Source organism: Bradyrhizobium sp. CCGB01 (genome assembly GCF_024199795.1).
In the GTDB taxonomy this organism is placed as follows: domain Bacteria; phylum Pseudomonadota; class Alphaproteobacteria; order Rhizobiales; family Xanthobacteraceae; genus Bradyrhizobium.
This window is the reverse complement of the sequence record NZ_JANADK010000001.1, coordinates 3,648,777-3,706,447: the sequence shown is the minus strand read 5'-3', so window position 1 is coordinate 3,706,447 and position 57,671 is coordinate 3,648,777. Positions and strand designations below refer to the sequence as shown.

Here is a 57,671-nt window from a genome sequence, read left to right as displayed (position 1 = left end):
CGTCCTGTTGGTTATTGCGCTTGCAATCTGGATCGAAGGCGGTCGACCCATACTGTATTCGCAATTGCGTCTAGGGCTGAACGGCTCACCGTTCCGCATGTACAAATTTCGCAAATTCAGAGCCGATTGCGACGATCGCGGAAGTCCGCTCACCGCGGTGAATGACAACCGCATGACGAGGATCGGCGGCGTGCTGGCTGCATTCAAGCTGGATGAGCTGCCGCAGCTCTGGAACATCCTGCGAGGTGACATGTCCTTCGTCGGCCCGAGACCGGAGACACTCGTCTTTGCCGACTGTTTCAAAAACGGATTCGAAAAGATTCTGGAACACAGGCCAGGCCTCGTCGGACCGTGCCAGATTCTCTTCCGGCATGAAAATACGCTGTTCCCGCAGGACGGCAACGTGGCGGATTTCTATCGTGACGTCTTGTTTCCCGCCAAGGCGAAGATCGACCTGGCATATTATTCCAATCGAACCGTCACGTCGGATCTCTGGTGGATTGTTCAGGCCGTCTGGATCGCTGTGGGGGAGCCGCTTCTCAGCCGCATGCGAAGCGCCCAATCGAACGGCCAGAGTGGCACGGCGCCAACGGCCGAATCTCTCGGTGCAAACTTGGTTCAAAAGTGACGGGTGTTCAAATGGCGACTGAAATGCGAACTGTACTTCTCGTAGGCGGTGCTGGTTACGTTGGCTCGGTGATCACGGGCCATCTCCTGAGGAAGGGTTGGCACGTTCGCTGCCTGGATCAGCTCATCTACAAGAACGAAAGCTGTGCCTGGCCTTATCTGAGCTCTGCGCAGTACGAATTCGTCCACGGCGATATTCGCGATCCGCGTGTCGCCTCTCAAGCGTTGAAGGGCGTGGATGACGTCGTTATCCTGGCTGGACTCGTCGGCGATCCAATCACGAGCAAGTACCCTGACGAAAGTCACGCCATCAACCGGAATGGCGTCGGGTCCTTCATCGACGCGATGCAACACCATCCGGTCGACCGCCTCATCTTTGTGTCCACCTGCTCGAACTATGGGTTAGTGGAAGAAGACAAAGCCGTCGATGAAAATTATCCGCTCGCGCCTCTTTCCCTTTACGCCAAACACAAAGTGGAGATGGAGCAGAAGATCCTGGGTCTCAAAGGAAAAGCCGGATTTCATCCGACGGTCCTCCGCTTTGCGACCGCTTTTGGCCTTTCCTCGCGAATGCGCTTTGATCTCACGGTGAACGAATTTGTGCGCGAACTCTATTTGGGAAATGAGCTGCTGGTATTCGATCCCAATACGTGGCGTCCTTACTGCCATGTTCGTGATTTTGCCCGCGCCATCGAAGAAGTGCTCCGCGCTCCAACCGAAAAGGTCGCCTACGAGGTCTTCAACGTCGGCTGCGAGGAGAACAACTTCACCAAGCTGATGGTGGTCGAAGAGATCCTGAAGCACATTCCGCGATCGAAAGTGACCTATCAGGAACGCGGCGCCGATCCTCGGAATTACCGGGTGAATTTCGACAAGATCCGCCGGGTATTGAATTTCACGCCTGAGGTCAGCGTCAAGCAGGGGATCAGCGAAATCCTCGCTGCCTTGAGCCAGGGCCTGTTCGACCACGTCGAAGAGCGGAGATACTTCTTCGGAAACTATGAGATATTTCTTCCGACCGCACAGATCTCGGATCTGAAGAAAGCCGTCTGAGAAGAACCGCGATCGGTTGTCCCCAAATCGCGGGCGTCGAAGGCTCGGTTGCATTGGGAGTTAGTCCATGAAGTCCAAGAAGCGAGCCAAGGCCTCGGCCGCCCTCCTGCTGGGTTCGTGCGCGGCCATTCTGTTCCTCACGACAAGTGGGCCATCCCTTGCAGCTCCCTACAAGCTGGCACCGGGCGACACCATCGAGATCACGATCGGCGGTCTCCCTGATCAACGCAACCGCACGCAGATCCAGATCGACGGCACGATCCCGCTTCCGGGAGGCGGGACGGTAGAGGTCGCAGGCCTGACCCCGGCTCAGATGCAGAGCCGTATCGACACGCTGCTGCAAGCAAGAATACTGCGCCAACGCCTGACCGACGGACGCGACCAGGCATTCGTGGTCAAGCCCGGCGACGTCATGGCAAGCGTCGTGGAATACCGGCCGGTCTACGTCTCCGGAGATGTGCTCACGCCTGGACAACAGGCGTATCGGGCTTCGATGACCGTGCGCCAGGCCGTGGCGGTTGCCGGCGGTTTCAGCCTGTTGCGGTCACGCGGCATGCAACCCGGTGCCACCGACCCCGCGGATCTCGTACGGGACTACCAGTCTCTCGCGACGGAATACACCAAGGAGTATTTCCATATCGTCCGGACCGCCGCGGAGCTTGATGGCCGCGACACGTTCGACGCGACGCCCCCAAGCGACATTTCGCTGCCCGCGAGCGTGATCGGTTCAGTCGTTCAAGCCGAGAAGGACTCTCTGAAGACGTCGCAAAACGACTACCGCACGGAACAACGTTTTCTGGAGGACGCTGTAAAGCAAACGGACGCGCAGTTCGCTACGCTCAAGAAACAACAGGAAGGTGAAGAGAAGGGAGTGCAGGCCGACGAAGAGGAACTCGAGCGGGTCATGAAGGCGTTCGGCTCCGGCCTGCTGGCAAGTCCTCGCGTCAGTGAAAGCCGGCGCGCCCTGTTGCTGTCCTCGACCCGGCGCCTGCAGACGAGCGTCGAACTCATGCGGCTCCAGCGTCAGCGTGAGGACTTCGTGCGGCAAACGGGACGCGTCACCAGCCAGCGTACGATCAACCTGCTCAGGGAGCAGAAAGACTCGAACGTTCGGTTGGCGGACCTGCGCGTGAGAATGCAGGCGCTCAGCCAAAAACTGCAGCCCGTCGGCGGCTCGGGTGCCATCCCCGTCAATTCAGGTGAGCTCAATCCCGACGTGGTCGTTGTGCGGCGGCTCGGTCAACAGTGGGACAGGATAGTTGCTTCCGTCGACTTCGACGTGGAACCTGGTGACGTAATCGAAGTCACATTACGCCCGTCGGGGGCCAGCCTGTCGAACTGACCACGAGGGGTACTCCCTTATGGGTAAACTGCTCGCGCTCCTTCCGGAGTAGCTTTCGATACCCCCAGGGTTGCACGCGCGAGGCGTAGACCCGCTTTGCTACCCCTTCCTTGATCACAATCGGGTCGGACCCGAAGGATCGAGGACTTTCGCCCCGCTCTGGCCGCTGCGGGGTACCCCCCATTCAACGTTTACACGCTCGCCATAAATTTGGAATCTTTGTGGCACGTTCACTCCATCGGGAAGCGCGGCCGGGGGAATAACAATGTTGAACTTAAGCCAGGCATTGCCAAGGACCACAATTGCTTTGCAGCGTCATTCTTCTGAATCGATATTCAATATTTCCAATCCCATGTCATCCACTCACTCTGAAGCCCATAATTCCAAGCAGGACGGCCTACGCGGAGTGCTCGCGCGCATCGGCTGCGGACAGGTCTTGCTCCGACAAGGTCGGGTCATCGAACTCAGTCCAGCCGGCCGCGCAATATTGGAACGCGAAGCGCGCGCCGATGCGAGCCACGACACGCTCTATGGTGCGGTGAAGCAACTCGTCCACCGCGCAGGCGCACAATTTCCGGCAGGGTCGACATCCTGGCTGGCGACATCCACCAAGGAAGGTTTCACCGCACTGATCAACCAGGTCGCCAACGCATATTCCGACGACACCATCGCGTTGATCCTGCTGGATCTTGATGCCCATCCGGAGCCCTCGCCGCGGACGCTGCAGCGCCTGTTCGGCTTCACCGCGGCAGAAACTCAACTCGCCATCGAGCTGGCGCGCGGCAACAACCTGATCGACATTGCTCGTGCGCGACGACTAAGTCGGACGACAGTGCGCTCCCAGCTGGCATCTCTGTTTGTCAAAACACAGACGCGCCGGCAGGCAGACCTGATCGCGTTGCTCGGACGCCTCGCCGTCCTGCCTTAGCGTGGGCGCGGAATGCGGTGTCTCGTTGTCTGGAATGGTTAGACATCGGAGTACTCCCGGCGCGTTCGGCGAACATGCGCCCGCGCTTCGTTGCGCCTGCAAAAGCTCCGTTCAAGCACGTCCGCGAACCGCCTGCTCCCGCTGTCATTCGAACGCATGAAGACAGGCCGCGGACACGTCCTAACCTGCTCCCGTCCAACTCTTTGCCGGAAAGGCGGGGGCCCTTCGCAAAGACTAACGTCTTGGCACGATTGCTCAAATGGCCCCGAAAGGAACCGACATGGCGCTGCACTTGCTTTGCGTAGGAGGCGAGGATCACGCTCTGCGTATCCCGTTCCTGGCGGCTCTGCAGAAGCGCGGCCTCCGAGTTAGCGCGGCGGGCACCGGTGAGGTCGCTGCATTTGCGAAGAATGGCATCCAGTATCATCAGTATCAGTTCGACAGATTTGGCGTGGGCTTTGCCGATCGTGCCGCCATGGGTCAACTGGCGCAGCTCGTGAAGAGCGCCCGTCCCGACGTGATCCAGACATTCGATACCAAGCCAAACCTGTTTGCACCATTGGCGCTTCGCGGCTCCGTTCCCGTTGTGCGGACCATTAACGGAATGGGATGGGTCTTCTCCTCGACCGAGCTGAGGGCCCTCGCCTTTCGCCCCATGTATCTGGCCATGCAACGCCTGGCTGCGTGCTGGACCGCCGCGACCGTATTCCAGAACAAGGCCGATAAGAGTTTCTTCGACCGACACCGTCTGCTTGGAAAGAGCTCGTCCGTCGTTATCGGAAGCTCGGGGATCGATGTCGGCGCTTTCGAGGCAGCACAAGCGCGAATGGCCTCGCCGGCCGAGCTACGCGCCGAACTCGGGCTGGGCGATGCCGAAATCGTCCTTACGGTAAGCCGACTAACCGTACAAAAGGGCATTGCGACGCTGCTCGAAGCGGCGAAACTCGTTCATCAGGCCCGTCCCAAGGTTCGCTTTCTGCTCGTTGGTCCGCGCGAGAGCGAGGGTCCGTTCGCCGTGGATCAGGCGTTGATCGACGGACACGCGCCATACGTGATTGCGACCGGTGCAAGATCGGATATTCCCGCGCTTCTGGGACTCGCCGACCTCTTTGCCTTTCCAACCGAATATCGCGAAGGCATTCCCCGTGTCCTGCTGGAAGCCGGGTTGGCCGGCGTGCCGATCGTCGCCTCCCGCATGCCGGGGTGCGACGACGTGGTCGTCGACGACTGGAACGGCCACCTTGTACCGCCGCGTGATCCACGCGCGCTCGCGGCAGCCATTCTTGACCTTCTCTCGGATTCCGCGCGCGCGAAGACGATGGGGCAGCGCTCGATCAAGGTGGTGCGCCAGGAGTTTGACCTAAACGTCGTGGCCGACCGTTATACGGAGCTTTACGGGCAGCTTCATTCTCCCGGCCATCAAGTGACGGGCTGGCGACGACGCACAGCAGCAGTGAAATACAATGATGGGTAGTGCCCTTCTTGCGCTTGGCCTCGTACTCGGGACGGCTTCGCAGCTGCGCCTTCCCGGCTTCCCCTTGGGGATCGGTGAGGCCTGCCTCGTCGTCTGGCTCGGTCTCGCATCCCTGCATCTCCTGACCAGTTCAAGAATCTGCAACCCCACTGCTCTGCTCTGGCTCCTCGCATTCTGGGGCTGCTTTGTCCTCATCCAGAGTTTCGGGGCATTCCTGGCGTTGCTGCGCCCAGAGATCGTCGACCCAGAGCTCGTTGTGCACGACATCTTCGCGTACCTCCTCGTGGCGACCATCACCTGCCTGATCGCCGCGACGCTGAGACCGGAAGGTACTCTACGCCAATCGCTATGGTTTCTGATCGGATTCTGGATCATCGCCATGGCCGTGCAGCTCGCATTGGGCTGGGACTATTTCCGCATGGCGTCAGTCGACCCGTGGTACTGGGATCGATTTCGCGGATGGTCGGAGAACCCGAACCAGCTTGCAATCTATTGTGCGGTTTTGACACCTCTGTCGCTGCACATGGCGCTGACCTCGAACGGGTTTGCCCGTCTCGTCGCAGTGTTGAGCTGCCTCGGAACGTTCGTCGTCGGCCGGCTGACGAAGAGCGATACATTCCTTATCTCGATGGCGCTCTCGATACCTCTGTTCATTGCGCTGCAGCTGCGAAGCTGGCTAACGTCGCCCGAGTATCGATTGAGTCTGCGCTTTGCAGCTGCGGCGCTCCTCCTGGTGGCCATAATTCCCCTTTCACTCTCGCTGCTCCCCTACGGGGCGGCAACAGCGAATGACGTCGAGGGGATGGCCGCCGGTATGATGAAGGATCGTGGCGGTGACGCAACTAAGGCAACCGCCAATCTGCGGCTGAGCCTTTGGCAGGACGCCTTGCAAGCCGGTCTGGAGTCCGGGTCGGTTGGACTTGGGCCCGGACCGCACTTGGAGAAACCAACCGGCATCACGGACAAGGGCGTCCCACTCCCCGTGGAAGCACACAGCACACTCCTGGACGTGTTCACCCAGGGTGGGCTGCCTGGGGTGATCATCATTTTGAGCCTGCTCGGAGGCACGCTGGTGCTCCTGCTCCGCGCGCGGCTTGACGCCCTGGCCGTTCTGATCTTTGCGCTCGCCATCTTCAGCATCAGTCATTTCATCCTACGGCATCCGACCGTGTGGTTCGCCGTCACACTTGGCCTTGTCCTCGGCTCGGTTCGGCGACCATCGGCGCAGGCACGCATTGGAAGTTAGGTCATGTGTGGGATTACCGGAATACTTCAGACGCAGCATGCTTCGCGATCCGCCGACCTCGCGGCAATCGGGCCGATGACGGCTCGCCTGCGCCACCGAGGTCCTGATGCGGACGGCTTCTGGAAGGATCGTGACGCCGGCATTGCGTTCGGACATCGTAGGCTGTCCATCATCGATCTTTCCGATGCGGGCCGGCAGCCAATGCTTTCGAGCGACGGCCGCTTCGTCATTACATTCAATGGCGAGATCTATAACTACAAGCCATTGCGACGAGAACTCGAGAACGCAGGCAAGCACTTCACCGGCAATAGCGATACGGAAGTCTTGCTGGGCCTGATCGAGCGATGGGGGCTGGAGAAGGCCCTCCAGCGCTGCAATGGGATGTTCGCAATCGGCTTGTGGGACCGCCGGAACCGCATGCTGCATCTGGCCCGCGATCGGATGGGGAAAAAGCCGCTCTACGTCGCGCGGACGTCGAGTGCGCTCGTATTCGCGTCGGAGTTGAAGGCCATCGCCGCATTCCCCGACTTTCACCAGGAGATCGACTCACGCGCGGTCTCGGAGTTTCTAGCTCGCGGATGGCTGCCGGAAGACCAGTGCATATGGCGAGGCGTCTTCAAGCTTCCACCCGGCGGCGCCCTGTCGATCCGTGCCGAGGACCTCTCAGTCTTGCGGGACGCCGCGGCGCTACGAGAACGCGCGCGCTCCTGGTGGTCGTTGGCCGATGTCGCGCGAGCGGGTCGCGCAGCGCTGGCCGCGGCGGATGACCAACAGCTCGTCTCCCACGCTTGCGGTCTGCTGGAGGCAGCGGTCGCCGACCGAATGGTTGCCGACGTTCCGGTCGGGTTGTTCCTGTCGGGCGGAATAGACAGCTCGACCGTCGTGGCCCTGATGCAAGCCCAATCGACGCGCCCGGTACGGACGTACACGATCGGATTCGGTGAACGCGCATTTGACGAGACGGCCAATGCTGCGGCCGTGGCACGACACCTCGGTACCAGCCATACCGAACTGCGTCTTACCTCTGCGGAAGCCAGAGCGGTCATTCCCGAACTTCCAACCATTTGGGACGAGCCGTTTGCCGATGAATCGCAAATCCCGACGCTGCTGTTGTCTCGACTTGCACGGCAGGAAGTCACCGTTGCGCTTTCGGGCGACGGAGGTGACGAGTGCTTCGCAGGGTATTCCAGACACGTTCTTTCCGCCCGTTTAGCGCCGCTGCTGAACTCCAACCGATCAATACGGACGATGGCCGCAAGCGGTGTGGCACTGCTCGGGCGCGGCGTGCGCGAAAGCATCGTCGAGACGCTTCGTCTTCCAGGCTGGTTGCAGCGGATGACACGCGGCGACCGCATCAACCGCCTCGCAGACCTGATTGGCAGCAATGACGTCGGCGAGATGTACCGTCGGTCGACGCGGCTCTCGGAACTGCAGTTGACGCAAGCGCAAGCAGATCCGGAGTCCGACTCGATTCCGCCGCTCAACGATCTCCTGTCCGATCTTATCGTTCGTGATATGCTTGGATATCTCCCGAGTGACATTCTCGTCAAACTCGACCGTGCGAGCATGGCCACGAGCCTGGAGGCTCGCTGCCCGCTTCTCGATCATCGCGTCGTTGAGTTCAGCTGGACTCTACCGAACTCGGCGAAGGTGCGTCACGGTCAAGGAAAATGGCTCCTGCGCCAGGTCCTTAGCCGTCACCTGCCGCGTCACCTCTTCGAACGACCCAAACAGGGCTTTGACGTACCGATCGGCTCCTGGCTGAGGGGACCTCTTCGTTCATGGGCGTCAGACCTCATTTCCGAGTCGCGCCTTCGCAACCAACATCTTCTGGACGTTTCCCGCGTCCAGGACTGCTGGCTCCAACATCTTAGCGGTCGCCGCGATTTCTCGCGACCGCTGTGGGCTGTCTTGATGCTGCAGTCCTGGCTCGACTCAACAATTGCCTCCGGGACGCCTCGAACAGCGGGCGTCATGGAACCGGCGCAGTAAAGGAGCAGGCAATGGAAGCGTTCGCAGGTAAACGGATTCTGCCGGTGACCGTTCTGTCCCACGGGCGGTCAAAAGCCGACGAGCCTCCTCCCGATGACGCCATCGCGGCATTCAGGCACGTCCTCGATAGCATCAGGCGATACAAGTACTTCATTATCAAAATGATCAGCGCGGGCGCGCTGCTTGCGGTGCTCGGTAGTCTTTTTATGTCCCCCTCCTATCTTGCGACGGCACAGCTTGTCGTCAGCGCTCGCAGTGGCGGAGCAACGGAGAATCCCGGCGCGCCCGGCAATTCCTCCGCGACTGGCGGTTCGGACGACCCGACTATCGATACGCACGTCACGGTGATGTCATCCGATGCCTATCTGCGGCGGCTCCTGCCAGCACTGAGGATGCTCGACAACCAGGCCCACGAAAACGGTTCGTTGCTCCGCACGGCCTGGTCAAAGATAAAGGGGTTCCTCTCCTTCCGGAAAGATCAACCGAGCGATGGCGCGGCGCTGGCAGCATTGAAAGGACGTTTGAAGGTCAGTCAGGAGCGCCGGTCCAGAGTTATCAGCGTAATTGCCAGCGACCCCAATCCGCAACGAGCCGCGGACGTCGCAAACCTGGTCGCCCGATCCTATGCTGACGAGCTAGCCCGGCAAACGCGAGCTGTAGAACTCCAGGCTCTGGACGCCATCGCAGCACAATCGGCAAACGTTCAGCGCGAATTGTCGGCGGCGAAGGCGGAATGGGACGCCGATCACTCAGGTCAGACCTTGTCATCACAGAGAGCCGCCGCGTTGGAGTGGAAAATCACCACTCTGGCCCAGCAGTATGAAACACTGATACGAAAGCGGCAGGCTCTCACCACGAAGGGCGTCGTCGCTGAGCCGGACGTGACCGTAATCGCGGACGCCTCGCCCCCCGATTTTCCCAGCTCGTTGAATCCGTTCCTCCTCGTCCCGCCAATTACGATCGTCTTCGCTCTCATGGCATGTCTCGTCGCGATCATCCTGAAGCACTTCGATCGAAGTCTGCATACCGAGGCAGAAGCTGCAGAGGCATTGGACATCCCGTGCGTCGGATTGATACCCTCGATTCCGCCCGAGCTGAGCACCTCGCCGCAACGGTTCGTAGAGCAATCGGAAGCCTCGTCTAACAGAGCCGTTCGCTCGACCGTAGTTTCTCTCATGACCGCGGATCCAATCGAGCCCCAGCCGCAGCATGTTGTCCTGGTGACATCCAGCTTGCACGGTGAAGGCAAGAGCGCGATCGCGTGGAGTTTCGGCTTCTGCGCCGCGCAGCTCGGACAGCGCGTTCTGCTCCTGGACTTTTCCCAGGTGCCCCGGCGCGTCGGCGGTGAGGCTGCAGATCTCTTCAAGCTCCTGGCGCACGATGGAGCGGCGGCCAAGGCCGTACAGCACATCCCGGAGCTTGGAATCGATTACATATCGTCAAAGTTGTCCGAGGGCAGCCGCCTGGGGCCATTAGCAGGCCCGAAAGTCGCCTCGCTGTTCGAGCACTTTAGAAACACCTACGATCTCGTCGTCATCAACGCGCCATCGCTGGATGATGCTCCGGAAGTGAGACTTCTCGCCTCCTGGGCAGACCATGTTCTGCTTGCCGTCCGCGCCGGCAGCACGAGCCGCGACGTCGTACGGAGCACCTTGAACCGGTTTGCCGGGACGTCGGATTTCGATACTCGTGTCAAGCTCTGGTGTGTCCTGACGCACGGAGTGCCGTCCGAGCTAGCGCGCTCCGATCTGGAGCCGGCATCAACATCGACTTTGATGCGTTACTATCGCTGGTTCAAAGCAGCGGCGGTACGGTGGCTAAGCATCGAACCTGTAATCAATGTTTCCGACCACGCCGAATCTGGCCTGAGGCCACGACAATGACCACCAGAAGGCTTGGTTGATCATTTGGGCCTTTCGATATGGCAGGACGCCGATCGACCAAACGGCGGCTGAGCATGCCAACCCAGCATCCTTCGTTTGAAGTATGCGTGCCCGGGCCTGATTAACATAGGTTGGGACAGAAAAATGACGGGTACGGTGATGCGGCTTCAGAAACTTGGCGATCCGTCTGGCGGTCCATGCGACGCCGTTGACACGCACCTGCCATCGATCGTTCAGCAACTTCCCGCGACGCTGAGCTGGTTGAGCCCCGTAAACGTGCCTCTCGATCTCAACGGCCCGACCGATCGATCATTCGATCCTTTGGAAGCCGGCTTTGCCGGCGTATCGGCCATCGAACACCTGATTGCGGTGACGGCGAAGTTTGCCAACAAGGTCGCAATCAGCGACGGCAATCACTGCTTCACGTACTCACAGCTGTTGTCCCGGGTCTTGACCTTGGCCCAGGCCATCGAGGCGCTGATCCCGGAGGGGGAGGCCCTCGGATGGCTGTTGCGAAGCTCGGCCTGGCAGCCGATCGCCATGCTGGCATGCATGGCAGCCGGACGAGCCCTCGTCCCGCTCAACCCCCGCGATCCAGTGCAGCGGCTCATGGCCATCGCCACGGCCGCCCGGATTTCCGTTCTGATCGGGCACGACGACAGCGATGCTGCCGGGTTGGTCAAGCAACATGGTCTGGTCTGGCTTGATGTTGCGAGCGCCAGCGAACCTTCAGCAACAACCCCCACCCTCACCCAGGTTTCGGTCGATGCGCCGGCCGTCGTGCTTTATACCTCGGGGAGCACTGGAGTTCCAAAGGGCGTGGTGAACAGCCAACGCAACCTGCTCCAGCGCGTCCAGCAATATGTGGATGCATGTCACATAAGTGCGGCTGACGTCTTCATGCCTCTGAGCGGCCCCACAACGATCGCCGGTTGTCGGGAAATGTTGTCGGCTTTGCTGACCGGTGCGAAACTGCACATCGTCGATGTCGAGGCGCTCGGGCTGCGTGGCGTTCTTCGCCAGATCACCACGGAACAGGTGACGATTACATACGTCGTACCAGCTCTGGCGCGTGCATTGATCAGCGCCAGCCGGCAAGGCGATTTCGACTCGCTCCGCATGATACGCATCGGCGGAGAGAAGGTCTTGTGGACCGACATCGCGCTCGTCCGAGGAGCGGTGCAGCCGGGCTGCTTCATCCAGGTCAGCTATTTGTCGACGGAAACCACTGGCACCCAGTGGTTTCTCCCCAAGGAATGGCGAGCGGACGGCGTCAGCGTTCCAGTTGGCTACCTGCTTCCCGGCATATCCTATGCCGTGATCGACGAAAGTGGGAAATCCGTCCCATGCGGGGAAGTCGGCGAACTTGTCATCAAGAGCAGGTACGTCATGCTCGGATACTGGGAATGCGGACGGCTTTCTCCGGCATCGCCCGCCCCGGATGATCCAAAGTCTCGCATCTATCAGACCGGCGACCTCGTCATCGTGGATGTGCACGGACTGATGCGGATCGTGGGGCGGAAAGGACGCCAGCTCAAGATCAATGGTCAACGCGTCGAGCCGGCCGAGCTCGAGAGTGCGCTGCGCAATCTCAGCTATGTGAAGGACGCGGTCGCCGTCGTGACGGACACGAACGAGTTGGTCCTTTTTGCATCGCCCTCCGATCCGCAGAGACCGCACTTCCAGACCGACGTTCGCAACGTGATCCGGCAGGCGGTTCCTGCGGCTTTGCATCCGACCAGGCTGCACGAGATATTGGAGATTCCGCGCCTCCCGGGAGGTAAGATCGATCAAGCCAGGCTGAAACTTCTCGATCTGGAGAGCAAGAAGACCTCGCCCGCGCCTGTGCCGGCGACGCAAGGATTGGCCGAGGCCAACAAGGTCGTGCACCAGGTGTGGAGCAGTATCCTCGGCGTGCCGGAAGCTGCCGGACGCTGGGATGAGGCCGGCGGAGATTCCCTAAAGCTCCTGCGCTGCGTCATGGATATCGAAGACCTCATCGGCCGCGAAGTCAGCATGGAGGCTTTCACGGTCGACATGAGCGCCGAAGACATGGTCCGGGCTATCGCAGCGGTGGATCCACCTGTGCGGCAGCGTCTAAATGACCAAATTCTCCCAGGCCTTGTAATCCTGCCTGGCTCCATGGGGTATGGCCCGAGCATGGCAGCATTTGGCGCGCAGCTCAGCAAGGTGGCGCGGGTGATACCAATTCGCTATCCGGACCTGAGCTGGAGCCTCGCGGGCCGCGATTCCGTCCAGGAGATGGCCGCGATGGCCGTCGAACAGATCAATGCCGCCCAGCCACGCGGTGATGTCCGAATGATAGGCTATTCCCTGGGTGGCGGCGTCGCATTCGAAGTCGCAAGCCGGTTGATCGAGCAAGGTCGTGCGGTCAAATTCCTGGGCATCCTCGACACGAATGTCGGCCCTCGCAGAGCAAACCACCGAGAAGCCCTTTCTCGCACGCTGCAGCGGATTCGATCCCATCGCGTGACGATCTACCGCATGCTTTGCCGCTCCGTGGCGAAGTTCGCCGCTCGCTTGGGCCAGGAGGCTCGCTTCTGCAGGCTCATCGACGCCATCACATGGCCTCGCCTGGCAAACACCCGCTTCATGCTCAGGCTTGAACTCGAGGAAATTCTCCGGATGCGCGCTTTCGGACGCTGGGTTGAGAACACCAAGCCTCGTCTGGCCATCAAAGGGACTGTCTTCGCATGCCACCGGCCTGGCGTAACGCCGCGCCTCGGATGGGACTCCCTGTTTGAGGAGCTGGACGTGATTCCGATCGCCGGTGGACATCTTGACCTGGTGGTCGAGCCTCACCTCGCGATCAATCGACCAGTCATCGAGCGCGCGATCGCAGCGTCCTGCTCCTGATCCACGATACAATGCTTTCTGAGGCGCCGGTCCTGCCACCACAGGATCGTATAGAGAGGCCACGCGGGTTCCGCTCGCACTTGGCTCGAAGGCGCCGTCGCGCCCTTAGGAATGCAGAGTGTGATCGTCAGGGCCGCAGGTAGCTCCAGCCTTGCTCCTGGAGCTCCATGAGGCGGACAACCCCGGATTTGGTGACCTTCGCTTGCGAGATCAGAGGAACTTCCTTGCCCTCGTTCTTCGCCATGTTCTCGCGCGTGTTTCCGCATGCCGAGAAAGTCAGTTCCGGTGTGGTTTCGCTCATCGCCTTGATGCGCCCTTTTACAGGCGATGTGTCATCTCGCAGCATGTGCAGTCCCGGCCCGTACGCGACCACTTCCACTTCGACTTTCTGACTGAGCTCGCCGTAGTGCTGAACGACGTTGCTGACGTTGTTGAGAGCAAGATTCATCAAGGCCGGATCGTTTGCGTCGACATGGATGACAAGCCGATGCGGCGGCTGCGTCCGAGGGGTCGCAACGGTCGCCTTGGCATTAGCATTCCTGGCTGACGCGCCGGGATTTTTGGTGAAGAGAGCGGTTTGCGCAGAACCCTGGGATTCAATGCCGCTTACGAGGATCAGCCCGACAGCCGCCACACCGGCAAAAATGGCAAACGATCTGGTCATGCTGTGCTTCCTGCGTGTGTGATGAAGCGTGCACCCCGCAGGCTATTTAAGCGCGCCCGTGCAGGTCAAGAATCTTCGGGCAATGGTCCGATCGATCTACTTAATTCCCATTTCTGCACGTCTACTCCGTTTTGGCTACCGCGACTGCGACATCGACATGGCGTCAATGAAAGCGGTGTCATGAATGACATGCCATGAGTTCCATCCAACATTTGGGCGTCGCAATGGGGGTGCACGGACACCGTCTGTCGAAGGGAAGCGCCGTCGCGCCAACTGCCACTGCGCGTCAGCCTGGGGATTGGCCATTTCCGTTCCGCGGACGCGGATTGTTCGACATCGCTGGCAGCCGCCGCTCATACGCAGGAGCGGGTATATTCACGATGGTTCTGATCAACGGCCTTCTGCCGCTTCTGATTGGAACTGCCAACGCCAGATCCCGGGACCGGGACGAAGGCGACCGTGGCGCTTCCTTCGCCCCATGGGCGCTGCTCGAGCAGCGCAGTTTCACGCCAGGACGAGAGCAGATCGGCGGAGTGGAATTGAGGATGCTCCTGGTTCAACGCGCGGACGAGGCTCAGCCCGCCGCGCCACGGCCCGCTGGCAGCAGGCCGGCGGCAGCCGGATCGCGCGGGGCGGCGACCTCAAGAGAGCCGCAACGCTCCGCAGCTGAAGTCCCTGCACAGGAAATGCAGGCTTCACCGCCCGCGACGTCAAATGCGGCTCAAGCTGCTTCCGAGACGGAGCGGTTCAACCAGCACCTGTTGCTGGATCAGGAGCGGCAACGAGCGAACAGGCTTGCGCGCGAATTGGCTGCGGCCCGAGCGGAACTCGACGCGGCGCGGCAGACACAGACGCACAATGTCCGCGCCCTCGAGATCGGTATTCAGCAAACGCAGGCGCTCGAACAGGAACGGCAAAAGACTGACACTCTGTCACGTGAGCTCACCTTCCTGAGGGCGGAGCTCGAGGTCGCACGGGTCGCGGCCTCAAAGGCCATGCAGGCATCCGAAGCCGAGCTGAAGCAGGAACGTCCGCTTGACCGACGGAATGGGGCCAAACGCTTTGCTCTCCAGCTAGCCTCGCTTCGCTCGGAGCTGGAGGCCGCCCGCAGCGCAGCATCCGAAGCCACGAAATCTGCCGCGGCGGAGACCGCACAACGGCAAGCTCTCGAGCGCGAATTAAAGCAGGAGCAGGACAAGACAGAAGCCCTGATCGGCGAACTCGGCACCATCAGGATCGCGGCCTCCGAGACCGCGAGGGTCAACGCTGCAGATGTCGATCAAAGGTCGATGCTGACACAGGAACTCGAGAAGCAGCGAGACAGGGCCGAGGGCGCGGCGCGCCAGTTGACCTCCCTTCAGGCCGAGCTCCGTGCAGCGCAAACCGCGAACTCTGAGTTGGCTGCCCACCGCGCTGCAGACGACAGGGACAAGCTGGCGCTGAAGCGGGAGGTCGAACAGCAGCGTGACCGCGCGGACGCTCTCGCGCGCGAGGCGGCGTCGCTGAAGGATCAACGCGACCTGGCGCGGGCTGAAATGTCAGAGGCCGTACGAACCGCCGAGGCCGCCGCAAAGGCCGAAGCCAACCGCGAAAAGGAGCGTCCCGGCAGCGCCGCCGCGCGGCCCTCAACGCTCCCGTCTGTTCGGGATCATCTGGCCGCATGGAGTGCTTCCACTGTTGTAGCGGCGCCCTCGCGCGAGCCCCCGGGCCGCGCACCAAGCCAAAGCAGCCTGCCGCCTGCCGCTTCGCTTCCGCTCTCGCCTTCGGCATCCGCGCCGATAGCACCGAGCGCGCAGATCACACAGGCCACTGCCCTGCCCGCCTCTAACCCGAGGGCCATGGCAGCGGTGGACCGCCAAACCACAAGCGGAGCGCAGCGCCCGCTTGCGAACGAGGAGAGACTGCTCGCGCGCGCCAGCGCATTATTGCGGCAGGCGGACATCAACGGAGCCCGCGGATTGCTGGAATACATTCTTGGACATGGCAGCGCGCAAGCGGCCTTTATGTTGGCCGAAACTTACGATCCTCACGTGCTGCAATCCTGGGACGCCCGCGGCGTCGCCGGCGATCCCGCGAAGGCGCGCGAACTGTATGAACGAGCTCAGGTTGGCGGCATTCGCGATGCAGAAGGACGGATCAAGGGGCTCAAATAGCCGCTGGAGCGAGCCTTCGAAACCAGACCAGAGAGTGGAGAGGTCCATGTCATTGAGCAAGCTCGCATTCACGGTCGCATTGGCACTGTTCGGCCTGCAGCTTGCTGCCAGCGCCCAATCTCGTTCGCCGCGCGAGCCGCTGGCACGGAATGCCGATACGGCCGCAAAGGAACGCATCAATGCATGGACGGTGGGGCTCGCCGGAGGACTTATCGAGGGCGCGCCGCTTCGGCTCGCCGCAGAGATCGCACGCGTCGTCAACGAGGAAGACAAGCTTCACGTCATTCCGATCGTGACGACCGGCGCCACCGAAAACGTCAACTCGCTGCTCTATCTCAGGGGCGTTGATGCCGCGATCATCAACATGGATGCCCTGGACGAGTACAAGGCGCAGGTTCCGTCGATCGAACGGCGCATCGTCTATGTTCTCAACCTCTTCCCGGCCGAGCTGCACATCTTCGTGCGTCCCGAGATCAAGTCGCTCGACGACCTCAAGGGAAAGAAGGTCAACTTCAACACCCAGGGTACAGCAGCCGCTTATTCTGGTCCGCTGATCTTCAGCCGGCTGGGACTGAATGTCGAAAAGATGTTCATTCCCCACCAGGTCGCATTGCAGCAGATGAAGAGCGGCGACATTTCAGCGGTTGTCTTCATCACATCAAAGCCGGTCGATGCCTTCTTGAAAGGACGCTGGGATGAAGGATTCAAGTTCCTGCCCATCGAATACGACCCCAGATTTGAAGACTACTATCTTCCGTCGTCCCTCGATCCAAAGGACTACCCAAACCTCGTGCCAGAAGGCAAGCGGATCGCGACCATTGCCGTCCCCACGATTCTTGCCGCCTACAACTGGCAGCCGCAGACCGATCGCTACCGGCGCATGGTGCGCTTCGTCGACCACCTGTTCGGACGGCTCGACCGGCTGCAGTCCGCTGGCTTCGATACAAAATGGAAGGACGTGAATCTCCGCGCCAGTGTCCCCACTCTGACCCGGTTTGCTCCGGCGCAGGAATGGCTCGATCGCTCGCCCAGCGCGACAGTCGGACTGTCGCGATGAAGCGACTCGGTACCCTTGCGGCCTCCTTGCTCGCGGGTATCGGTCATCTAAGCTGCGCTCAAGCCGGCGACACGCCAGATCGTTCGAAGGCATGCGCGCGGTTGCAGGGAATGGAGCACATGACCTGCGTCGACGATCAGATTGCGGAAGCACCTGAGCAATCCGTCAGAGCTCCTCAAATTCCGAACTGGATCATCAGCGAAACGACATCACCGGTGGACCGCAAGCCGCAGATCGCCGCGCAGACCACCGGACGAACCGGCCGGAAGGATGGACCCTCGTCGCTCGCCATACATTGTCGCGGCAATAGGACCGAGTTGTTGCTCTCCTCGGCGAGTTCCTGGACCAAAACTCCGGTCACCGAAATTAGGGTCGTATTCCAGATCAACGATCAGCCGCCTGTCGACCAGCGCTGGAGGGTTGCTGATGGCGGCCGAAGCCTTGCCCTTCCGGGCGATACCGTCCGCTTCATAAACTCCATGCCAGGGACAGGCCGGCTTCTGGCCAAAGTGTATGCTGACACGGCTACACCCTACGAGGAAACATTTGAACTGACCGGTCTCGACGCCGTCCGTGGGCGGCTTGCAAAGATCTGCGCCTGGCGGTCTGGCTGACCAGCCAGAAGGCGGGCTGAACATTTGAAGGAATGCGTCACGCGTGAGGTTTGAATGCGATGAGCGAAACGATCAATGTAGCCGAGGCTTATGAGCGAGGACGCACCCGGTTCATGGGAATCGAACTTCTGGTTGCTCCTGGCGCGCTGGTGCCCCGGCCGGAAACCGAGCTGCTTGGCAGCACCGCGGTTGAATCACTGCGCCGAACGGGCCTTCCCGCGCCGCGGATCGTCGACATGTGCTGCGGCGCCGGCAATCTGGCATGCGCGATCTCGCTCAATATTCCTGGCGCTCACGTTTGGGCCAGCGATCTGACTGAGGGATGTGTCGAGCTCACCCGGCGTAACGTCGCGCATAAGGATCTCGGGTCTCGTATCACCGTGCTCCAGGGCGATCTGTTCGGGGCCCTGACAGGCCTGCAACTCGAGCAAACCATCGATCTGATCGTCTGCAACCCACCCTATATCTCGGAGGCCCGGCTCAACGGCGATCGCGCTTCCCTGCTCGCAGACGAGCCGCGCGAGGCATTCGCGGCCGGGCCCTACGGATTGAGCATCCATATGCGCGTTACGAAAGACGCACCTCGCTACTTGCGGCCAGGAGGATTGCTGTTGTTCGAGGTGGGCCGCGGCCAGGATCGACAAGTGGCAACCCTACTCGAACGCAACGCCGCCTACGAAAATGTCGGCGTGGTCTCGGACGAGACGGGCTCCGGTCGCGTCGTTATGGCGTACGCGAAGGAATAGCCAGGTTCGAGCACTTCCCCGTCATGATGGTTGGCATTGCAGGGTAGCACTCCGAACCCAGCGGCCCTTGCGCGGGCCGGCCAGCGAAAGCCGATACGTTCTCAGCTCTCCCGCATCCCGCGCCGGATCGCGTCCGTGATCGGCTGGGTCAGATAGGCAAGAATTGTGCGCTCTCCGGTTGCGATCAACACATCGGCCATCATGCCCGGCTTGAGCTTCTCACGGACTTTCTCGGGGAATTGCGTCACCTGGACCGAGACCTTCACCTCGTAATAGGGCTGATGCGTGGCATCGTCGCGCGCGGCGTCGGCCGCGATCGAAAGAACCTCTCCGAGAGCGATCGGCGTGGTGCGCGCCTTGAACGAGGGAAGCCGCACTTCTGTCGGCAGGCCGAGCTGGACGTGATTGATATCAAGTGCCGACACCCTTGCGGCCACCACGAGAACGTCGTTGTCTGGCACGATCTCCATCAACACGTCGCCCGCCTTGATCACGGCACCGATCGTGTGAACTTTCAGGTTCACGATCCGCCCCGATCGCGGTGCGCGTACTTCCATCCGGGCCAGGACATCGACCGCGACGCGCAGCTTCTCACGTGCATCAGCAAGCTGGGCGCGCGTATCGGTGAGCTTGCCGGTTGCCTCTTCCAGCACTTTCTGCCCGACCTGGTCGATCTGGAGCCGCGACTCGTCGATGATGCGGCCATAACGAGCGATATCCGCCTCGTATGCGCCGATCTTGCCCTCGAGATCCGCTTTGGAACGCTCCAGCGTGGCGACGCGGGCGAACGGTACGATGCCCTGATCAGCGAGCGGCTTGAGCTTGGTATATTCCTGACTGACGCTGTCGAACTGCGCCCGCGCGCCCTTGTTTTGAGCGGTATTCCCCTGGATCTGACGCTGCGCCTGCGCGATACGTTCCTCGAGAATCGAGACCTCGATCTTTCGCGCAGCGCGACGTTCATCGAAGCGCCGCTTCTGGTCACCCATTGCACGTATCGCGTTCGGATCGGAAACCTTCTGGAGCAGCTCGGACGGAAACGTAATGCTGTCTCTCCCTTCGGCTTCCGCGTGCAGGCGCGCCTCCTCGGCAACCGCCGAGTACACCGCCGAGCGAGCGATCTCCTCCTTGGCCCGCTCCTGGGTCGGATCGAGCCGCAACAGGACCTGACCTTCCGCGACATGAGCATCGCCTGTGACCAGCAGGTTCTGGACGATTCCGCCCTCGAGGTGCTGCACCACCTTACGGTCGCTCTCGACAACGACGGAGCCGGCCGCCACCACGGCACCGTCGATCGATGCGAGGGCGGTCCAGCCGCCAAATACACCAAAGGTGAGGAACACGACCAGGAAGCCCCGCCGCGCAGGCGTCTGCCAATCGCCCGACGGACCCTCGTTGTCGTTGTCCACGGACGCTCGGGACCACAAGATCGGCAGCTTCGCCTTCACAAGATTCGGCAGTTTTGTCTTGGCAAGAATCGGCAGTTTCGCCTTGGCAAGATGGAGCAGCGACTTTGTTGTCGTTGTTATCGTTTCCGCCGTCGCAAGGAGTTTGCTCGGAGCTCGCGGCGCCTGCGCCGCCTGATTGGTTCTGTTGAACTGCCTCAGGATCTCCGCCAGTTCGTCGTGAAGAGCGTCTGCTCCCCGCTGCAACATCTTGTCCATTACTGCCTCGTCGCGTGCGCCTGACGCACCTGATTTGAAAGCTGCGCGTGACGGTGAGCGCCATCGCCACGATGGCTTCCATCAGCATGGTGATGGCGATCAGCGCGATGATGCTCAGCGGGCTCGCGCGCGTCACGCCGCATCGGCGCAACCGTTTTCCCAAGCAGCGTAGGCAACATTTCCTCGCGCGTCCCGATTCGTCCGAGCCGTCCCTCGTGCATGAACACGATCTTGTCTACCGCGGCGAGCAGGTTCGGGCGGTGATTGATGATCACGATCGTCACCTTGTTCTGCCTCAGCCGCTGGATCGCATCGGCCAGCGCGCGATCGCCGTCACCATCGAGGTTTGCATTCGGCTCGTCGAGCACGACCAGCACCGGCTTGCCGAACAGTGCGCGCGCGAGCCCGATGCGCTGCCGCTGACCACCGGACAAACCTGCGCCGTTGTCTCCGATCACGGTGTCATAGCCCTTCGGGAGACGCTGGATCATCATGTGCGCCGACGCCAACTGCGCCGCCTCGACGACCGCCTCGTCGGAGGCGTCGTCGCGGAAACGTGCAATGTTGTCGCGCACGGTACCGGCAAACAGTTCGACGTCCTGAGGAAGGTAGCCGAGGTTCTGTCCAAGGAAATTGGGATCGAAATGCCTGACGTCGTTGCCGTCGATGCGCACGCAGCCGTGCACCAGCGGCCAGGCGCCGACCAGGGCCCGCGCCAACGACGATTTTCCAGAGCCGGACTGCCCAACCACGGCGACCACTTCGCCGGGCGCCAGGCGGAACGAGACGTCGGCGATGGCCGGCAGTTGCGATCCGGGGACGAGCACCGTCGCGGCCTCGAGCGAGACCTGCCCCACCAGTGCCGGCAGTCTCGTCGGCCGCCCCACTGTCGAACGCGCCTCGAGCGCGCGATTGAGCCGGGCATAGGAGGTCCGCGCGGCAACCAGCGCCTTCCATTGCGATACCGAAGCCTCCACGGGTGCGAGCGCGCGTCCCATGATCAGCGACGCCGCAAACAGCACACCTCCCGAGATTTCCTGCTGGATCGCGAGGTATGCGCCTACTCCCATGATGGACACCTGAATCGCCATGCGCAGAAATTTCGAGATCGCGAGCAAAGTCCCTCCTCGCTCCCCGGCCGTCGCGCTTTGCAACAGCGCCTGACCGTGAGTTTCCGCCCAGGCGGCGCGGACCGCGGGTCCCATTCCAAGCGCGCGGATCGCTTCGGCGTTGCGCAGCGACGAGGTCAAGCGGTCCAGTGCATGAAGATTCTTCGATGCAGCCGCATTCAGCGGCGTCTTCGTAAGCCGCTCGTTGAGGAAGGCCAGCGTCAGGATAATGACCGCGCCGATCAGGGCGACGAGGCCGATCAGCGGATGGAGCAGAAAACAAATCGCGAGGAAAATCGGCGTCCACGGCACGTCCATCAGCGACGTGATGACGCCGCCCGACAACACTTCACGCAAGGTGTCGACGTCGCGCAGCAGCTGAACGTGATGCGAGCTGCTCGTGCTCAGCGCCTGTCCGAGCGCTGTCTCGAACGTGTCCCCCGAGATTATCCGATCAAAGTGAAGCGAAGTTTGCACGAGAACACGGCTGCGAAAATGCTCGAGCGCCGCGTAGCTGATGAAAAGAACGAGCGCGATCACCGAGAGCAGCAGCAGCGTCATCCCGTTTCGGCTCGTCAGCACCCGATCGTAGATCTGCATGGTGTAGAGCGGCGAAACGAACACCAGCAGGTTGATGAAAATGGACAGTCCGCCGGCCGCGAGCAGGCCGGGACGTATCCGACGGAAAGCGTCCGCAAGCGCAGACTGTTTTGCCGAAGCGAGCATGTGCATATCCGGGCCGCCCTTGGCCGGGCGGCGGTAAGCGGTTGAAAATTGCATGATCGGACGTCAAGACGCCCGCATTTCAACATTCCGCCGCGCGCGGAATGCCACCCCGCCTCTCGACCGCCCCTGTGGTCGCGAGGAACTCCCCCAGATTAGACATACGCGCGGCGCACCGCGCGTATGTCCTTGTTGTTGTAGACGACCTACGAGCTTACGAGTGCCACGCGTGATGATCGTGATGGTGAGACATCAGATCAGCCAGATGCGAGACGAACGACCCTGTGTCCGACGTATCCGTCTGGTCGGACGCAGCATCCGCAGTCGCGGTCGACGTGGCATTGTGACCCCGCCACCAGGAATGATCTCCGGATCCGGACACGGACGACGTGGCGGCATTGATCCACTGCGAGAAATCGAGCCCACCGCCGCGGTGGTAGTGCCCACCGTCGCCGTCGCTCGTCTGCCAACCGCCCGACCAGTTGCCACCGCCCCAGTTGCCGTGGTGATGGCCACCCCAGCCGCCAGTGTCCGTCGTACCGCCGGTCGACGGATCCGTCGTTCCGTCCGAGCCCGACACGGGAGGGGTGCTTCCGGTGCTACCGCCAGCGTCGGCAACCGGCGGCGTCGTGGTGCCATCCGTGCCGGTGTCACCGCCAGCGTCCGCAACCGGCGGCGTGCTGCCGTCCGTGCCGGTGCTACCGCCAGCGTCCGCAACAGGCGGCGTGCTGCCGTCCGTGCCGGTGCTACCGCCAGCGTCCGCAACAGGCGGCGTGCTGCCATCCGTGCCGGTGCTGCCGCCATCGTCCGCAACCGGCGGCGTGTCGGTCACCGGATCCGTAACGGGCGGAACGGTCGTGCCACCCGACGACGTGTGCTCGCTGGTATTGTGCGCCAGGAACACCTGCTGCAGCTCCGGCAAATCCTCAAGCGCGGTATCGCCATTCTGCGAACCCCAAGCGTAAGCATAGTCGAACGCCGGATTGGGAACGAGGTCCGCCCAATGATCGATCATCGCCTGCGCTTGCTCGGCAGAGGGCACCGCGACCTGGCTGCCGGTTTCGGTGGACCAGCCGCCGCCTCCGAACGCCTGGTAAACCGGAACGATGGACTCGAGCGGAATTCCGGCCTGCTCGGCAGCAGCGACGTACTTGTCGATGGTGCTGAGGTCGACGTCGGGACGATCCGTCCAAACCGGATACCAATCGAGACCGAAGTAATCGATGTGGGTGTTCTCCTGGTTGTAGCTGTTCATGTAGTTCGGATCGTCCGATGACCCCGTGTTCATCAGGACGGTGAACGTCTTGGCGTCGGAGTGCGCATGAATCCAGTCGGATTCAGCCTTCAGATCCGCTGGGTCGGCTTGCGGTCCCCACTCTCCGGTCAGATCGGGCTCATCCACAAGGTAGAAACCGAACACTTTCGGATTGTTGAGGAAAGGCGTCACCTGGTCGATGAAGTCCTGAGTCACGCCTTGGTACTGATCGAGCCAGACCAGACCCTGCACGCCGTCGGGCAGTGCATTCACCTGGTCGACATACTGGACATCCGCGAGATTGAAGCCAGCTTCAGCTGGTGCGAAGTTACCTTGCGAGTCCAGACCCCCGCCCGCAGCGTAGTGTAATGTTGCCAATGATATTCCCCTGTCTGTGTTGAAACCCCCAGTGACCTGTAGGTCTGAGCGCCCGACAACCGATCGTGCGTCCCACCGAGGTGAACGTATGTTTACGTTTGAGGCAGGAATTTCCGTTCCATCAGGCGTAACCAAGGGATTATTGTGCCCAAAGTTTGCACAACAACTCGTCGGCGCCGATTGCCAGATCTGACGGGAAACTTGTTTTGAAAGATGATTCAACGATATGCGGCCGCTTCGAGCCGAGACCATCGTTGAGATCCGGCACAACGCCGACAAAATTGTTCGGAGCCGGAAGCGGCAACGAACCGTATTGATTCATGTCCGCGGATTACCCCCGATGACGGATGTTCTCCAAATCATTTCCGTTGTTCATTACGGGGCGTGACGCAGGTGGATGTAGGTGGATAGAAGATTCAAGCGGAGCGGCGTCAGCATGCGCCGGTATTGTGGCACCAAAATAGCGCTCGCTTGCGAGGCAAATCGCGAATTGCGGAAGGAAGACATTCGGTCTTAGGCGCCGGATTAAGTTACCTCTTCGGCATCGATGTTGGCGGCCCGCTTTTCGACCAGCGCGCGCGATCGAATTTGTCCCGCCCGTTCGTTCACTGCGCGCGCTAGCGACTTTTCGAGTAGCATTAGCTCATTCGTTGCCGAGGACATCATGTCAGGGTCGGCCCAAACGAACCTCAAATTTCCGCCGGGCTCACGAATTCAGGTAGAGCCGGCAGCCGGTCCTCGCTTGGCCGGAAAGACCGGAACGGTGGTTGGGGCCGGATACTATCCGAAAAGTCTCCGCGTAATTTTGGACGGATCGAAGGGACCAATCACACTTCACGTGGACTACGTGGCCATGATCGACCCGTGAAGCGGATGCCGCGTCCACGGTCCACAAGGCGCTCTTCAGCGATCGGCGCGTCCCGGAGTTACCCCTGAAGTATAGCCGGCCGCTGATCCAGCGTTAGACCGCCCTTTGGACCCATTTCAGCCAATCTGTTGTTTGCTTTTCATTGCTCGGGGCAGGATCCATTAATCTGGAGCCTGCAATGCTCAAGCAAGTTATTTCCGCCTGTTGCTTCGTTGTAATCACCTCTGCCAGTTCGGAAGCAAGACCATATCGCACAGAACGTGCCTCTGAATGCAACGTCACCATGCCTTGCGACTTCTCTTCCTATTCGCAAACCTTGAACCAGCGTAAAGAGGTCCAATACTCATTGCGGACTTACCGTTCAAAACAACTCGCCGTCGTCGCCGGGACAAGTACCGCAACACTTGATAGTCCGGCCAGCACTCGGATCGTTGGCGGTCGCCCCTCGGGTTGCCCGTCCTCATTCTGTGGTTGTGCCGCGGCTTTGCACTTGTTTGGCCGCATCGTGCCGGAGTTGAATCTCGCGGCAAACTGGCTGCGATTTCCGCGTACGTCGCCAGCACCAGGAATGGTCGCGGCAAGACGCGGGCACGTTTTCGTCCTGGAGCAGCATATCGGAGGCGACGTCTGGATGGCATATGACGGCAACTCGGGTGGACGCGCAACGCGAATACACGCGCGATCATTGAGAGGGTATACAATTGTGAATCCGCGCGGCGCGTCGACTTGAATAAAGCCTTTCATGTAATCGGCAAGTCAGTTTCCAAGCACCGGCATGCCTCCACCACGACAAAGGCATGCTCTCGTCACCAAGCCGCTCTTCTCCCTGCTTGAAGTACTTCCTGCCGCCCCGCGCAATCATGTTGGTTTCGTCGGGGGCCTTGGTCAAATGTGCTGGCGGCGCCGATCGGCAGCCGCCAGCCAGACACGCCGCACGGCAGCAACTTCGACACTGCACATCGGCAATTTCAGAAGAAGCAGCACTTCGACGCCAAGCGACGACGGATCGCTGTGGCATGAAGCAACGGCCAACTTTCAGTCGGCGCCATCCGTCAGCCAGGCAAACAATCAAAGGTTGCGAATAGCCAAAGCACGACGGGTCCCGACGGTCTCACGCGCTCTTTGGCCGAAGCGCGACGACAGATCTCGTGTGCTCCCCCTCCTGCATCGCTCCCTCGATAGCCTTCTCGAGCGCGGCCTGATCGAACGGCTTCGACAAGCGTTGCAGGTTGGAACGCGCTCCGATGGGAAGCTCCGCGTATCCGGTGCTCAGGAGGATCACTGTCCCGGGACGCTCCACGACCACCGCTTCAGCAAGCTGCAGGCCGGTCATGCCCGGCATGGCATAATCGGTGACAACGAGTTCGATGGTCCGCGTGCGGCGGAGAAGAGCCAATGCCTCTTCGCCCGACCGTGCCTCGACCACTGCATGCCCAAGATCCTCCAGCATTGCCGCCGTATTCTCGAGCACGAGAGGATCGTCGTCGACCAGAAGCACAGAAAGCCGGCGGTTGGACCGAAGTATGGGGGCCGGAGCCTCCGCGCGCAGCGCTGGCAGCGCAGCCTCCTCCCCGGCTACCGGCAGCCAGATCTCGGCCGTCGTACCCACCCCAAGGCGGCTCTTCAAGACAAGCCTGCCGCCGGACTGCTCGGCGAGGCCGTGAACCATCGATAGTCCGAGCCCGGTGCCTTTGCCGATGCCCTTCGTCGTGAAGAACGGCTCCTGAGCGTGCTTGAGCGTCTCCTCGTCCATGCCGCAGCCGGTGTCGCTCACCGAGAGCGCGACGTAGCGAGGCGCGCCGGCTTCGTGCTGCTCGTGTCGGGCGGATATGGTTATCAGGCCACCGGCCGGCATCGCATCACGAGCGTTTACCGCGAGATTGAGGATGGCCAGTTCGAGCTGGTTGGCGTCAATCTTTACGTTTGGCAGGTCCAACGGAAACAGTGTGTCGATACGTACGCCTGCCTCGAACTTCAGCAGTGAGGCCATGCCCCGCACCAGCGCGGCGATGTCGACGACAACCGGTTTGAGATCCTGTTTACGAGCGAAGGCGAGCAAGCGTTGGGTGAGCAGAGCGCCCCGCTGCGCGCCTTGCATCGCGTTGTCCACAAGACGCTGTATCTTTGGATCATCTGTTTGCAGGCGCTTCTTCAGCAGCTCGAGGCTGCCGAGAACGGCGGCGAGCAAGTTGTTGAAGTCGTGGGCCACGCCACCGGTGAGTTGACCGATGGTCTCCATTTTCTGCGATAAAGTCAGCGCTTCGCGTGCCCGATCCAGCGCGTCCTGTGCCCGTCTTCTCTCGCTGATGTCGCGCACGATCTTGGCAAACCCGGTGATCGAGCCGCTTTCGTTCCGTACCGCGACCAGGGTTGCCTCGGCCCAGAAGCGGCTGCCATCTCGGCGCACGCGCCAGCCTTCTGCTGCCGACTTGCCGTCCCGCTCAGCCTCAAGGAGCGCACGTGCCGGCACCCCGGACGCACGGTCTTCGTCGGTATGAAGGATCGCATAGCCTGTCCCGACGATGTCGTCGCCATAACCCATCAGCCTGCGCGCCCCGAGATTCCAGTTTCCCACGGACCCATTCGGCTCGAGCATGAACATGGCGTGATCGGCGATCCCCTCCACCAGGAGCCGAAAGCGTTCTTCACTACGCCTCAGCGCACTGGCCTCGCGTTGGGCGCGCTCCGCCGAAGCCCTATCGTAGACGGCAGCCGCAATCCCGATGCTCAGGATGAGAATGGTGGCGCCGGCGAGCAGAAATGCCAGCGGCGCCCGACCCACGACATGTCCAGCGTGTCCCGCCATGGTGGTCGCAGGCACGAACGAGGCACCTTCCATGGCCGCGTAATGCATGCCGGAAATCGCGACACCCATGACAAGCCCTGCGAACAGCCGCTGCGTCGCGTTTGTCTTGCGAAAGGCGAGCCAGAGCGCCACGACCGAGGCGCACATCGCGATCACGACCGAGAGCACGACCCATCGAGGATCGTACTCGACGGACGCCGCCATCCTCATTGCGCCCATGCCCGTGTAGTGCATGCCGGATATGCCCAGCCCCATCGCCAGGCCGGATACCAGGAGCGCCTGCGGGCGCCTTCCGACCACGGCGAAGGCCGCGGCCGCGACAACGATGGGAACGACAAGCGATAGAAAGGTGAGGAATGGATCGTAGGAGATCTCGACCCCGGGCAGCCTGAAAGCCAGCATGCCGACGAAATGCATGGACCAAATGCCGCCGCCCATAGCGGTGGCCGCGGCTGCAAGCCAGGCTGCACGCGCCCGCCCGGACGCGGCACGCATGCGGGTCGCAAGGTCAAGCGCTGTGTAGGAGGCAAGCGCGGCGATCAGGATCGACAGCGCGACAAGAACGGGATCGTGAGAAGCTGCATGGTGATTCATTTTCACGGATTGTAACGGAAGTCCGGTGCGAATTCACCCTAAGTTGCATAGCGGCGGCGGGATCCGGACCACGCCGTAGCCGTCAAGGCCCCCGTCCAACGCTTGATCGTTGCTGCACGAACGATCGCACCCCTGACGCACTGCCCCGCAAATTCGCTAGGCCGGTCGCCTATTGCACCGCGAAGCCAATTGCGCCGCAGCATTCAAAATGAGACTGCCCGTCAAGCCACAGGGCGGCCTGACGCGTGCGCTGAATTCGACTTCGGCTAGCCTTCGCTCAAGTACCGCACGAGCCAACGAACGCCGCCCAGGGACGGCGCCGTGGATGCTGCGGCAAAAACGACGACACAGGGAGGAGATCAATGTTGAGAGGCAGTTTGGGACTTATCGCTTTGAGCAGCCTGTTTCTTTCAGGCGCCGCAATCGCCCAGGAGAAGATCAAGGTCGGCGTCACCGCAACCCTGGAAGGCACCTACACGGTGCTCGGCGAGGATGGCATGCGCGGCCACCAGACGGCGCTCAACGTGTTGGGCAAGAAGGTCGGCGACAAGGAGCTCGAGTTCATCGTCGCCTCGACCGACGCGACACCAGACTCCGCGGTGCGCGCCGTGCGCAAGCTGATCGAGCAGGACAAGGTACAGATCCTGCTGTCGCCGCTCTCCGGCGACGAGGGCATTGCGGTCAAGAACTTTGCTAAGACCCATCCCGAGCTGACCTTCATCAACGCCGCTTCCGGCGCCCAGGAAACGACCTATGTCGATCCCGCGCCGAACTTCTTCCGCTACAACATGGATGGCGCGCAGTGGCAGGTCGGCCTCGGCAAATACGCCTATGAGGAAAAGAAGTATCGCAAGATCGCGACTGTCGGCGAAGACTATTCCTTCATCTATACGCAGGTGTTCGGCCTGGTCCTCGAGTTCTGCGGCGCCGGCGGACAGGTCACCAACCGGCAATGGGTGCCACTCGGCACCAAGGACTTTGCCTCCGTCATCGCGGCCTTGCCCGACGACGTCGACGCCATCTACCTCGGGCTCGGCGGGGCCGACGCCGTCAACTTCCTGAACCAGTACCAGCAGGCGGGCGGCAAGGCACATCTGATGGGTGGTTCCATCATGATCGACCAGACCATCCTCTCGTCCAAGGGCAACGCCAAGAACGCGCTGGTCGGCACGATCGCGGCGAGCGGCCAGGCCGACACCTGGGAGGACCCAGGCTGGCAGAAATTCGTGAAGGCCTACCAGGACGCCTTCCCGCCCAACAAGCGCTTCCCCAGCCCTTCGTTGCTTGCGACCAATTACTATGGCTCGACCATGGCGCTGATCCTCGCGCTGCGCGAGGTCAACGGCGATCTTTCCAATAACCAGGCCAAATACAAGGCGGCGCTTGCCAAGATCGAACTCGATGCACCGAACGGCAAGATCAAGCTCGACTCCAATCGCCAGGCGATCGGCACCAACTTCGTCACGGAAGTCGTCGACGATGGCAAGGGCGCACTGTTCTCGAAAGTCGTGAAGGTGATCCCGAACGTCAACCAGACGCTGGGCTATGACCCCGCGGTGTTCGCCAAGATTGGTTTGCCAAGCCGTACAGTACCGGAATGTAAGAAGTACTGACGTAGTCTCGTTCGCGAGCGATGACTGACCGGGGAGAGATTTGCAAGGCGCGGACATCGTGCGCCCTTGCATTCTCTCCCCGGTTGTTGAACGCTACCAAAAAAAGACAAGAGCTTCTGGGAGGGAAGGCATGAGCCGGGCGCTCGCCGTCTTCCACGGCCGCTTTGGCCGGGCGACGGTCTATCAGTTGAACCGCCCTTTCAACATCCACGCACATCGCGAAGGTCATCTGATCTTCCATGTCGGGGGACGTTCCGCATGCATCGATGTCAGCGACGGACGTTACCAGCTCACCGAGGGTTCCGTGGTCGCGATCAATCCATGGGAACCGCATAATTTTCTGCCGTCCGATCTCGAAGTCGGCGCCGTTTTCTTCGTGCTCTATGTCAATGCGGAGTGGTTCGCCCCCGATGCGCCCGGCGCCGACCGCCTGCGCTTCGGCCGGACCCAGTTCGCGCGGTCGGCTGCGCTGGACAAGCAGATCAGGCACGCGGCCGCGCTCGTGTGCGGCGCTCCCTCCCTCAATAGCCTCGATGGCGAGCTGAGACGGCTGATCGACGTCTGCTACGACGAGAGCTGGCAGCAGGCCGAAACGGCGCGCGATCCGCGCGCGAATGGCTCCGTCACCGATTTTCGCGTGCGCAAGTGCATCAAGATGATGTCGGAAAGTCCCGGCGCCGAGATCGAGCTCGACACCATCGCGCGCGAATCCGGCCTGTCGCGGCCGCATTTCTACCGGCTATTCCGCACGCAGACGGGTGTCACGCCGCACCTCTACCTCAACACGCTGATGATGGAGCAGGCGCTGGAGGCTCTGGTGGCGAGCGAAGCACCGATCGCCGATATCGGCTTCGATCTCGGCTTCTCATCGCAGAGCGGTTTCACCCGCTTCTTCGCCGCCAATGTCGGCATGGCGCCGACCGATTATCGCCGCGCGGCCAAGGTTTTGCGCGCCTGACGGGCGCGCGAAAAGATACTCACGATCAAGCGCGCACCCGGCTGCCCTATTAGGATGTGCAGAACGCGGTCCCGACAAGAGGATCGCGCAGTCCAGGGAGGACGCACGTCGATGACAGGGCTCGCGGCCGGCAACGGCTTGCATGCCCCCTCGCCCCGCTTGCGGGGAGAGGGCTGGGGTGACGTGACGACGGAGCGGCGATCATGACCCGCTTTGTCGAGCGGCATCCCGCATGGGCGCTGATCGTCATCATCGCGATCGCCGTGGCGCTGTGGTTGATCTTCGCGGTGTGGCCGCCGGGCCTTGAAGAGGCGATCGGCCGCAAGCGCGTCTTCCTCAACGCCGTGTTCAACGGCATCACGCTGGGCGGGCTCTACTTCCTGGTCGCCAGCGGTTTCACCCTGATCTTCGGCCTGATGCGCAACGTCAACCTCGCGCACGGCTCGCTGTATTTGTTCGGCGGCTATGTCGGCTACGCCATCAGCGCCTCGACCGGCTCCTGGCTCCTCAGCTTCATCATCGCCTTCATCCTGACGGCGCTGGTCGGCGTCCTGCTTCAGCTCATCGTCTTCCGCCGCATGGAGGGCCAGGACTTGCGGCAGACCATGGTGACGATCGGGCTCTCGATCGTTTTCGCCGACCTCATGCTGTGGGCTTGCGGCGGCGACTTCTATCAGATCCAGACGCCGAACTGGTTGATCGGCCCCGTGGAGCTGCCTCTGGTCACAGCGGTCAAATCCTCCGGCGAACCGGTCTATCTCCGCTATCCGCTGGTGCGGCTCGTGATTTTCGCCGCCTCCGTCGTGATTGGCGTGGCGATGTGGCTGGCGCTCAACCGCACGCGCATCGGCATGATCATCCGCGCCGGTGTCGACGATCGCGACATCCTGGCTGCGACCGGGGTCAGGATCCAGCTCGTCTTCGTGGGGGTGTTCGCGTTCGGCGCCGGGCTTGCCGGCATCGCCGGCGTCGTCGGCGGAACCTTCCAGTCGCTCTCGCCCGGCGAGGACATCCGCTTCCTGCTCGCTTCCCTGGTGGTCGTGATCGTCGGCGGCATGGGGTCGATCCCGGGGGCTGCATTGGGCGCGCTCATCATCGGCCTCGCCGAGCAGCTCGGCTCCGTCTACATCCCCACCTATGCCATCGTCGTGACCTTCCTGATCATGGTGCTGGTACTGGCAATCCGGCCGCAGGGCCTGGTGGCGAGGCGCTGAGATGTCGCTGGCTCACGACGCTCGCGTCACCGTTCGCCCCGCCGCCACCGCGCACGGCCCTGCGTTGCGCCGGTGGCCGGAGATCGACAATCCGGCGGCCTGGATCGTCGCATGCATTCTCCTGCTCATGCCGCTGATCGCCAACGGCTTCTTCCTGATCGAGATCTTTGCGACCACGCTGATCCTCGGCACGATGGCGCTGAGCCTGATGTTCCTCGCCGGCTATGGCGGCATGGTCAGCCTGATGCAGCTCACCATCGCCGGTTTCTCCGCCTATATGGTCGCGGTGTTCGGCGTCAGCGGCAACGCCAATATCAGCCTGGGCTGGCCGTGGTGGCTCGCGGTCCCGATGGCGCTGGCGCTCGCGACCATCTTCGGAACGCTCGGCGGCGCGCTGGCCGTGCGCACCGAAGGCATCTACACCATCATGATCACGCTCGCGATCGGCGCGGCGTTCTATTATTTCACCAACCAGAACTGGGCGATCTTCAACGGGCATACCGGCATCAACACCGTTGCCACGCCGCATTTCTGGGGCGTCAACTGGCGCGCCGACATTCCATTCTACTACATCGTGCTCGCGGTGGCCGCGACGTGTTACTTCGCCGTCGACTACATCTCCCGCGCGCCATTCGGCCTGGCGCTGCAGGGCGTGCGCGACAATCCCCGCCGCATGGCGGCGCTCGGCTTCAACGTCAACGCGCATCGCGTCGCGGCCTACGCCTTCGCGTCGTTCGTCGCAGCGCTAGCCGGCGTGCTCCAGGTCTGGAACTACCGGCAGATCTCGCCTGGCTCGGTGAGCGTCGGCGCCTGCATCGACATCCTCATCATCGCCGTGGTCGGCGGCATCACGCGACCCATCGGCCCCTTCATCGGCGCGCTGATCTTCGTGCTGCTCCGCACCTTCGCGATCGACTTCCTGGTCAAGCTCGGGCTCGACGGCAACCGCTTCCGGCTGCTGATCGGCCTCGGCTTCCTCGCGATCGTGTTCTGGTCCTCGGACGGCGTCATCGGGCTCTGGCAGAGCTGGTGGAAACGCCAGCGATCCAACGCGGCCCGTTCAAGCGGGCGTCATGGAGGAAGCTCTGGCCGAGGATCTGGCCATGGATAGCGTCGCGCAACGCCTCTCTGCCGTCGGCGCCGGCGCGGCGCTGGAGCTTCGTGGCGTGACGCGCCTGTTTGGCGCGCTCGCGGCGCTCACCGACGTCACCATCACCGTTCGCCCCGGCGAACGGCGCGCCGTGCTCGGCTCCAACGGCGCCGGCAAAACCACCCTGTTCAACTGCATCACCGGCGACTTCCCACCCTCTTCCGGCACCATCCGCTTCTTCGGCGAGGACGTCACGCACTTCCCGCCCTATGAGCGCATCCGCCGCGGCCTGCGCCGGACTTACCAGATCTCCGCGCTGTTCCCCGGCCTCACAGTCCAGGACAACGTCTATCTCGCTTGCCGCGGCGTCTCGCGGGGGCGCTTCTCGTTTCTCCGCCCCGGTCAAAACGATGCGCTGATGCACGCGGCCGACAACCTCGTCCAGGCCGTCCATCTCACGAGCGTTAAGGATCAGCAGGTTGCCGAGCTCGCGCATGGCCAGCAGCGCCAGCTCGAGATCGCGCTGGCGCTTGCCGGCGCGCCGCGCTTCGTGCTGTTCGATGAACCGGCCGCGGGACTGTCGCCGACCGAGCGTGCCGAGTTGATCGAGATATTGACCTCGCTGCCCGCGCATATCGGCTACATCATCATCGAGCACGACATGGACGTAGCGCTACGCGTCGTCGAGAGCGTCACGATGATGCACAACGGGCGCATCTTCAAGGAAGGCCGACCGCAGGAGATCCAGTCCGATCCCGAGGTGCAGGAGCTTTACCTAGGAGGCGGCCATGAATGAGGTCCGCCGCTCCGCCGCCGCACTCGAGGTCCGCGGCCTCGACGTCTACTACGGCCATTCGCATGCGCTGCAAGGCGTCGACCTGACACTCGAGGCCGGTGTGTTCTCGGTCGTCGGCCGCAACGGCATGGGCAAGACCACGCTGTGCAAGGCCATCATGGGACTGGCGCCGGTCAGCAGCGGCTCGATCCGCGTCCGCGGCCATGACATTACACGCCGACCGCCGGCCCACATTGCGCGCCTTGGCGTCGGCTACGTGCCGCAAGGGCGCCGGCTGTGGCGTTCGCTCAGTGTCGATGAGCATCTGCAGCTTGCCGCCGGCCTGCGTCGCGGAGCCTGGACGGTCGAGCGCATCTATGAGACGTTTCCGCGGTTGGCCGAGCGCAAGGATCACGGCGGCGGCCAGCTTTCCGGCGGCGAGCAGCAGATGCTCGCCATCTCCCGCGCGCTGCTTACCAATCCGCAGCTCCTGATCATGGACGAGCCCACCGAGGGGCTTGCACCGGTCATCGTCGCCCAGGTCGAGGAGATGCTGCTGCGTCTTGGCGAGGACGGCGACATGTCCGTACTTGTGATCGAGCAGAATATCGGCGTGGCTACGGCCGTGTCGCGCAACGTCGCGATCATGGTCAACGGCCGCGTCAACCGCATCATCGATTCCGCGCGGCTTGCCGCCGATCGCGCATTGCAGCAGCGCCTGCTCGGCGTCGGAGTGCACGCCGAGCTCGACATCGAAGTGCCGGCGGCGGGTACGGAGGCGAAGCCCGAACCGCAGCAGGCGCGTCCGGACGGGCCAATCCGCGTCTATGTTTCCAACCCGACGCCGCCGACCCGCTGGTCACAGCCGGTGCCGATCGCCCGCATCGAAGCCGCCGCCCGCACGTTCTCGACACAAGTGACGCGCCTCGAAGAGACTGCGCGGCGCAGGCGCGAGCCGGTCGCGGCGCAAACGCAGGGCCCCCCGGTCGTGCTCGTCGTCGGCACGCTCGATACCAAGGGCGCGGAGCTTCGCTTCATCCGCGACATCATCGCCGGGAGCGGCCTGCGCACGCGATTGGTCGATGTCTCCACCAGCGGCAGGCACGCCGCCAGCGACGTCTCCGCCCAGGAGATCGCCTTGAACCATGGTCGCGGCGGATCGGCGGTGTTCGGACCCGACCGCGGCGCCGCCGTCACCGCCATGGCCGAGGCCTTCGCCAGCTGGCTGCGGCGCCAGAGCAATGTTGCCGGCGTGATCTCGGCGGGCGGCTCCGGCGCGGCGTCATTGGTTGCGCCGGGGATGCGGTCCCTTCCTGTCGGGGTGCCCAAGCTGATCATCTCCTCCGTCGCCTCCGGCGACGTCGGGCCTTATGTCGGCCCCGCCGACATCACCATGATGCACTCGGTCACCGACGTGCAGGGCCTCAACTCGATCTCGCGCGCCGTGCTCGCCAATGGCGCCAATGCGCTGGCCGGCATGGTCAGGGCGCGCCTCGATCAGCATGCACGGAAGGACCGCGGCGACGGCGGATTGCCGTCGGTCGGCATCACCATGTTTGGTGTCACCACGCCGGCGGTACAGAAGATCGCGGCCGACCTGCGCGAGGATTTCGAGTGCCTCGTCTTCCACGCCACCGGCGTCGGCGGCCGCTCAATGGAGAAGCTCGTCGATTCCGGACAGCTCGCGGGCGTCATAGACCTCACGACGACGGAGGTCTGCGATCTCCTGATGGGTGGCGTGTTCCCGGCAACCGACGACCGCTTCGGCGCCATCATCCGCAGCCGCCTGCCCTATGTCGGCTCGGTCGGCGCGCTCGACATGGTCAATTTCGGCGCCGCCCAGACCATTCCGGAGCGCTACCGCGGCCGGAAATTCCACGTCCACAACCCGCAGGTCACCCTGATGCGGACCACGGCGGAAGAAAACGAACGCATGGGACGCTGGATCGCCGATCGGCTCAACCAGATGGACGGCCCGGTGCGTTTCTTCCTGCCCGAGGGCGGCGTCTCCGCGCTCGACGCGCGGGGACGGCCGTTCTGGGATCCCGATGCCGATGCTGCGCTGTTCCGCGCGCTGGAGCGGAACGTGCGGCAGACCGCCAACCGTCAGCTCATCCGCGTCTCCAAGAACATCAACGATCCCGAGTTCGCCTCCACCATTGTCAGCGCGTTCCGGACCTTGTTCGGCCGCACCGGGGCGCGCCGGAGATTAGCGAGGTGACCGATGGCCCGGTTTGAACGCGCAGAACTGTTGAAACGCTTCCGCGACATGGCAAAGCGCGGCGAGCCCATCATCGGCGGCGGCGCCGGCACCGGCCTTTCGGCCAAGTGCGAGGAAGCCGGCGGCGTCGACCTCATCGTCATCTACAATTCCGGCCGCTATCGCATGGCCGGCCGCGGCTCGCTTGCAGGGTTGCTGGCTTATGGCGACGCCAACGCCATCGTGCTGGAAATGGCCGGCGAAGTGCTACCGGTCGTGACCAGGACGCCGGTGCTCGCTGGCGTCAATGGCACGGATCCGTTCCGCGACATGGATCCTTTCCTCGACCAGTTGAAGGCGCTCGGTTTCGCCGGCGTGCAGAACTTTCCGACCGTTGGGTTGATCGACGGCACCTTCCGCGCCAATCTCGAAGAGACCGGGATGTCCTACGCGCTTGAGATCGACATGATCGCAAAGGCGCGCGAGAAGGACCTGCTGACGACGCCCTACGTCTTTAGCGAGAAGGAAGCCGCCGCGATGGCGATCGCGGGCGCGGATATCATTGTCTGTCACCTGGGCCTGACGACTGGGGGCACCATCGGCGCGCAGACCGCGCCCAGGCTCGAGGATTGCCCGGCGCACATCGACACCTGGGCCTCCGCCGCGCTCAGCGTCAATCCGGACATTCTGGTGCTCGCCCATGGCGGACCGATCGCCGATCCGGACGACGCCGATTTCATCATGAGGAACACGCGCCACTGCCACGGCTTCTACGGCGCTTCCTCGATGGAGCGGCTGCCGGTCGAGCGGGCGCTGACGGATCAGGTGCGCAAATTCAAGGCGATCGGCGCGCGATAACGCCGGAAGGTCGAGGGAGGAAAGCATGTCAGGGACACTGGTCGGTGAATTGATCCTCTGGCTGATCATCGCCGTGGTGGTGATCGTAATCGCCGTCTACATCGTGAACTGGCTCTATCATCGCTCGTCCAAGGAGACCTCATTCGTCCGGACCGGCCTGCTTGGCGAGCGCGTCGTGATCAACGGCGGCGCGTTCGTGCTGCCCTTCATCCACGACTACACGCCCGTCAACATGAACGTGCAGCCGATGGGGATCGTGCGCTCCCGGCAAGACGCCGTGATCACCCGGGACCGCATGCGCGTCGACATTGAGGCCGACTTCTATGTCCGCGTTCAGGCGACCCGCGAAGCCGTATCCATCGCGGCCGCCACGCTCGGCCGCCGCACCATGGAGCCCGAGCAGCTCCACGCCCTCCTCGCCGGCAAATTCATCTCCGCGATCCGTTCGGTCGCCTCCGAGATGACCCTGGAGCAGATGCACGAGCAACGCGGCGAGTATGTGGCCCGAGTCAAGGCGAACGCAGCAGAGGCCCTCGCCCAGAACGGACTCGAACTGGAGTCGGTCGCGATCACAGATCTCGACCAGACCGATCTCGAATTCTTCAACCCCTCGAACCGCTTCGATGCCGAAGGTCTGACACGCCTGATGGAGGACATCGAGGCCAAGCGCAAGCTGCGCAACGACATCGAGCAGGATTCGATGATCAAGATCCGCTCTCGCAATCTGGAGGCCGAGCGACAGGCGCTCGAGATCGAGCGCGAAAGCGAGACGGCGCGCCTCGAGCAGGAGCGTGACATCGAGATGCGCCGAGCCCTGCAACGGACCGAGGTCGCGCGTGAACGGGCCCTGCGCGAGACCGAAGCCGAGCAGGCGCAGATTTCCGCGCGCGAGACCATCGAGAAGGCTCGCATCGCCAACGACCAGTCGATCGCGGAAGCCCGCATCGCCTCGGAGCGTGAGACCCGCCAGCGGGAGATCGAGCGCACGCGCACCATCGAAGAGAAGGAATTGCTCGCGCGCGAAGAGATCGAGAAGACCCGGATCGCCAACCAGCGCTCGATCGACACCAGCCGCATCGCCTCCGAGCGCGAGGTGCGCCAGCGCGAAATTGACCGGATGCGCACCGTCGAGGAAGCCGAGATCGCCGCCCGCGAGGCGATCGAGAAAGCGCGTATCCAGCAGGACCGGGTGGTGACCGACGCCCGTATCGCCAACGAAGAAGAGACAAGGCGCCGCGAGATCGAGCGGACCCGTGCCGTGGACGAAGCCGAGATCGCCGCCCGCGAGGCGACCGAAAAGGCCCGCATCGCCCAGACCCTGATCGTCAATGTCGAGCGCATCGCGTCGGACGAGCGCACCCGCGCGCTCGAGATCCAGCAGGTGCGCGCGATCCAGGAAGCCGAGATCGAGGCCCAGCGCGCGGTCGAGGCTGCGCGCATCGCTCGCGAGCGGACGCTTGCCGCAGAGCGCATCGCCGCCGAGCAGAATACGCGGCAATTGGAAATCGAGCGCAACCAGACGCTCGATGTCGCGGGGATCGCGGCACGCGAAGCGACGGAAGCCACCCGTATTGCCCAGGAGGAGCGCGTTCGCTCGCTCGAAATCGCCCGCAACCGCGCCGTCGAGGAAGCCGACATCGCCTCGCGGGAAGCGATCGAGGCCGCGCGGATCGCGCAGGAGAAGGCGGTCGCTGCCGAGCGCATCCAGGCCGAGCGGGACACGCGATCGCTCGAAATCGAGCGGACCGGCGTCCTGGAGGCGGCCGAGCTGAAACGGCGCGACGCCATCGAGCGCCAGCGTATCACCGTCGATCTCGCGCTCGAGGCCGAGCGCATCAACTCTTCCAAGAAGCGAGAGGTCCTCAACATCGAACAGAAGAAAGTGATCGAGATGGCGGACGAGGACCGCGTGATCGCGATCTCCGCCAAGCGCTCCGAACGCATCGACGCCGACCGCCAGGTCAAACAGGCCGAGATCGTCGCACGCAAGGACGTCGAGACCACCGACGTCTCGCGCGAGCAGGCGCTGGAGGCGGCACGGATCGAACGCCGCCGCTCGATCGAGCAGCTCGAGGTCGCCCGCGTCCAGTCGCTTCAGGAAGCCGAGATTTCCGCACGCGAAGAGGTCGAGCGCGCCCGCATTGCCTCCGATCGAGGGCTCGATGAAGCCCGCATCGGCCGCGAGCGCGAGCTACGCAAGCTCGAAGTCAACCGCGAGAAGGAGGTGGAGACCGTCCTGATGGAGAAGGCGATCGCGATCCACCTGAAGTCGCTGGAGGAATCCGCAGCGAGGGCCTCGGCCGAGGAAGCGCGGATACAGGCGACGGAGGCCTCCGAACGCGTCATCACCGCACGTGAAAACGAGATCGCCAAGCGCCGCAAAAGCGTGGAAATCATGCTGGCCGAGAAGCAGGCCGAGGAAACTCGCATCGCTGCCGAAGCCGAGCGCGTACGCGCGGCCGTCGAAGCCGAGGCGCAGCGGCTGCTCAACGAGGCCGAGAACGTGCTGACCGACCAGGCCCGCTACTCGCTGTTCCGCCGAAAGCTGCTGGACCGGATCGAGGGAATCGTGCGCGAGAGCGTCAAGCCAATGGAGAAAATCGAGGGTATTCGCATCCTCCAGGTCGACGGCCTCAACGGCAACGGCCATGGCGGCAACGGCGGCCGCAGCGCCACCGACGAGGTGATCGATTCGGCACTGCGCTACCGGGTCCAGGCACCGCTGATCGACTCCATCCTCTCCGACATTGGCGTCGAAGGCGGCAGCCTCGCCAAGATGCCGGGCCTGATCCGCGAGGCGCGCGACATGCAGGGCATCAAGGAGTCCGCCCGGAAGGGCGGCGGTGGAGGCGGCGGCGAGAAGCCCACGGCCTCTCCCTCGCCTTCCACCGAGGGCGAGCCGCCCTCCGAGCGTGGTCCCCGGAAGAAGAGCTGAGGTGGCATCATGGCCCGCGTCTATGTCTCGACCGTCGTCAATGCGCGCAACGATCGCGTCTGGGCGCGGGTGCGCGACTTCAATGGCCTGCCGAACTGGCACCCCGCAATCGCGGAGAGCCGCATCGAAGGCGGCGAGCCCTCGGACAAGATCGGCTGTGTCAGGGATTTTCGCCTGCGCAACGGCGATCGCATCCGGGAGAAGCTGCTCGGGCTCTCCGACTACGACATGTTCTGCACCTATTCGATCCTGGACTCCCCTATGGGCGTCGAGAATTATGTCGCGACCCTGCGTCTGACGCCGGTCACCGACGGCGACCAGACCTTCATGGAATGGACCGCCGAGTTCGACTGCGCACCCGAACGGGAAGCAGAGCTCGTCGGCAATATCGGCGGCGGCGTCTTCCAGGGCGGCTTTGATGCCCTCAAGCGCCAGTTCGGAGGGTGAACTCCATGCCGCATATCGTCAAAAGCACGATCCTGGACGCCCCGACGGATGCGGCGTGGTCGATGCTGCGTGATTTCAACGGACACGACCACTGGCATCCCGCGGTTGCAACTTCATCGATCGAGCGTGCCCATTCCTCGGACAAGATCGGCTGTGTCAGGAGGTTCAAGCTAAAGGACGGCTCCGAGCTGCGCGAGCAGCTACTGGCGCTGTCCGACCTCGAACAGAGTTTCAGCTATTGCCTGCTCGATACCCCGATCCCGATGTTCAACTACGTCGCTCATGTCCGCCTGCTGCCGGTGACGGATGGCGACCGCACCTTCTGGCACTGGGAGTCGCGCTTCACGACCAGGCCCGAGGATCGGGAGCGCATCACCCACATGGTGGCCGAAGACGTTTATCAGGCCGGGTTCGACGCAATCCGCCGGCACCTGAAGGAGGCCGCCTAGCATGGCCGTCACAGTGAAGACTTTTGCGAGCGCCAGTGAGGCCGCCGGGGTGTTGTCCTCGGACCGCAGCGCGCGCTATCTCGGCGGAGGCACGCTGGTGATGCGTGCGCTGAACGAGGGCGATGTCTCGATCTCGACCGTTGTTCGCGCGCGGGACCAGGCCCTGACGCGGATCGATGCATCCGGTCCGCGCGTTACGCTCGGAGCCGGCGTGACCTTCGCGCGCATCCTCGCCGAACGCGACATCGCCTTCCTGCACGCCCCTGCCCGCTCGATCGGAGGCCCCGCTGTGCGCAACATGGGGACAGTCGGCGGTAATCTCTTTGCGCCAAGCCCATACGGCGATTTCACCGTCGCCTTGCTCGCCCTCGATGCCACTGTCGCCGTGCAAGGCGGCTTCGGCGCGCGGGACATCCCGATCGAGGAATTCTTGCAGGCACGCGAGCGGCAGGCCGGGACCCTGGTGCTGTCGGTGTCCTGCACCCGGCCGGCCAGCACCGAGGCTTTCCGCTATCGCAAGATCGCACGGATCAAGCCGAAGGGCGGCTCGGTGATCACGCTCGCGGCACACTTGCCAACCAGCGGCGGCCGGATCGCAGGCGCGCGCATCGCACTCGGCTCGATGGCTCCAACGCAGATCCGCGCCCGCGCCGCCGAGCGCGCGCTCGAGGGCCGCTCGCTGGATAGCGCGACCATCGCGGCTGCCGCATCCGCGGCGTCCGAAGGAACATCGCCCTCCGACAACGCACTCGGCAGCGCCTGGTACCGCCGCGAGATCGTCGGCGTCCACCTGCGCCGTCTGCTGTCGGGACAGGAATAGACCGCCATGTCCAAGATTCCCCTGCAGTTTCGTCACAACGGCCGCGACGTCGCGATCTTCGTCGACGGCGGCACCAACCTGCTGGTCGCTCTGCGCGAACTGATCGGCGACATGACGCCGAAATTCGGCTGCGGCCAGGGCAGCTGCGGCACCTGCAGTGTGCTGATCGACGGCGAGTTGCACCTGTCGTGCCTGACGCTGGCGGAGACCGTTGCGGGCCGATCGGTCGAGACGCTCGACGGCCTGAAGCAGGGACCGAACCTGCACCCGCTCCAGCGCGCCTTCGCCGACAACTTTGCCGCCCAGTGCGGCTACTGCACGCCGGGGATGCTGATGGCGGCAAAGGCCCTGCTCGACCGCAATCCGCAACCCAGCCGCGCCGATGTCGTCGAGGCAATCTCCGGCAATATCTGCCGCTGCACCGGCTACGAGCCCATCATCGATGCCATCCTCGCCGCCGCCGGCGGCCGGGTCAGCGCCTAGGGAACGCGACCATGCTGGAACTGCGCAAGGACATTTTCGCCGACGAGCGCGACGACAACCTCAAGGAAATCGGCAAGGGTACGCAGCGCCAGGACATGCTCGGCCATGTCACGGGCACGTCGAGCTATTTCAACGACCACAAGCTGCAGGGCATGCTGCATCTGAAGGTAGTCCGCTCGACGCAGGCACATGCGCGGCTGCGCCATATCGACACGACGGAAGCCGAACGCTCGGCTGGCGTACGTCGGATCATCCGTGGCGCCGACGTGCCGGTCAATCTCAACACGCTTCTCAGCCTGATCAATTTCGGCAAGGACGACGAGCCTTCGCTGGCGGTCGACAAGGTCCGCTACAAGGGCGAACCGATCGTTGCCATCGTCGCCGACAGCGAGCGCGAGGCTTTTGAGGCCATCGCAAAGGTGCGAATCGACTACGAGCCGCTGCCGACCGTGTTCGACGTCGAGGACGCCCTGAAACCCGGTGCGCCCGTGGTCAACGAGACCTACCCCAAGAACACGTTCACTTATCACGACGTCTACGACCATCAGAAACTGCGCTTCGGCGATGCCGACGCGGCGCTGGCGACCGCCGATCACGTGCTGGAGCAGCGTTACCAGATGTCGCCGATCGAGCACGCGCCGACCGAGACCAATGGCGCGATTGCCGCGCCCGACACCAACGGCCGCTACGTCGTCTATACCTCGACGCAGGCGCTGTTCTTCTCGGTCGACACCTGCGCCAAGATCCTGGACGTGCCGTCCAACACTTTCCACTTCATCGGAGGCACGGTCGGCGGCGGCTTTGGCGGCAAGGTGGATACGCTGACCGAGCCGCTCGCGATTCTGGGCGCGATGCTGACCGGACGCCCCGTCCGCTACGTGTTCGGGCGCGAGGAGGAGATGCAGTACGGCCCGCCGCGCGGCGCCGAGCGCATCTACATCAAGGACGGCGTGATGCGCGACGGCCGCATCGTCGCGCGCAAGATCCGCGCCTATTTCGACAGCGGCGCCTATACGCGGCTGTCCAGCTATGCCGCCGTGAAATGCGCCGCGCATCTGCCCGGGCCCTACACGATCCCCAATGTCTATGGCGACGTCTATTGCGTCTTCACCAACCGGACGCCGGCCACCGCGATGCGCGGCTTCGGCGTCACAGCGATGGATTTCGCGATCGAGTGCCAGATGGACAAGCTGGCAAACCTCGTCGGCATGGATCCGATGGAGTTCCGCATCCTCAATGCCTATCGCGACGGCGACATGAAGGCGCATCGGCGCGAAGCCAAGAACACCGCGCTGATCGAATGTGTCCAGGTCGCCGCCGAAAAGGCGAAATGGCCGATCCGTGACGAGTTCAAACGCGCCTCCTCGCGCAAGGACGGCGGCGGCAACCGGGCTGTCATTCCATCGACACCGACGGATGTCCGCGCACGCCCCGCCGCGCCGGCACAGCAGCGCACGACCTATGACCGGCTCCCTCCGTCGGTCACCCGCGAACCACCGCGCGAGCCGCCGCCGCCTGCGCCGCCGCCTCCACCGCGGCCGGCCGCGCCCTCGCATGGCGCGACCCGCTTCTCTTCCGTGTTCGGCACCAGGAGGCGCTGAGATGACCCGGCATCGCGGACGCGGCATGGCGTCGATCAACTATCCCATCGGCATGAATCTCGGCGGCGATCCCAGCCAGGCGCTGGTCCATTCCAACCCGAGCGGCAAGTTCACGGTGGCGCTGTCGTCGATCGATCTCGGCCAGGGCATGAAGTCGGTGACGCGGCAGATCTGCGCAGAGACGCTGGGCGTTCCCGTCGAGGACGTCTATGTCGACACCGCAGATTCCGACACCGGCCCGCATTGCATGGGCTCATTCGCCTCGCGCGGCACCCACCGCGTCGGTAACGCCGTCATGGCCGCGGCCCGCGAGGCACGCGGCGTGATGATGGAGGCTGCCGCCGAGGAGCTCGAGGTCAACGCCGCCGATCTCGAAACCGACGGACGCGGCAACATCCACGTCAAGGGTGCGCCACATCGATCGATCTCGACCAAGGACGTCGCCATCGCTGCCCAGTTCAAGCAGGGCAAGACCATCTCCGGCCGCGGCATATTCCTCGTTCCTCTGTCCAACGTCGATCCCGAAACCGGCGAGATGTCGCCGGCGACCTGCTATGCCCATGCCTGTCTCGTGGCGGAGGTCGAGGTCGACGACGAGACCGGTGAAGTCGCAATGGTCCGCATGGACTCCGCCTATGAGCTCGGCCGCGCGCTCAATCCGCGCCTGGTGGAGCAGCAGCTCGTGGGCGGTGCCTGGATGGGCGTGAGCCACGCGCTCTACGAGACGACGGAGCCTCACTATCCCGACCCTGTTCACGGCCCCCGCGACTTCGTCGAATATCTGATGCCCGGCCCGGGCGACATTTGCCCGCACGATATCGCCGTGCTGGAGCGCCCCGCGCCAGATGGCCCGTTCGGCGCCAAAGGACCGGGCGAAATGTGCGCAAATCCCGTGCTGCCCGCTGTCGCGAATGCGATTTTCAACGCCGTCGGCGTTCGCATCGACGATCTGCCGATTACGCCGGAAAAGGTGCTGCGCGCGATCAGGACCCAGGGCGGCGCGCGGCCACAGGCGCGACGCTGAGGCTGACATGGCAGTTCGCGGCAACATCGTCGGCATCGACAGCCCCGAGGCACTGGAGAAGGCGCTGCGGGCAGCCTATTACCTCGCCGACGAAGGGCTCGCGACCGCGGCCTATCTCGGCCTTGCCCTCGGCAAGCCGCTCCTGCTCGAAGGCGCCCCCGGCGTCGGCAAGACCGAGGCCGCGAAAGCCATCGCCGCCGTCCTCGGCCGCCGCCTCATCCGCCTGCAATGCTACGAGGGCATCGACGCGTCGGCCGCGCTGTACGAGTGGAACTATCCACGCCAGATGCTCGCAATCCGCCAGGCCGGCGACGAGAGCATCGACATCTATGGCGAGACGTTCCTGATCGAGCGGCCGATGCTGGCGACGCTCCGCGCGCCCGACTCCAGCGTGCTGCTGATCGATGAAATAGATCGCGCCGACCAGGAGTTCGAGGCATTCCTGCTCGAATTCCTCTCGGACTTCCAGATCTCGATCCCCGAGCGTGGCACCGTCCGCGCCGCCGAGCGGCCGGTGGTCGTGCTCACCTCGAACCGGACGCGCGACCTGCACGAAGCCTTGCGCCGCCGCTGTGTCTATCACTGGATCGACTATCCCACGGAAGAACGGGAGGCGCGTATCGTGATGCTGCGGGCCTCCAGCGTCGCCGAGGCGACCGCGCGGGCGGTCGTCGCGGCCGTCGGCAAGCTCAGGCGCGAACCACTGAGCAAGGCGCCAGGTATCGCCGAAGCCGTCGACTGGGCCGAGGCCGCGACGCTCCTCAACAAGGGCGGCGCGCGCTGGCCTGATGCGTTCAAGCGCTCGATCGGCGTGGCGCTGAAGGACGAGGAGGACCTGCACTTCATCTCGCCCCGGCTCGACGCGATGCTTGCGGAGGCGACCGCATGACCGCTGAGCCGCAACTCCCGCGCGCTGCCCGCGTGTTCGTCTCCTTCGTCGCGCTGATGCGCGCCAACAACTTTGCGGTCGCACCGGAGCAGACCACCGCATTTCTCTCGGCGATCGAGTTGCTCGGCCCGCGCGACCTCCGGGATATCAGGCAGGCGGCACTGGCGACCCTCGCCCCGCCGCCCGAGCGCCGTGCAACCTTCGACCGGCTGTTCGATCTCCATTTCCGCGGCAGCGAAGCCATCGAACATGCCGATGACGGCGAGGACGACGAGACTGTCCGGCTGCAGGAGGAAGGCCGTGGCGACGAGGAGCCGCTACTCTCGGACGACGCCAACGAATCCGGCCTCACCGCGACGCGCACCGAAGCGCTGGTCGAGCGCCGCTTCGCCCGACTCTCCACCACCGACGCGCTGCGCCGCCTGGCGCGCGAGGCCCCCCGGCGCCTGCCGCGGCGGCGCGGCCACCGGCGCATGCGCGCCCGCCGCGGGCCATTTGCCGACCTTCGCCGGACCTTGCGCGACAGCGTGCGGAGCGACGGCGAGATCTTGCGCCTCGGACATCTGAAGCGCCGCCAGCGCCCGCGAAAGTTCCTGCTGCTGATCGACGTCTCCGGCTCGATGAAGAGCCGTACCGAGGACAACATGAAGCTCGCACATGCGCTGGTCCAGGCCGCGCCCAATGTCGAGGTCTTCACCTTCGGCACGCGGCTGACTCGCGTCACCCGCCCATTGCGGCTCAAGCGTCGCGAGCAAGCGCTGAACGCGGCGGCACACCTCGTCAGCGATTGGGACGGCGGCACCCGCATCGGAGACGCGCTGCAGGCCTTCCTCGCGGTCCCTCGATTTGGCGGCTATGCGCGAGGAGCAGCCGTGGTGGTCGTCTCGGACGGGCTGGAGCGCGGCGAACCCGACGCGCTGCGCGACGCCGTGGCAAAACTGTCGCGACGAGCCTGGCGCGTGAGCTGGCTGACGCCGCTCGCGACGGGGCCGGGTTTCCGCCCGCAGACCGAAGCGCTCGTCGCCATCGAGCGCTTCGTCGATGATCTCGTCGACGGCGGATCGAGCGCGTCGATCGTCGCGCATGTGCTGGCACTGGGACGAAGGAGAGTTGCGTGACCGACATTGTCGACGGGCATCATCATATCTGGCGGCAGGCCGACCTGCCCTGGCTGACCGGCCCCATGCAGCCCCGCATCTTCGGACCCTACGAGCCGATCAGGCGCGACTATCCGATCCAGGAATATCTCGACGACCTCAAGGGCACCGGCGTCACCCGCTCCGTCTATGTCCAGACCAACTGGGCCAACGACCGCTTCGAGGACGAGACGGCCTGGGTGCAGACGACGGCCGATGAACACGGCTGGCCCCACGCCATCGTCGCCTATGCCAATTTCACGGCCGACGACGTGCGCCCCCAACTCGATCGCCTGAAGCGCTATCCGCTCGTGCGCGGCGTGCGTATGCAGCTGCACTGGCACGAGAACCCGCTCTACCGCTTCGCGGCAAAGCCCGACCTCTGCCTCGATCCCATGGTCCGCCGCAACATCGCGCATCTCGCCGACTACGGCTGGAGCTTCGATCTCCAGGTCTTCACACCGCAGATGCCGGATGCCGCGCAGCTCGCCGAATCCTGCCCCAAGGTGACCTTCATCCTGCAGCATGCGGGCATGCTCGAAGATCTCTCGCCGGCGGGACGCGCGGCCTGGCGCGCCGGAATGGCCCGGCTCGCCGCCTGCCCGAATGTGGTCTCAAAGCTCTCCGGGCTCGGCACCTTCATCCATCGCAACGATCCCGCGCATGTCGCCGCTGTGGTCGCCGACACCGTCGCGGTCTTCGGCGCCGAACGCTGCCTGTTCGGCTCCAACTTTCCGATCGAGAAATTGTGGACCAGTTATCGCGAGCTCGTCGACGCGTTTCGCGCGGCGGCTGCGCCGCTAAGCACCGGGCAACAGGACGCGATCTTCCGGAACACCGCGGCGCGCGTCTATCGGCTCTGACAGACAAGAAAACAGATGAGGGAGGGAAACGAATGGCGCTGGAGATCAAGATCCTGGACTACGGCGATATCGAGCTGGAATCGAGCTTTCTGGTCCTCGGCCGCGACTGCGGCCGTACCCGCCGCGTCCTCACTCTCGGCTTCCTGATCCTCGGCGGCAAATATCCGGTCGTGGTCGATACCGGTTACCGCTCCAACCAGATCATGGAAACGCTTGGGATGCGCGGCCTGCAATACCACGAGCACATGATCGAGAACCAGCTCGCGCGCCATGGCGTGCGCATGGGCGACGTACGCTTCGTCTGCCACACCCATCTGCACATCGACCACGCCGGCAAGGACGATCTGTTCCCGATGAATACGACCGTCGTCCTCAACCGGAAGGAGCTCGAATATTCCGTCTCGGGATTGATGCATCCGCAGTATCCGGCGCCCGACATCAAGCATCTGATCGACCGGCTGCACACGAAAAGTGCGCTACGCTTCCTCGACCTCGAGATCACAGGTCCTGTCGAGCTGATGCCCGGCGTCTATTGCGATGCCGCCAATGCACATACCGAGGGCTCGATGAACATCATCGTCGAGACTGCCGACGGGATCGCGACGATCTGCGGCGACGTGATCTACGACTTCAACGACCAGATCGTCACGCCCTTCCACGAGATTCACGACTGGGAGCCACGCACCACCGGCAACCACGGCACCAGCAAGCGCGCCGAGAAGGCGTCGATCAAGAAGCTCCTGAGCAATTCGCGCTATCTGCTGCCGGTGCACGACAGGCCGGCCAAGATCGAAGGCGGTATGGTCGTCGGACGGTTGCACGACCAGGTCCCCGGCCCGATCGTGCAGTCGCTTCCGGCGCGCAACTGGTTCCCGGCCTGACACCTCAAGGATCGACCGATGACCCATGTCACCTTGCGAAGCGCATTCGAAACCCTGGTCGACCCCTATGCGCCGGTCGCGCAGGTCGGCACCGGCTTCGACTTCACGGAAGGGCCGATCTGGCATCCGGTCGATCAATATCTCCTGTTCTCGGACATGCCGGGCGACGTGCGCCGGCGCTGGGATGCGCGGCACGGCGTGGCCGAGGTCAAGCGTCCGTCGAACAAATGCAACGGCATGACCTATGATGCCGAGCTCAATCTGATCGTCTGCGAGCACGCGACCTCGTCGCTGATCCGCGAGCGGCCAGACGGACGGCGCGAGGTGCTGGCCTCGCACTTCGCCGGACAGGAGCTCAACAGCCCCAACGACGTCTGCGTGCACTCTTCAGGCGCGATCTACTTCTCTGACCCCTGGTATGGCCGCATGCCGGTCTACGGTGTCGAGCGGCCGCGCCAGCTCGGTTTCCAGGGTGTCTATCGGATCGTGCCAGGCGGCGAGCCGAAGCTCGTGGTCGATCGCAATCTGTTCGACCAGCCGAACGGGCTGTGCTTCTCGCCCGACGAGAAACTGCTCTATGTCAACGATACCGTGCAGGCGCTGATCCGCGTCTTCGACGTCAGCGGCGACGGCTCGCTGTCGAGCGCGCGCGTGTTCGCAAGTGGCATCCGCTCCGAGCTCGAGCCTGGCTTGCCCGACGGCATGAAGTGCGACCAGCACGGCAATGTCTGGGTCACTGCGCCCGGCGGGGTCTGGGTCTATTCGCCGGGCGGCGAGCTGCTCGGCAAGCTCCGCGTGCCTGAACTGGTCGCCAACCTCACCTGGGGCGGGTCGGATTTCCGCACCCTCTATCTCACCTCGACGCATTCGGTCTATGCGATCCCGACCAGGGTCGGCCCACGTCATGAGCCCTATATGAGCGGACGGCGGAGTGGCACCGGTGCGGCCACTGGCTCCGCGCCGGCAGCCCCGATCGTCGCCGACGGCGAGATGCAGCTCGACCCGCGACGCTGTGCCATGATCATCCAGGATCTCCAGAATGACGTGATCATGGAGGGCGGCGCATTCGCCGAGTCAGGTGCGCCTGTTCATGCGAAACAGCAGCATGTCGTCGAGAATGTCCGTCGCCTCGCGGAAACCGCGCGGGCGCGCGGCGTCGCCATCATCCATGTCTGGTTCGTGGTCGAGCCCGGCGCGCCCGGCGTGACGTTGAATGCGCCGCTCTTCGAAGGCCTCGTCGACAGCAAGGCCATGGTGCGCGGAAGCTGGGGCGCCTCCCCGGTCTCGGGCCTGGAGCCGCGGCCCGGCGATTTCGTCGTCGAGAAGATGCGGATGAGCGCCTGGGAAGGCACGCGGCTGGAGACGATCCTGAAAGCCACCGGCCGCGACATGATCATCAACACCGGCGCCTGGACCAACATGTCGATCGAGCACACCGCGCGGACCGGCGCCGACAAGGGCTATTTCATGATAGTCCCCGAGGACTGCTGCTCGACCATGAATGCCGACTGGCACGCCGCATCAATCAACTTCGCCATGCAGAACGTCGCCGTCGTCACCAAGGCCGACGCGGTCATCAGAGCGCTGGGATGAGCGGTGGCAAAGCTCCTGCACCTGTCCTGCTCACCCCGCACCGATTCCGAGTCGAGCGCCGGCGCGCGCGTCTTCCTCGAGGGGTTTCGTCAGGCGCGACCTGACTGGGACATCGACGTTGTCGATCTCTGGCGCGAGCGGCTGCCGGAATTTGCTGGTCCCATCGTCGAGGCCAAATATGCGCGCATGAAAGCGCAGGCTTTCAACGATGCGCAGCGCGACAGTTTTGCCGAAGCCGAGCGGATCGCTCTACGCTTTGCGCTCGCCGATCGGGTGCTGATCTCGACGCCGATGTGGAACTTCAGCATTCCCTATAAGCTCAAGCAGTGGTTCGATGTCATCGTCCAGCCCGGTCTCACCTTTCGGTTCGACTCGTCCCTGGGATATATCCCCCTGCTGAAGGACCGGCCGACCACGGTGATCCTCGCCAGTGGCAGCGATTTCGCCACCGGAATGAACCGCGGGCGCATCGACATGGCAACGCCTTACCTGCGGGAAATTTTGCGCTTTGTCGGTATCAGCAATGTCCGTTTCGTGCCGATCGGGCCGACCACCGGACCGCAACAGCCGATCGAGGCCGCCCGTGAAAGAGCCCATCAACGCCTCGCCGCAATGGCAGCGAAATTCTGATGGACCGTTGAAGACGGCGCGCGAGCGTTACGGCAGATTGTCCCGCAGGAAAATGTCGATCCGGATGCGCTCCTGGTCAGGGCTGATGGGTTCCCCCGAACAATGCGCGAGCAGAACTCGCGCCGCGGACCGCGCCTCATGGCCGGGATCCTGGTTGATGATGGCATCGAGCGTGCCGCGGACCAGGAAACGCCGCGTATACTGGGTCAGCTCATGGGTGATCCAGACCACCTCGCGGGCGCGGCCCGAGGCCTCGAGCGCATCGGCAATGCCGCGGTTTCCGGCGCCACAGCAGTATATGCCGCGGAGATCGGCGTGGCGCGCCAGCAGAGCGGCAGTGAGCTCCCGCGTGCGCTCGCTATCGTCGCGCCCCTCGATCACCGGTAGCCCGCGCAGGTTCGGATACTCGCTGGACAGGATCTGGTGGAAGCCGAACTGCCGCTCGGTGTGATCGCGCAACGACAGCGATCCCGCGATCACGGCAACCTTCCCCTCGCCGCCCGCGAGAAAACGTCCCATCAGCGTTGCCGCAGTTCGTCCCGCGGCCGGGTTGTCGATACCGACATAATGCAGTCGCCGCGAGCTCGGCGCGTCCGACACCAGGGTCACCACGGCGACCCCGCGCGCGGCGAGCTCGTCAATCGCAGCGCGCACTCTGGGATGGTCGAGCGCGATGACGGCGACGCCCTGATAGGCCGGCGACAGGTTTTCCAGCACCGGCGCGAGCACATCCGGATCGAACACGTCGACATGGAGGATATCGATGAATCCGCGGTGGCCGGCGAGCCATCCCGCGGTGCGCTGGACCTGCTCGGCCAGGTTGGTCATGAAGCTGTTGCTACCGCTCGGCAGCACGAAGGCGAAGCGGAACGTCTGCCCACGGGCGAGCCGCGCGGCCGCGACGTCGGCACGATAGCCGAGTTTTGCAACCGCAGCTTCGACGCGGGCGACGGTCTTGGCACGCACGCCTTCGCGCCGGTTGACGACCCGGTCAACGGTTGCGAGCGAAACGCCCGCGGCACGCGCGACGTCCTCAAGCGTGGCGCGAACCACCGGCTGCGTCGCCGTCATTCGCGCGCCGCCCACAGCATGCCGCGGATCATCAACGTTCGGATCTCCGGTACGTCGAGCTCGTAAGCGCGGTGGCCGAGCGAGGAATAGAACACCCTGCCCGCGCCGTAGCGCTTCTTCCAGACCACGGGCATCACCACGCCCTCGATCCAGGGCGCGTGCTCGCCGGTGAAGGTCGTTGTCGCCAACACCTCGTTGGCGGGGTCGACATGCATGTAATACTGCTCGGAACGATGCTCGAAGCTCTTCAGCCCCTTCATGATGGGGTCATCCGGCTTCGTCAAGTCGACCTTGTAGTCGATGATATTGCCGGGGTGCGCGACCCACTGCCCGCCGCACAGGAACTGGTAGTCGACGGAATCACGGAACGCATCGCCCATGCCGCCATGATGGCCGGCGAGTCCGACGCCGCTCCGCACGGCCGCGCAGAGATTGAGCGCTTCCGCTTTCTCGATCTTCGACATCGTGTAGATCGGGATGATCAGTGACAGATCATGGATCGCCGGATCGCCGAATGCTTCTGTCGTCGTCTCGATCCGGACCTCAAAACCTTCCGCCTTGAGCCAGCCGCGGATCATCGAGGCACAGAGATCGGGATCGTGTCCCGGCCAGCCGCCCCATACAATCATTGCCTTGCGCATGGTCATTCCCTCAGTCGATCTGTCCGGTTTCATGTCCGGCCGGCAGCGCCGCCGGCCGCTCGACGGTGCTCCCGATCTTGACGCGCCGTCCTTCTTCGGCGGAGGTCTGGAACGCCTCCATCACCTCGAGCACGTGGAACGCGAGCGCGCCGCTGGCGCGGTGCGGTCGGTCGTTCAGGATCGCGGCGGCCATGTCAGCGACCCCGATGGAGCGGAACTCGCCGTCGACATGACCGTGTGTCAATGGCAGCGGCTCCCATTCGCCGCCGGTCTTTGCGACTTGCACCTCACCACCGAAGCGGTTCGGATCCGGCACCAGCATGCTGCCCTTGTCGCCATAGATCTCGATCGGCACGTGCCGATGCTTCGGGACATCGAAGCTCATCGCGATCGAGACGACCGCGCCGCTCTCGAATTCGAGCGTACCGGCGACATGGGTCGGCACCTCGACCGGGATCAGCGTGCCGTTCAGCGGCTGGCTGGTGACCAGCCGCTCGGATTTCGGGCGCGCGGTCGAGCCCATCACGCTCGCGACCGGGCCGAGCAGTTGCACGAGATTGGTGATGTAATACGGGCCCATGTCGAGCATCGGGCCGCCGCCGCGCAAGTAATAGAAGCCGGGCGCCGGATGCCAGCGCTCGTGGCCGGGACAGCCGAAGAAGGCGCTTCCGGCGACCGGCGTGCCGATCGCGCCGTCGTCGATGAGCTTGCGCGCGGTCTGGTGCCCGCCGCCGAGGAACGTGTCGGGCGCGGAGCCGACGCGAAGGCCCTTCTGCGCGGCGAGATCCATCACCTTGCGGGCTTCCGCGACGTTGATGCCGAGCGGCTTCTCGGAGTGAACGTGCTTGCCGGCGTTCAGCACGGCGAGGCTGACGTCGGTGTGCGCGAGCGGCACGGTGAGATTGATGACGATCTCGACATCATCGCGCTTGAGCAATTGGTCGACCCGCATCGCCGGCAGCCCGAAGGCGGCGCCCTGCCGCTCTGCCGCATCGCTGCGCATATCGGCGAGCGCCTTGATTTCCATGACTGGAAAGCGCTGGGCCGCCTTCAGATAGGCTGTGCTGATATTGCCGCAGCCGATGATTCCGATGCCGACTTTTCTCATTTTGATCTCCGTGAAGTACGCTCATCCCTTGACCGCGCCTGCAGTAAGGCCGGCGACGATGTGTTTCTGCGCCAGAAGAAAGAGAATGATGGTCGGCAGGATGGTCAGCGTGATGAAAGCCAGGATCAGGTGCCACTCGGACGAATACTCGCCCTGATAAACCATGATACCGAGCGGCCAGGGATAGAGCGCATCGGTGTTGAGCATCACCAGCGGCAACAGATAGGCGTTCCAGCTGTTGACGAAAGTGATGGTACCGACGGTCGCCAGGATCGGTCGCGACAACGGCAGCGTCACATAGCGGAAGAATTTGATATAGCTGCAGCCGTCGACCAGCGCGGCCTCCAGCAATTCGTAGGGGATGTCCTTGAAGAAACGGCGCAGCAGCAGCACGCTCATCGCAAGGCTGAAGGCCACCTGCGGCAGAGCCACGCCGAAATAGGTATCGAGCAGCCCGAGATCGCGCACTTTGATGAAGAGCGGCAGCACCGCGGTCGCGGCCGGAAACAGCAGGCCGAGCGTCAGGTAGCTCAGCAGCATCGAGCTGCCGTAGAACCTGACATGGGCGAAGGTGAACGCCGCCATCGAGGCGACGATCAGGGTCAGGACCACCGTGAGGGTCGAGATGATCAGCGAGTTGCGCAGCAGCTGCCAGTAGCGCGCAGAGAACAGGATGTCGGCATAGTTCTGCCACTCCCAGTGACGCGGCAGGCCGAACGGATTGACGCGCAGTTCGCCGAGCGATTTGAAGCCACCGAGCAGAGTCGCGAGCAGCGGCACCAGCACGAAGACGGCGACGAGCGCGAGGAACAACACCCTAAACAGCATCGCAGGATCGAATGGGGCGCGGGAGGTCTCGGCGTTACTCATCGCGCATGAACCATCGCTTGTACGTGAAGGCAAAGGTCACGCAGATCATGAACAGAATTACGCCGATGGCGCTGCCATAACCGACCCGCATGCGGGAGATGCCGTTGTTGTAGAGGAAACTCACCATCGTGTTCGAGGAGTCCGCAGGCCCCCCGCGCGTCAGTGGCATCACGAGGTCGAACAGCTGCAGCGAGCCGACGATGGCGAAGAACACGGAGAGCCGGATCGTCGGATAGAGCAAGGGGATGACCACATGTCGCAGGGCTTGCGATCGCGTCGCGCCGTCAATGCGCGCGGCCTCGATCAGGCTCTTGTCGAGGCTCTGGAGCGCCGCGATGAACAGCATCATGTGGAAACCAAAGTACTTCCAGACGATGACGATCAGCACGGCCAGCATCGCCGTGTCGGTCGAGGCCAGCAGATGCGGGGGCTCGGCGCCGAAGCTGCGCCAGATCGAGGCGACAAGGCCGTAGTCGCCATCATAGACGAAGCTGAAGATCAGCCCGGTCGCGATCTCGGCCAGGATATAGGGCATGAAGAACAGCATGCGCAGGGCCACCGCCCCGCGAAAGCGTTCGGCGAGCATCAAGGCCAGCGTGAGCGCAAGCGGCAGCTGGATGGCGAGCGAAACAGCGATGATCAGCCCGTTATTGCGCAACGCGAGCCAGAAAGCGCGTGTCTCCAACACAAAGCGGTAGTTGTCGAAGCCGATCCAGTTGGTCGGCCTGCCAAATCCGTTCCAGTTGAAAGCCGAGTACCAGGCGGCCTCGCCGATCGGGAGCACCACGAACAGCGTGAACAGCAGTAGCGCCGGCGGCAGGAACAGGATCAGGACAGTGAAGCGGCCGTCCCAGCTCGGGCCGCGCAGCGCCTGCGGGGCCGTCTCACCGGTAACGCCCATCGCCGACATGATCGCGAGCCGCCGCGCCACCGTCAGTTGCCCTGCTTCCACGCCGCTTCAATCGCTTTCGCAGCGTCCTGCGGGCTCATGCTGCCGCCGGCGATCTCCGCGGTGACGTCGTTGACGACGCGACCGACCGACGGACCGAGGCTCTGGTCATAGAAATTCTGGTGGTAGTTCGACTTTGCGAGATTCGCCGCGATCAGCTTCATGAAGGAGTTGTTGAGACCGGCGTCCGCGCCCTGCACCACCGGGATGATGAAGTTGCCGGCAGCAAGCCGGGTCTGGACGTCCCTGGAGACGAAGTATTTCAGGAAGTCGACAGCCTCCTTCGGCGACCCCTTGGTGATCAGCCAGCCGGTGATGCCGCCGAGCGTATCGGTCGAGGCACCCTTGCCGCCGGCCACAACCGGGAAGTCGAACCAGCAGATCTTGTCTTCGCTCAATCCGACTTTGTCGGCGGCGAGAGCGCGCTGCAAATGATAGACGGTGCTGATCGCAAGCGTCATCGCCGCCTTGCCGTCGCCGAAATAGCCAACGGCCTGCGGATTCTTGAAGCCAAGGAAGCCATTCTGGAACGGCTGGAGATCGACGAGTTGCTTGAACAACTCGCCGGATTTCTGGAACGTCTCCCCGGCGAAGCCGCCCCCCTCGCCGCGTAGCGCCGCATCGAACGCCGGCTTGCCGCCGATACGTACCGCAAGATGGGTCCAATAGAAGTGCAACGGCCATTTGTCGGCGCCGCCGACCACGATCGGGGTCACGCCGGCGGCTTTCAACGTTTTCACGGCGGCAAGCAGATCGTCCCAGCTCTTGATCCCTGCGGGGTCGACCTTCGCCTTGGCCATCAGCTCCTTGTTGCAGAGGAAGCCGACCTGGGACAGCGCGGTCGGAAGACCATAGACGCGGCCGTTCGCTGTGAAGGCGGCGAGCGCCGCCGGCGTCAGGCTATCGCTGTAACCCTTCACCTGATCGGTGATGTCGTCGAGCACGCCGGCCTCGATCTGCGTCTTCAGGACGCCGCCAGCCCAGCTGTAGATGATGTTGGGCCGGTCCTTGGATTGCAGGATGGTCGGCAGCTTGGCTTTGTAAGCCTCGTTCTCGAGGAACTGCATCTCGACCTTGACGCCGGGATGCGACGCCTCATAGGCCCTCGCAACCTCCTCCCAGATCTTCACCTGGGCCGGATTGGCCTCGATGTGCAGCCATTTCACCGTCGTGTCGGCTGTGGCGGTGCCGGCCCAAAGCAAGCATGCGGCAGTGGCGAGTCCCAGCTTCGCGAGCAGTCTCATCACAATCCTCCCAACAGGCTCTTATTCGTTGGGTGCAATCCTGCCTTCAGTTTTTGAGGTGCGCAACTAAAATTCTGATCTATGCACCTCACTCGGGAACTGGCTAAGGTTTGCGAGGGGGTTGGGAAGCGCGTCGCATCGTCCCCAATGCAAATCGAGAGGTTCCCATGGCTGCCGTTTATTCCGACCTCACCGGCAAGGTCGTTCTCGTCACCGGCGGCGCGTCGGGAATTGGCGCTGCGATCGTGCGGCGCTTTGCGCAGCAGAAATCCAATGTCGTGTTCTTCGACATCAAGGCCGAGGATGGGCAGCACCTGGAACGCGAGCTATCGGACCAAGGTCTCAGCGCGCATTTCATGCGCGTCGACGTGACCGATATCGCCGCGTTACGCACCGGCGTCGCGGAGGCGCGCAACGTGCACGGGGCGATCAGCATCCTCGTCAACAATGCCGCTCATGACGAACGGCACAGGACCGAGGAGATGACGCCGGAGTATTGGGACGACCGCATCGCGGTGAACCTGAAGCACCAGTTCTTTGCAGCCCAGGCCGTGTTGCCGGACATGAAGGCGGCGAACGCCGGCGCTATCATCAACTTCGGCTCGGTGTCCTGGATCGCCGGACAAGGCGGCATGGCCGCCTACACCGCCAGCAAATCAGGCGTGATCGGTCTCACACGCTCTCTGGCGCGCGACTACGGTCCCTACAATATCCGCGTGAACGCGATCGCGCCGGGATGGATCATGACTGAGCGCCAGCTCGAGAAATGGATGACGCCTCAGGGTGAGGTCGAGCTGATGCAACGGCAATGCCTGAAACGCAAGCTCATGCCCGACGAGGTCGCGAAGTTCACCGTCTTCCTCGCCTCCGACGAGGCCTCCGCCTGCACAGCTCAGCACTACATTGTCGATGGCGGCTGGGTCTGATGTAAGCGGCGACACCAACGCCTTTGTGCAGCGCTTCCGCAGCTTTTTTGGGTACCGCTCAACGCCCCTAAGAACGAGCGGCTCCGCACGGCGGCACGTCGAGGCGAACTGCAATGCCATTCAGATCAGGGTTCGGCGCCGGATAGAGCTTCATGACCATTGGATCGTGCCCGGGAACGATGTGGTCCACGTCAGGTGCCGCGGCGCGGAGCTTGTCAAAACCCGCCAGCATATCGCCGACATGAAACGCCGTCGTGAACGGGCGCTCGCTGGTCATGTTCTCGTAGAAATGGCTGACGTCGGAGGCGAGCACGACAGGGCCGCGGCGCGTGTTGACGCGGATGAACTGA

46 protein-coding genes (2 of these 46 cut by a window edge) are annotated in these 57,671 nt (G+C 63.3%); 34 read left to right on the top strand and 12 right to left on the bottom strand.

All coding sequences use genetic code 11. The annotated features are described in order from the left end of the window. The 9 genes from NLM25_RS16790 to NLM25_RS16750 all read left to right on the top strand — a co-directional run. A protein-coding gene (locus NLM25_RS16790; protein ID WP_254137697.1) for a sugar transferase crosses the window boundary here: on the top strand, positions 1-628 show its 3' portion. It extends 110 nt beyond the left edge of the window; 628 of the gene's 738 nt are visible here — the last part of the coding sequence; its start codon lies beyond the left edge, outside the window; it ends in the stop codon at positions 626-628. An 11-nt stretch (positions 629-639) separates the two neighbouring features. Then, positions 640-1,680, top strand: a complete 1,041-nt coding sequence (locus NLM25_RS16785; protein ID WP_254137696.1) for an NAD(P)-dependent oxidoreductase — start codon at positions 640-642, stop codon at positions 1,678-1,680. Positions 1,681-1,747: 67 nt separating this feature from the next. Continuing rightward, positions 1,748-3,022, top strand: a complete 1,275-nt coding sequence (locus tag NLM25_RS16780) for a polysaccharide biosynthesis/export family protein (protein ID WP_254118017.1) — start codon at positions 1,748-1,750, stop codon at positions 3,020-3,022. 265 nt (positions 3,023-3,287) lie between these two features. Further along, positions 3,288-3,950: a helix-turn-helix transcriptional regulator gene (locus NLM25_RS16775; RefSeq protein WP_254137695.1), complete on the top strand. Its 663-nt coding sequence runs from the start codon at positions 3,288-3,290 to the stop codon at positions 3,948-3,950. 280 nt (positions 3,951-4,230) lie between these two features. Next, positions 4,231-5,424 carry a glycosyltransferase gene (locus NLM25_RS16770; RefSeq protein ID WP_254137694.1) on the top strand — a complete coding sequence of 398 codons (1,194 nt, stop codon included), beginning with the start codon at positions 4,231-4,233 and terminating at the stop codon, positions 5,422-5,424. Further along, complete coding sequence (locus tag NLM25_RS16765; RefSeq protein ID WP_254137693.1) at positions 5,414-6,670, top strand: O-antigen ligase; 1,257 nt, start codon at positions 5,414-5,416, stop codon at positions 6,668-6,670. Before NLM25_RS16770 ends, NLM25_RS16765 begins: the two co-directional genes overlap by 11 nt. Before the next feature lie 3 nt (positions 6,671-6,673). Next, positions 6,674-8,662: an asparagine synthase (glutamine-hydrolyzing) gene (gene asnB / locus NLM25_RS16760; protein WP_254137692.1), complete on the top strand. Its 1,989-nt coding sequence runs from the start codon at positions 6,674-6,676 to the stop codon at positions 8,660-8,662. An 11-nt stretch (positions 8,663-8,673) separates the two neighbouring features. Beyond that, complete coding sequence (locus NLM25_RS16755; RefSeq protein WP_254118012.1) at positions 8,674-10,545, top strand: hypothetical protein; 1,872 nt, start codon at positions 8,674-8,676, stop codon at positions 10,543-10,545. A 144-nt stretch (positions 10,546-10,689) separates the two neighbouring features. Continuing rightward, positions 10,690-13,422, top strand: coding sequence for a non-ribosomal peptide synthetase (locus tag NLM25_RS16750; RefSeq protein ID WP_254137691.1), 2,733 nt, complete (start codon positions 10,690-10,692; stop codon positions 13,420-13,422). A 127-nt stretch (positions 13,423-13,549) separates the two neighbouring features. Here NLM25_RS16750 and NLM25_RS16745 read toward each other — a convergent pair whose 3' ends face one another. Further along, on the bottom strand, positions 13,550-14,086 hold the full coding sequence (locus NLM25_RS16745; RefSeq protein ID WP_254137690.1) for a DsrE family protein: 537 nt from the start codon (positions 14,084-14,086) through the stop codon (positions 13,550-13,552). A gap of 380 nt (positions 14,087-14,466) precedes the next feature. Between NLM25_RS16745 and NLM25_RS16740 the strand changes: the two genes are divergently transcribed. The 4 genes from NLM25_RS16740 (at position 14,467) to NLM25_RS16725 (ending at position 18,656) form a co-directional block, all read left to right on the top strand. Beyond that, complete coding sequence (locus NLM25_RS16740) at positions 14,467-16,239, top strand: hypothetical protein (protein ID WP_254137689.1); 1,773 nt, start codon at positions 14,467-14,469, stop codon at positions 16,237-16,239. Positions 16,240-16,285: 46 nt separating this feature from the next. Beyond that, a complete protein-coding gene (locus tag NLM25_RS16735; protein ID WP_254124251.1) occupies positions 16,286-17,296 on the top strand; it encodes a TAXI family TRAP transporter solute-binding subunit in 1,011 nt (336 codons plus the stop codon). A gap of 119 nt (positions 17,297-17,415) precedes the next feature. After that, positions 17,416-17,910, top strand: a complete 495-nt coding sequence (locus NLM25_RS16730) for a hypothetical protein (protein WP_254137688.1) — start codon at positions 17,416-17,418, stop codon at positions 17,908-17,910. Between the two features lie 59 nt (positions 17,911-17,969). After that, a complete protein-coding gene (locus NLM25_RS16725) occupies positions 17,970-18,656 on the top strand; it encodes a HemK/PrmC family methyltransferase (RefSeq protein WP_254137687.1) in 687 nt (228 codons plus the stop codon). A 101-nt stretch (positions 18,657-18,757) separates the two neighbouring features. Here NLM25_RS16725 and NLM25_RS16720 read toward each other — a convergent pair whose 3' ends face one another. From NLM25_RS16720 to NLM25_RS16700, 4 genes are all read right to left on the bottom strand, one after another. Continuing rightward, the gene (locus NLM25_RS16720; RefSeq protein WP_254137686.1) at positions 18,758-20,320 is read right to left on the bottom strand and encodes an HlyD family type I secretion periplasmic adaptor subunit; all 1,563 of its coding nucleotides are present in this window, start codon (positions 20,318-20,320) and stop codon (positions 18,758-18,760) included. Continuing rightward, positions 20,320-22,161 carry a type I secretion system permease/ATPase gene (locus tag NLM25_RS16715; protein ID WP_254141197.1) on the bottom strand — a complete coding sequence of 614 codons (1,842 nt, stop codon included), beginning with the start codon at positions 22,159-22,161 and terminating at the stop codon, positions 20,320-20,322. The genes NLM25_RS16720 and NLM25_RS16715 overlap by 1 nt, the downstream gene beginning before the upstream one ends. A gap of 205 nt (positions 22,162-22,366) precedes the next feature. Next, the gene (locus NLM25_RS16710; protein WP_254118005.1) at positions 22,367-23,785 is read right to left on the bottom strand and encodes a calcium-binding protein; all 1,419 of its coding nucleotides are present in this window, start codon (positions 23,783-23,785) and stop codon (positions 22,367-22,369) included. Between the two features lie 1,979 nt (positions 23,786-25,764). Continuing rightward, a complete protein-coding gene (locus tag NLM25_RS16700; protein ID WP_254137684.1) occupies positions 25,765-28,053 on the bottom strand; it encodes an MHYT domain-containing protein in 2,289 nt (762 codons plus the stop codon). A gap of 362 nt (positions 28,054-28,415) precedes the next feature. Between NLM25_RS16700 and NLM25_RS16695 the strand changes: the two genes are divergently transcribed. From NLM25_RS16695 to NLM25_RS16600, 20 genes are all read left to right on the top strand, one after another. Continuing rightward, a complete protein-coding gene (locus tag NLM25_RS16695; protein ID WP_254118000.1) occupies positions 28,416-29,666 on the top strand; it encodes an ABC transporter substrate-binding protein in 1,251 nt (416 codons plus the stop codon). A 130-nt stretch (positions 29,667-29,796) separates the two neighbouring features. Beyond that, positions 29,797-30,624 (top strand): AraC family transcriptional regulator, encoded by an 828-nt coding sequence (locus tag NLM25_RS16690; protein WP_254137683.1) that lies wholly within the window; start codon positions 29,797-29,799, stop codon positions 30,622-30,624. A gap of 203 nt (positions 30,625-30,827) precedes the next feature. Then, positions 30,828-31,838 carry a branched-chain amino acid ABC transporter permease gene (locus NLM25_RS16685; RefSeq protein WP_254117998.1) on the top strand — a complete coding sequence of 337 codons (1,011 nt, stop codon included), beginning with the start codon at positions 30,828-30,830 and terminating at the stop codon, positions 31,836-31,838. A 1-nt stretch (position 31,839) separates the two neighbouring features. Beyond that, positions 31,840-32,949, top strand: coding sequence for a branched-chain amino acid ABC transporter permease (locus tag NLM25_RS16680; RefSeq protein ID WP_254137682.1), 1,110 nt, complete (start codon positions 31,840-31,842; stop codon positions 32,947-32,949). Further along, positions 32,942-33,724 carry an ABC transporter ATP-binding protein gene (locus NLM25_RS16675; protein WP_254137681.1) on the top strand — a complete coding sequence of 261 codons (783 nt, stop codon included), beginning with the start codon at positions 32,942-32,944 and terminating at the stop codon, positions 33,722-33,724. The genes NLM25_RS16680 and NLM25_RS16675 overlap by 8 nt, the downstream gene beginning before the upstream one ends. Next, positions 33,717-35,924, top strand: coding sequence for an ABC transporter permease (locus NLM25_RS16670; protein WP_254137680.1), 2,208 nt, complete (start codon positions 33,717-33,719; stop codon positions 35,922-35,924). Before NLM25_RS16675 ends, NLM25_RS16670 begins: the two co-directional genes overlap by 8 nt. Before the next feature lie 3 nt (positions 35,925-35,927). Further along, entirely contained in the window at positions 35,928-36,761 is an 834-nt protein-coding gene (locus NLM25_RS16665) for a phosphoenolpyruvate hydrolase family protein (RefSeq protein ID WP_254117994.1), read from the top strand. 25 nt (positions 36,762-36,786) lie between these two features. Further along, positions 36,787-39,696, top strand: a complete 2,910-nt coding sequence (locus tag NLM25_RS16660; protein ID WP_254137679.1) for a flotillin family protein — start codon at positions 36,787-36,789, stop codon at positions 39,694-39,696. Positions 39,697-39,705: 9 nt separating this feature from the next. After that, on the top strand, positions 39,706-40,143 hold the full coding sequence (locus tag NLM25_RS16655) for an SRPBCC family protein (protein WP_254117992.1): 438 nt from the start codon (positions 39,706-39,708) through the stop codon (positions 40,141-40,143). Positions 40,144-40,148: 5 nt separating this feature from the next. Continuing rightward, on the top strand, positions 40,149-40,592 hold the full coding sequence (locus NLM25_RS16650; RefSeq protein ID WP_254117991.1) for an SRPBCC family protein: 444 nt from the start codon (positions 40,149-40,151) through the stop codon (positions 40,590-40,592). 1 nt (position 40,593) lies between these two features. Beyond that, positions 40,594-41,412 (top strand): xanthine dehydrogenase family protein subunit M, encoded by an 819-nt coding sequence (locus NLM25_RS16645; protein ID WP_254137678.1) that lies wholly within the window; start codon positions 40,594-40,596, stop codon positions 41,410-41,412. A gap of 6 nt (positions 41,413-41,418) precedes the next feature. Next, positions 41,419-41,895 (top strand): (2Fe-2S)-binding protein, encoded by a 477-nt coding sequence (locus NLM25_RS16640; protein ID WP_254137677.1) that lies wholly within the window; start codon positions 41,419-41,421, stop codon positions 41,893-41,895. 11 nt (positions 41,896-41,906) lie between these two features. Continuing rightward, positions 41,907-43,496 (top strand): xanthine dehydrogenase family protein molybdopterin-binding subunit, encoded by a 1,590-nt coding sequence (locus NLM25_RS16635; RefSeq protein ID WP_254137676.1) that lies wholly within the window; start codon positions 41,907-41,909, stop codon positions 43,494-43,496. Position 43,497: 1 nt separating this feature from the next. Beyond that, positions 43,498-44,520 (top strand): xanthine dehydrogenase family protein molybdopterin-binding subunit, encoded by a 1,023-nt coding sequence (locus tag NLM25_RS16630; protein ID WP_254117987.1) that lies wholly within the window; start codon positions 43,498-43,500, stop codon positions 44,518-44,520. A 7-nt stretch (positions 44,521-44,527) separates the two neighbouring features. Continuing rightward, positions 44,528-45,409, top strand: coding sequence for a MoxR family ATPase (locus tag NLM25_RS16625; protein WP_254137675.1), 882 nt, complete (start codon positions 44,528-44,530; stop codon positions 45,407-45,409). Then, positions 45,406-46,527 carry a VWA domain-containing protein gene (locus tag NLM25_RS16620; protein WP_254137674.1) on the top strand — a complete coding sequence of 374 codons (1,122 nt, stop codon included), beginning with the start codon at positions 45,406-45,408 and terminating at the stop codon, positions 46,525-46,527. Before NLM25_RS16625 ends, NLM25_RS16620 begins: the two co-directional genes overlap by 4 nt. Next, entirely contained in the window at positions 46,524-47,408 is an 885-nt protein-coding gene (locus tag NLM25_RS16615) for an amidohydrolase (RefSeq protein WP_254137673.1), read from the top strand. The genes NLM25_RS16620 and NLM25_RS16615 overlap by 4 nt, the downstream gene beginning before the upstream one ends. A 32-nt stretch (positions 47,409-47,440) precedes the next feature. Then, positions 47,441-48,289 (top strand): MBL fold metallo-hydrolase, encoded by an 849-nt coding sequence (locus NLM25_RS16610; RefSeq protein ID WP_254117983.1) that lies wholly within the window; start codon positions 47,441-47,443, stop codon positions 48,287-48,289. 18 nt (positions 48,290-48,307) lie between these two features. Beyond that, positions 48,308-49,882 carry an isochorismatase family protein gene (locus NLM25_RS16605; RefSeq protein WP_254137672.1) on the top strand — a complete coding sequence of 525 codons (1,575 nt, stop codon included), beginning with the start codon at positions 48,308-48,310 and terminating at the stop codon, positions 49,880-49,882. A gap of 3 nt (positions 49,883-49,885) precedes the next feature. Next, positions 49,886-50,512, top strand: a complete 627-nt coding sequence (locus tag NLM25_RS16600) for an NAD(P)H-dependent oxidoreductase (RefSeq protein ID WP_254137671.1) — start codon at positions 49,886-49,888, stop codon at positions 50,510-50,512. A 27-nt stretch (positions 50,513-50,539) separates the two neighbouring features. Here NLM25_RS16600 and NLM25_RS16595 read toward each other — a convergent pair whose 3' ends face one another. The 6 genes from NLM25_RS16595 to NLM25_RS16570 are packed head-to-tail and all read right to left on the bottom strand — an operon-like array spanning position 50,540 to position 56,395. Continuing rightward, entirely contained in the window at positions 50,540-51,583 is a 1,044-nt protein-coding gene (locus NLM25_RS16595) for a LacI family DNA-binding transcriptional regulator (RefSeq protein ID WP_254137670.1), read from the bottom strand. After that, positions 51,580-52,224, bottom strand: a complete 645-nt coding sequence (locus tag NLM25_RS16590; RefSeq protein WP_254117979.1) for a ThuA domain-containing protein — start codon at positions 52,222-52,224, stop codon at positions 51,580-51,582. The genes NLM25_RS16595 and NLM25_RS16590 overlap by 4 nt, the downstream gene beginning before the upstream one ends. A 10-nt stretch (positions 52,225-52,234) precedes the next feature. Continuing rightward, positions 52,235-53,332 carry a Gfo/Idh/MocA family protein gene (locus tag NLM25_RS16585; RefSeq protein ID WP_254137669.1) on the bottom strand — a complete coding sequence of 366 codons (1,098 nt, stop codon included), beginning with the start codon at positions 53,330-53,332 and terminating at the stop codon, positions 52,235-52,237. A 21-nt stretch (positions 53,333-53,353) separates the two neighbouring features. Next, a complete protein-coding gene (locus NLM25_RS16580) occupies positions 53,354-54,202 on the bottom strand; it encodes a carbohydrate ABC transporter permease (RefSeq protein WP_254137668.1) in 849 nt (282 codons plus the stop codon). Next, on the bottom strand, positions 54,195-55,133 hold the full coding sequence (locus tag NLM25_RS16575; RefSeq protein ID WP_254124249.1) for a carbohydrate ABC transporter permease: 939 nt from the start codon (positions 55,131-55,133) through the stop codon (positions 54,195-54,197). The genes NLM25_RS16580 and NLM25_RS16575 overlap by 8 nt, the downstream gene beginning before the upstream one ends. Before the next feature lie 2 nt (positions 55,134-55,135). Next, a complete protein-coding gene (locus NLM25_RS16570; protein ID WP_254137667.1) occupies positions 55,136-56,395 on the bottom strand; it encodes an extracellular solute-binding protein in 1,260 nt (419 codons plus the stop codon). A gap of 167 nt (positions 56,396-56,562) precedes the next feature. Between NLM25_RS16570 and NLM25_RS16565 the strand changes: the two genes are divergently transcribed. Continuing rightward, positions 56,563-57,321 carry an SDR family NAD(P)-dependent oxidoreductase gene (locus tag NLM25_RS16565; protein WP_254117975.1) on the top strand — a complete coding sequence of 253 codons (759 nt, stop codon included), beginning with the start codon at positions 56,563-56,565 and terminating at the stop codon, positions 57,319-57,321. 67 nt (positions 57,322-57,388) lie between these two features. On the opposite strand, the gene NLM25_RS16560 is transcribed toward NLM25_RS16565, so the two are convergent. Next, on the bottom strand, positions 57,389-57,671 hold the final stretch of the coding sequence (locus tag NLM25_RS16560; RefSeq protein ID WP_254137666.1) for an N-acyl homoserine lactonase family protein. It continues 527 nt past the right edge of the window; 283 of the gene's 810 nt are visible here — the last part of the coding sequence; its start codon lies beyond the right edge, outside the window — the gene reads right to left on this strand; the stop codon is at positions 57,389-57,391.

What these genes read in the sequence shown, in the direction of transcription:
- NLM25_RS16785 (WP_254137696.1), top strand. Translation starts at nt 640, where the DNA reads ATGGCGACTGAAATGCGAACTGTACTTCTCGTAGGCGGTGCTGGTTAC.
- NLM25_RS16780 (WP_254118017.1), top strand. Translation starts at nt 1,748, where the DNA reads ATGAAGTCCAAGAAGCGAGCCAAGGCCTCGGCCGCCCTCCTGCTGGGT.
- NLM25_RS16775 (WP_254137695.1), top strand. Translation starts at nt 3,288, where the DNA reads ATGTTGAACTTAAGCCAGGCATTGCCAAGGACCACAATTGCTTTGCAG.
- NLM25_RS16770 (WP_254137694.1), top strand. Translation starts at nt 4,231, where the DNA reads ATGGCGCTGCACTTGCTTTGCGTAGGAGGCGAGGATCACGCTCTGCGT.
- NLM25_RS16765 (WP_254137693.1), top strand. Translation starts at nt 5,414, where the DNA reads ATGATGGGTAGTGCCCTTCTTGCGCTTGGCCTCGTACTCGGGACGGCT.
- asnB (WP_254137692.1), top strand. Translation starts at nt 6,674, where the DNA reads ATGTGTGGGATTACCGGAATACTTCAGACGCAGCATGCTTCGCGATCC.
- NLM25_RS16755 (WP_254118012.1), top strand. Translation starts at nt 8,674, where the DNA reads ATGGAAGCGTTCGCAGGTAAACGGATTCTGCCGGTGACCGTTCTGTCC.
- NLM25_RS16750 (WP_254137691.1), top strand. Translation starts at nt 10,690, where the DNA reads ATGACGGGTACGGTGATGCGGCTTCAGAAACTTGGCGATCCGTCTGGC.
- NLM25_RS16745 (WP_254137690.1), bottom strand. Translation starts at nt 14,086, where the DNA reads ATGACCAGATCGTTTGCCATTTTTGCCGGTGTGGCGGCTGTCGGGCTG.
- NLM25_RS16740 (WP_254137689.1), top strand. Translation starts at nt 14,467, where the DNA reads ATGGTTCTGATCAACGGCCTTCTGCCGCTTCTGATTGGAACTGCCAAC.
- NLM25_RS16735 (WP_254124251.1), top strand. Translation starts at nt 16,286, where the DNA reads ATGTCATTGAGCAAGCTCGCATTCACGGTCGCATTGGCACTGTTCGGC.
- NLM25_RS16730 (WP_254137688.1), top strand. Translation starts at nt 17,416, where the DNA reads ATGACCTGCGTCGACGATCAGATTGCGGAAGCACCTGAGCAATCCGTC.
- NLM25_RS16725 (WP_254137687.1), top strand. Translation starts at nt 17,970, where the DNA reads ATGAGCGAAACGATCAATGTAGCCGAGGCTTATGAGCGAGGACGCACC.
- NLM25_RS16720 (WP_254137686.1), bottom strand. Translation starts at nt 20,320, where the DNA reads ATGGACAAGATGTTGCAGCGGGGAGCAGACGCTCTTCACGACGAACTG.
- NLM25_RS16715 (WP_254141197.1), bottom strand. Translation starts at nt 22,161, where the DNA reads ATGCACATGCTCGCTTCGGCAAAACAGTCTGCGCTTGCGGACGCTTTC.
- NLM25_RS16700 (WP_254137684.1), bottom strand. Translation starts at nt 28,053, where the DNA reads ATGAATCACCATGCAGCTTCTCACGATCCCGTTCTTGTCGCGCTGTCG.
- NLM25_RS16695 (WP_254118000.1), top strand. Translation starts at nt 28,416, where the DNA reads ATGTTGAGAGGCAGTTTGGGACTTATCGCTTTGAGCAGCCTGTTTCTT.
- NLM25_RS16690 (WP_254137683.1), top strand. Translation starts at nt 29,797, where the DNA reads ATGAGCCGGGCGCTCGCCGTCTTCCACGGCCGCTTTGGCCGGGCGACG.
- NLM25_RS16685 (WP_254117998.1), top strand. Translation starts at nt 30,828, where the DNA reads ATGACCCGCTTTGTCGAGCGGCATCCCGCATGGGCGCTGATCGTCATC.
- NLM25_RS16680 (WP_254137682.1), top strand. Translation starts at nt 31,840, where the DNA reads ATGTCGCTGGCTCACGACGCTCGCGTCACCGTTCGCCCCGCCGCCACC.
- NLM25_RS16675 (WP_254137681.1), top strand. Translation starts at nt 32,942, where the DNA reads ATGGATAGCGTCGCGCAACGCCTCTCTGCCGTCGGCGCCGGCGCGGCG.
- NLM25_RS16670 (WP_254137680.1), top strand. Translation starts at nt 33,717, where the DNA reads ATGAATGAGGTCCGCCGCTCCGCCGCCGCACTCGAGGTCCGCGGCCTC.
- NLM25_RS16665 (WP_254117994.1), top strand. Translation starts at nt 35,928, where the DNA reads ATGGCCCGGTTTGAACGCGCAGAACTGTTGAAACGCTTCCGCGACATG.
- NLM25_RS16660 (WP_254137679.1), top strand. Translation starts at nt 36,787, where the DNA reads ATGTCAGGGACACTGGTCGGTGAATTGATCCTCTGGCTGATCATCGCC.
- NLM25_RS16655 (WP_254117992.1), top strand. Translation starts at nt 39,706, where the DNA reads ATGGCCCGCGTCTATGTCTCGACCGTCGTCAATGCGCGCAACGATCGC.
- NLM25_RS16650 (WP_254117991.1), top strand. Translation starts at nt 40,149, where the DNA reads ATGCCGCATATCGTCAAAAGCACGATCCTGGACGCCCCGACGGATGCG.
- NLM25_RS16645 (WP_254137678.1), top strand. Translation starts at nt 40,594, where the DNA reads ATGGCCGTCACAGTGAAGACTTTTGCGAGCGCCAGTGAGGCCGCCGGG.
- NLM25_RS16640 (WP_254137677.1), top strand. Translation starts at nt 41,419, where the DNA reads ATGTCCAAGATTCCCCTGCAGTTTCGTCACAACGGCCGCGACGTCGCG.
- NLM25_RS16635 (WP_254137676.1), top strand. Translation starts at nt 41,907, where the DNA reads ATGCTGGAACTGCGCAAGGACATTTTCGCCGACGAGCGCGACGACAAC.
- NLM25_RS16630 (WP_254117987.1), top strand. Translation starts at nt 43,498, where the DNA reads ATGACCCGGCATCGCGGACGCGGCATGGCGTCGATCAACTATCCCATC.
- NLM25_RS16625 (WP_254137675.1), top strand. Translation starts at nt 44,528, where the DNA reads ATGGCAGTTCGCGGCAACATCGTCGGCATCGACAGCCCCGAGGCACTG.
- NLM25_RS16620 (WP_254137674.1), top strand. Translation starts at nt 45,406, where the DNA reads ATGACCGCTGAGCCGCAACTCCCGCGCGCTGCCCGCGTGTTCGTCTCC.
- NLM25_RS16610 (WP_254117983.1), top strand. Translation starts at nt 47,441, where the DNA reads ATGGCGCTGGAGATCAAGATCCTGGACTACGGCGATATCGAGCTGGAA.
- NLM25_RS16605 (WP_254137672.1), top strand. Translation starts at nt 48,308, where the DNA reads ATGACCCATGTCACCTTGCGAAGCGCATTCGAAACCCTGGTCGACCCC.
- NLM25_RS16595 (WP_254137670.1), bottom strand. Translation starts at nt 51,583, where the DNA reads ATGACGGCGACGCAGCCGGTGGTTCGCGCCACGCTTGAGGACGTCGCG.
- NLM25_RS16590 (WP_254117979.1), bottom strand. Translation starts at nt 52,224, where the DNA reads ATGCGCAAGGCAATGATTGTATGGGGCGGCTGGCCGGGACACGATCCC.
- NLM25_RS16585 (WP_254137669.1), bottom strand. Translation starts at nt 53,332, where the DNA reads ATGAGAAAAGTCGGCATCGGAATCATCGGCTGCGGCAATATCAGCACA.
- NLM25_RS16580 (WP_254137668.1), bottom strand. Translation starts at nt 54,202, where the DNA reads ATGAGTAACGCCGAGACCTCCCGCGCCCCATTCGATCCTGCGATGCTG.
- NLM25_RS16570 (WP_254137667.1), bottom strand. Translation starts at nt 56,395, where the DNA reads ATGAGACTGCTCGCGAAGCTGGGACTCGCCACTGCCGCATGCTTGCTT.
- NLM25_RS16565 (WP_254117975.1), top strand. Translation starts at nt 56,563, where the DNA reads ATGGCTGCCGTTTATTCCGACCTCACCGGCAAGGTCGTTCTCGTCACC.